Annotated in this window: 61 protein-coding genes and 2 pseudogenes (2 of these 63 only partly in view); 11 read left to right on the top strand and 52 right to left on the bottom strand. The window is 35.9% G+C overall.

The features are described 5' to 3' along the window. Positions 1–23 carry the beginning of an MFS transporter gene (locus G7Y65_RS01770; protein WP_042492060.1) on the bottom strand. Its footprint begins 1,204 nt before the window's first position, so only the first 23 of its 1,227 coding nucleotides appear in the window; its start codon is at positions 21–23; its stop codon lies off the left edge, out of view. Positions 24–170: 147 nt separating this feature from the next. Between G7Y65_RS01770 and G7Y65_RS01775 the strand changes: the two genes are divergently transcribed. Further along, complete coding sequence (locus G7Y65_RS01775) at positions 171–740, top strand: DUF1836 domain-containing protein (protein ID WP_081839273.1); 570 nt, start codon at positions 171–173, stop codon at positions 738–740. Between the two features lie 121 nt (positions 741–861). Here G7Y65_RS01775 and G7Y65_RS01780 read toward each other — a convergent pair whose 3' ends face one another. The 11 genes from G7Y65_RS01780 to mutY form a co-directional block, all read right to left on the bottom strand. Next, on the bottom strand, positions 862–1,557 hold the full coding sequence (locus G7Y65_RS01780; protein WP_042492063.1) for a phosphatase PAP2 family protein: 696 nt from the start codon (positions 1,555–1,557) through the stop codon (positions 862–864). A gap of 30 nt (positions 1,558–1,587) precedes the next feature. Then, on the bottom strand, positions 1,588–2,700 hold the full coding sequence (locus G7Y65_RS01785) for a sensor histidine kinase (protein ID WP_042492065.1): 1,113 nt from the start codon (positions 2,698–2,700) through the stop codon (positions 1,588–1,590). Positions 2,701–2,718: 18 nt separating this feature from the next. Continuing rightward, the gene (locus G7Y65_RS01790) at positions 2,719–3,408 is read right to left on the bottom strand and encodes a response regulator (RefSeq protein WP_042492066.1); all 690 of its coding nucleotides are present in this window, start codon (positions 3,406–3,408) and stop codon (positions 2,719–2,721) included. Positions 3,409–3,441: 33 nt separating this feature from the next. Further along, positions 3,442–4,182, bottom strand: a complete 741-nt coding sequence (locus tag G7Y65_RS01795; protein WP_042492067.1) for a DUF1129 domain-containing protein — start codon at positions 4,180–4,182, stop codon at positions 3,442–3,444. 11 nt (positions 4,183–4,193) lie between these two features. Continuing rightward, on the bottom strand, positions 4,194–5,297 hold the full coding sequence (gene ychF, locus G7Y65_RS01800; RefSeq protein WP_165314503.1) for a redox-regulated ATPase YchF: 1,104 nt from the start codon (positions 5,295–5,297) through the stop codon (positions 4,194–4,196). 24 nt (positions 5,298–5,321) lie between these two features. Then, complete coding sequence (locus tag G7Y65_RS01805) at positions 5,322–5,507, bottom strand: DUF951 domain-containing protein (RefSeq protein WP_042492070.1); 186 nt, start codon at positions 5,505–5,507, stop codon at positions 5,322–5,324. Between the two features lie 10 nt (positions 5,508–5,517). Further along, positions 5,518–6,423: a ParB/RepB/Spo0J family partition protein gene (locus tag G7Y65_RS01810; protein WP_042492072.1), complete on the bottom strand. Its 906-nt coding sequence runs from the start codon at positions 6,421–6,423 to the stop codon at positions 5,518–5,520. Continuing rightward, positions 6,410–7,180, bottom strand: a complete 771-nt coding sequence (locus G7Y65_RS01815) for a ParA family protein (protein WP_042492073.1) — start codon at positions 7,178–7,180, stop codon at positions 6,410–6,412. Before G7Y65_RS01815 ends, G7Y65_RS01810 begins: the two co-directional genes overlap by 14 nt. 13 nt (positions 7,181–7,193) lie before the next feature. Further along, on the bottom strand, positions 7,194–7,913 hold the full coding sequence (gene rsmG / locus G7Y65_RS01820; RefSeq protein ID WP_042492074.1) for a 16S rRNA (guanine(527)-N(7))-methyltransferase RsmG: 720 nt from the start codon (positions 7,911–7,913) through the stop codon (positions 7,194–7,196). 118 nt (positions 7,914–8,031) lie between these two features. Further along, on the bottom strand, positions 8,032–8,931 hold the full coding sequence (gene rihC / locus G7Y65_RS01825) for a ribonucleoside hydrolase RihC (protein WP_042492076.1): 900 nt from the start codon (positions 8,929–8,931) through the stop codon (positions 8,032–8,034). 66 nt (positions 8,932–8,997) lie between these two features. Next, complete coding sequence (gene mutY / locus G7Y65_RS01830; RefSeq protein WP_042492078.1) at positions 8,998–10,098, bottom strand: A/G-specific adenine glycosylase; 1,101 nt, start codon at positions 10,096–10,098, stop codon at positions 8,998–9,000. Between the two features lie 125 nt (positions 10,099–10,223). Here mutY and rpiA point away from each other — a divergent pair, with 125 nt between their 5' ends. Further along, positions 10,224–10,925 (top strand): ribose 5-phosphate isomerase A, encoded by a 702-nt coding sequence (gene rpiA / locus G7Y65_RS01835; protein ID WP_042492079.1) that lies wholly within the window; start codon positions 10,224–10,226, stop codon positions 10,923–10,925. Positions 10,926–10,998: 73 nt separating this feature from the next. On the opposite strand, the gene G7Y65_RS01840 is transcribed toward rpiA, so the two are convergent. The 6 genes from G7Y65_RS01840 to menB all read right to left on the bottom strand — a co-directional run bounded on the left by G7Y65_RS01840 (position 10,999) and on the right by menB (position 17,861). Next, entirely contained in the window at positions 10,999–12,222 is a 1,224-nt protein-coding gene (locus G7Y65_RS01840; RefSeq protein ID WP_042492081.1) for a sensor histidine kinase, read from the bottom strand. Further along, positions 12,222–12,917, bottom strand: coding sequence for a response regulator transcription factor (locus G7Y65_RS01845; RefSeq protein ID WP_042492082.1), 696 nt, complete (start codon positions 12,915–12,917; stop codon positions 12,222–12,224). The genes G7Y65_RS01840 and G7Y65_RS01845 overlap by 1 nt, the downstream gene beginning before the upstream one ends. 208 nt (positions 12,918–13,125) lie before the next feature. Then, positions 13,126–14,478: an APC family permease gene (locus G7Y65_RS01850; RefSeq protein WP_147161616.1), complete on the bottom strand. Its 1,353-nt coding sequence runs from the start codon at positions 14,476–14,478 to the stop codon at positions 13,126–13,128. 220 nt (positions 14,479–14,698) lie between these two features. Beyond that, the gene (locus G7Y65_RS01855) at positions 14,699–15,223 is read right to left on the bottom strand and encodes a GNAT family N-acetyltransferase (RefSeq protein WP_042492084.1); all 525 of its coding nucleotides are present in this window, start codon (positions 15,221–15,223) and stop codon (positions 14,699–14,701) included. Between the two features lie 278 nt (positions 15,224–15,501). Then, positions 15,502–16,953, bottom strand: a complete 1,452-nt coding sequence (locus tag G7Y65_RS01860) for an o-succinylbenzoate--CoA ligase (protein ID WP_165314504.1) — start codon at positions 16,951–16,953, stop codon at positions 15,502–15,504. 89 nt (positions 16,954–17,042) lie between these two features. After that, a complete protein-coding gene (gene menB, locus G7Y65_RS01865) occupies positions 17,043–17,861 on the bottom strand; it encodes a 1,4-dihydroxy-2-naphthoyl-CoA synthase (protein ID WP_042492088.1) in 819 nt (272 codons plus the stop codon). 132 nt (positions 17,862–17,993) lie between these two features. Between menB and G7Y65_RS01870 the strand changes: the two genes are divergently transcribed. Continuing rightward, positions 17,994–18,368, top strand: coding sequence for a PaaI family thioesterase (locus G7Y65_RS01870; protein WP_042492090.1), 375 nt, complete (start codon positions 17,994–17,996; stop codon positions 18,366–18,368). Here the strand turns inward: G7Y65_RS01870 and G7Y65_RS01875 are convergent. The 4 genes and pseudogenes from G7Y65_RS01875 to G7Y65_RS01890 form a co-directional block, all read right to left on the bottom strand. Continuing rightward, a complete protein-coding gene (locus tag G7Y65_RS01875; protein WP_042492092.1) occupies positions 18,365–18,934 on the bottom strand; it encodes a hypothetical protein in 570 nt (189 codons plus the stop codon). The genes G7Y65_RS01870 and G7Y65_RS01875 overlap by 4 nt on opposite strands. A 169-nt stretch (positions 18,935–19,103) precedes the next feature. Further along, a complete protein-coding gene (locus G7Y65_RS01880; RefSeq protein ID WP_042492094.1) occupies positions 19,104–19,418 on the bottom strand; it encodes a YdbC family protein in 315 nt (104 codons plus the stop codon). 23 nt (positions 19,419–19,441) lie between these two features. Then, a complete protein-coding gene (locus tag G7Y65_RS01885) occupies positions 19,442–20,431 on the bottom strand; it encodes an asparaginase (protein WP_042492095.1) in 990 nt (329 codons plus the stop codon). A gap of 139 nt (positions 20,432–20,570) precedes the next feature. Next, positions 20,571–21,979 (bottom strand): annotated as a pseudogene (locus tag G7Y65_RS01890) (APC family permease). 428 nt (positions 21,980–22,407) lie between these two features. Here G7Y65_RS01890 and G7Y65_RS01895 point away from each other — a divergent pair. Further along, the gene (locus tag G7Y65_RS01895; RefSeq protein WP_206222672.1) at positions 22,408–23,799 is read left to right on the top strand and encodes an amino acid permease; all 1,392 of its coding nucleotides are present in this window, start codon (positions 22,408–22,410) and stop codon (positions 23,797–23,799) included. A gap of 74 nt (positions 23,800–23,873) precedes the next feature. On the opposite strand, the gene G7Y65_RS01900 is transcribed toward G7Y65_RS01895, so the two are convergent. Together G7Y65_RS01900 and G7Y65_RS01905 are read right to left on the bottom strand one after the other, a co-directional pair. After that, positions 23,874–24,320 carry a transposase gene (locus G7Y65_RS01900; protein WP_042492098.1) on the bottom strand — a complete coding sequence of 149 codons (447 nt, stop codon included), beginning with the start codon at positions 24,318–24,320 and terminating at the stop codon, positions 23,874–23,876. A 106-nt stretch (positions 24,321–24,426) separates the two neighbouring features. After that, positions 24,427–25,755 carry an APC family permease gene (locus tag G7Y65_RS01905; protein ID WP_165314505.1) on the bottom strand — a complete coding sequence of 443 codons (1,329 nt, stop codon included), beginning with the start codon at positions 25,753–25,755 and terminating at the stop codon, positions 24,427–24,429. Positions 25,756–26,145: 390 nt separating this feature from the next. Between G7Y65_RS01905 and G7Y65_RS01910 the strand changes: the two genes are divergently transcribed. Together G7Y65_RS01910 and G7Y65_RS01915 are read left to right on the top strand one after the other, a co-directional pair. Continuing rightward, positions 26,146–27,063: an NADP-dependent oxidoreductase gene (locus G7Y65_RS01910; protein ID WP_137600366.1), complete on the top strand. Its 918-nt coding sequence runs from the start codon at positions 26,146–26,148 to the stop codon at positions 27,061–27,063. Positions 27,064–27,125: 62 nt separating this feature from the next. After that, positions 27,126–27,611: a phosphatidylglycerophosphatase A family protein gene (locus tag G7Y65_RS01915; RefSeq protein WP_165314506.1), complete on the top strand. Its 486-nt coding sequence runs from the start codon at positions 27,126–27,128 to the stop codon at positions 27,609–27,611. Positions 27,612–27,868: 257 nt separating this feature from the next. Here G7Y65_RS01915 and G7Y65_RS01920 read toward each other — a convergent pair whose 3' ends face one another. Together G7Y65_RS01920 and G7Y65_RS01925 are read right to left on the bottom strand one after the other, a co-directional pair. Then, positions 27,869–28,573: an MIP/aquaporin family protein gene (locus tag G7Y65_RS01920; RefSeq protein WP_170999638.1), complete on the bottom strand. Its 705-nt coding sequence runs from the start codon at positions 28,571–28,573 to the stop codon at positions 27,869–27,871. 116 nt (positions 28,574–28,689) lie between these two features. Next, a complete protein-coding gene (locus G7Y65_RS01925) occupies positions 28,690–29,028 on the bottom strand; it encodes a hypothetical protein (protein ID WP_042492105.1) in 339 nt (112 codons plus the stop codon). A gap of 138 nt (positions 29,029–29,166) precedes the next feature. Here G7Y65_RS01925 and G7Y65_RS01930 point away from each other — a divergent pair, with 138 nt between their 5' ends. Next, positions 29,167–29,829: an NAD(P)H-hydrate epimerase gene (locus G7Y65_RS01930; protein WP_170999644.1), complete on the top strand. Its 663-nt coding sequence runs from the start codon at positions 29,167–29,169 to the stop codon at positions 29,827–29,829. Further along, positions 29,826–31,673, top strand: a complete 1,848-nt coding sequence (locus G7Y65_RS01935) for an FAD/NAD(P)-binding protein (protein WP_137600365.1) — start codon at positions 29,826–29,828, stop codon at positions 31,671–31,673. Before G7Y65_RS01930 ends, G7Y65_RS01935 begins: the two co-directional genes overlap by 4 nt. A 165-nt stretch (positions 31,674–31,838) precedes the next feature. Here G7Y65_RS01935 and G7Y65_RS01940 read toward each other — a convergent pair whose 3' ends face one another. From G7Y65_RS01940 to G7Y65_RS02000, 13 genes are all read right to left on the bottom strand, one after another. Next, positions 31,839–33,311, bottom strand: a complete 1,473-nt coding sequence (locus tag G7Y65_RS01940) for an MDR family MFS transporter (RefSeq protein WP_042492111.1) — start codon at positions 33,309–33,311, stop codon at positions 31,839–31,841. A gap of 181 nt (positions 33,312–33,492) precedes the next feature. Next, a complete protein-coding gene (locus G7Y65_RS01945; protein ID WP_042492112.1) occupies positions 33,493–33,906 on the bottom strand; it encodes a PTS sugar transporter subunit IIA in 414 nt (137 codons plus the stop codon). Positions 33,907–33,920: 14 nt separating this feature from the next. Next, complete coding sequence (locus G7Y65_RS01950) at positions 33,921–34,916, bottom strand: SIS domain-containing protein (RefSeq protein ID WP_042492114.1); 996 nt, start codon at positions 34,914–34,916, stop codon at positions 33,921–33,923. A gap of 27 nt (positions 34,917–34,943) precedes the next feature. Continuing rightward, positions 34,944–36,014, bottom strand: coding sequence for an SIS domain-containing protein (locus G7Y65_RS01955; protein WP_042492116.1), 1,071 nt, complete (start codon positions 36,012–36,014; stop codon positions 34,944–34,946). Positions 36,015–36,028: 14 nt separating this feature from the next. Beyond that, entirely contained in the window at positions 36,029–36,844 is an 816-nt protein-coding gene (locus tag G7Y65_RS01960) for a PTS system mannose/fructose/sorbose family transporter subunit IID (protein WP_228179991.1), read from the bottom strand. Continuing rightward, complete coding sequence (locus G7Y65_RS01965) at positions 36,831–37,658, bottom strand: PTS mannose/fructose/sorbose/N-acetylgalactosamine transporter subunit IIC (protein WP_042492118.1); 828 nt, start codon at positions 37,656–37,658, stop codon at positions 36,831–36,833. The genes G7Y65_RS01960 and G7Y65_RS01965 overlap by 14 nt, the downstream gene beginning before the upstream one ends. 28 nt (positions 37,659–37,686) lie before the next feature. Beyond that, positions 37,687–38,157, bottom strand: a complete 471-nt coding sequence (locus tag G7Y65_RS01970) for a PTS sugar transporter subunit IIB (RefSeq protein ID WP_042492119.1) — start codon at positions 38,155–38,157, stop codon at positions 37,687–37,689. Between the two features lie 23 nt (positions 38,158–38,180). After that, positions 38,181–38,873: a GntR family transcriptional regulator gene (locus tag G7Y65_RS01975; RefSeq protein WP_042492121.1), complete on the bottom strand. Its 693-nt coding sequence runs from the start codon at positions 38,871–38,873 to the stop codon at positions 38,181–38,183. After that, entirely contained in the window at positions 38,860–39,570 is a 711-nt protein-coding gene (locus G7Y65_RS01980) for a GntR family transcriptional regulator (protein ID WP_052348371.1), read from the bottom strand. Before G7Y65_RS01980 ends, G7Y65_RS01975 begins: the two co-directional genes overlap by 14 nt. Positions 39,571–39,819: 249 nt before the next feature. Then, a complete protein-coding gene (locus G7Y65_RS01985; RefSeq protein WP_042492124.1) occupies positions 39,820–41,220 on the bottom strand; it encodes an APC family permease in 1,401 nt (466 codons plus the stop codon). 369 nt (positions 41,221–41,589) lie between these two features. Next, complete coding sequence (locus tag G7Y65_RS01990) at positions 41,590–42,102, bottom strand: GNAT family N-acetyltransferase (protein WP_052348372.1); 513 nt, start codon at positions 42,100–42,102, stop codon at positions 41,590–41,592. Between the two features lie 175 nt (positions 42,103–42,277). Continuing rightward, a complete protein-coding gene (locus G7Y65_RS01995; protein ID WP_042492125.1) occupies positions 42,278–42,829 on the bottom strand; it encodes a 3'-5' exonuclease in 552 nt (183 codons plus the stop codon). A 180-nt stretch (positions 42,830–43,009) separates the two neighbouring features. Beyond that, positions 43,010–44,020, bottom strand: a complete 1,011-nt coding sequence (locus G7Y65_RS02000; RefSeq protein WP_042492127.1) for a YeiH family protein — start codon at positions 44,018–44,020, stop codon at positions 43,010–43,012. 222 nt (positions 44,021–44,242) lie between these two features. Here G7Y65_RS02000 and G7Y65_RS02005 point away from each other — a divergent pair, with 222 nt between their 5' ends. The 3 genes from G7Y65_RS02005 (at position 44,243) to G7Y65_RS02015 (ending at position 46,066) form a co-directional block, all read left to right on the top strand. Continuing rightward, positions 44,243–45,304 carry a tRNA dihydrouridine synthase gene (locus tag G7Y65_RS02005; protein WP_042492129.1) on the top strand — a complete coding sequence of 354 codons (1,062 nt, stop codon included), beginning with the start codon at positions 44,243–44,245 and terminating at the stop codon, positions 45,302–45,304. Positions 45,305–45,557: 253 nt separating this feature from the next. Further along, complete coding sequence (locus G7Y65_RS02010; RefSeq protein WP_042492130.1) at positions 45,558–45,761, top strand: leucocin A/sakacin P family class II bacteriocin; 204 nt, start codon at positions 45,558–45,560, stop codon at positions 45,759–45,761. A gap of 8 nt (positions 45,762–45,769) precedes the next feature. Beyond that, positions 45,770–46,066 (top strand): hypothetical protein, encoded by a 297-nt coding sequence (locus G7Y65_RS02015; RefSeq protein WP_042492133.1) that lies wholly within the window; start codon positions 45,770–45,772, stop codon positions 46,064–46,066. A gap of 60 nt (positions 46,067–46,126) precedes the next feature. Here G7Y65_RS02015 and G7Y65_RS02020 read toward each other — a convergent pair whose 3' ends face one another. The 13 genes and pseudogenes from G7Y65_RS02020 to G7Y65_RS02080 form a co-directional block, all read right to left on the bottom strand. Further along, complete coding sequence (locus G7Y65_RS02020; protein WP_165314507.1) at positions 46,127–47,497, bottom strand: NAD-dependent succinate-semialdehyde dehydrogenase; 1,371 nt, start codon at positions 47,495–47,497, stop codon at positions 46,127–46,129. A 134-nt stretch (positions 47,498–47,631) separates the two neighbouring features. Beyond that, on the bottom strand, positions 47,632–48,567 hold the full coding sequence (locus G7Y65_RS02025) for a YihY/virulence factor BrkB family protein (protein WP_042492137.1): 936 nt from the start codon (positions 48,565–48,567) through the stop codon (positions 47,632–47,634). 203 nt (positions 48,568–48,770) lie between these two features. After that, on the bottom strand, positions 48,771–49,199 hold the full coding sequence (locus G7Y65_RS02030) for a hypothetical protein (protein ID WP_042492138.1): 429 nt from the start codon (positions 49,197–49,199) through the stop codon (positions 48,771–48,773). Positions 49,200–49,480: 281 nt separating this feature from the next. Further along, positions 49,481–50,866 carry a bacteriocin secretion accessory protein gene (locus G7Y65_RS02035; RefSeq protein WP_165314508.1) on the bottom strand — a complete coding sequence of 462 codons (1,386 nt, stop codon included), beginning with the start codon at positions 50,864–50,866 and terminating at the stop codon, positions 49,481–49,483. A gap of 9 nt (positions 50,867–50,875) precedes the next feature. Continuing rightward, positions 50,876–53,022 (bottom strand): annotated as a pseudogene (locus G7Y65_RS02040) (peptide cleavage/export ABC transporter). Positions 53,023–53,053: 31 nt separating this feature from the next. Next, complete coding sequence (locus tag G7Y65_RS02045; RefSeq protein ID WP_165314509.1) at positions 53,054–53,707, bottom strand: CPBP family glutamic-type intramembrane protease; 654 nt, start codon at positions 53,705–53,707, stop codon at positions 53,054–53,056. A 54-nt stretch (positions 53,708–53,761) separates the two neighbouring features. Beyond that, positions 53,762–53,920 carry a hypothetical protein gene (locus G7Y65_RS02050; RefSeq protein ID WP_155982496.1) on the bottom strand — a complete coding sequence of 53 codons (159 nt, stop codon included), beginning with the start codon at positions 53,918–53,920 and terminating at the stop codon, positions 53,762–53,764. A 17-nt stretch (positions 53,921–53,937) separates the two neighbouring features. Continuing rightward, positions 53,938–54,120 (bottom strand): hypothetical protein, encoded by a 183-nt coding sequence (locus G7Y65_RS02055; protein WP_137600360.1) that lies wholly within the window; start codon positions 54,118–54,120, stop codon positions 53,938–53,940. Positions 54,121–54,247: 127 nt separating this feature from the next. Continuing rightward, on the bottom strand, positions 54,248–54,433 hold the full coding sequence (locus G7Y65_RS02060; RefSeq protein WP_042492141.1) for a Blp family class II bacteriocin: 186 nt from the start codon (positions 54,431–54,433) through the stop codon (positions 54,248–54,250). Between the two features lie 441 nt (positions 54,434–54,874). Then, complete coding sequence (locus tag G7Y65_RS02065; protein WP_042492147.1) at positions 54,875–55,624, bottom strand: LytR/AlgR family response regulator transcription factor; 750 nt, start codon at positions 55,622–55,624, stop codon at positions 54,875–54,877. A gap of 280 nt (positions 55,625–55,904) precedes the next feature. Next, positions 55,905–56,120, bottom strand: coding sequence for a hypothetical protein (locus G7Y65_RS02070; RefSeq protein WP_042492148.1), 216 nt, complete (start codon positions 56,118–56,120; stop codon positions 55,905–55,907). Between the two features lie 14 nt (positions 56,121–56,134). Further along, the gene (locus G7Y65_RS02075; protein ID WP_042492150.1) at positions 56,135–57,028 is read right to left on the bottom strand and encodes an alpha/beta hydrolase; all 894 of its coding nucleotides are present in this window, start codon (positions 57,026–57,028) and stop codon (positions 56,135–56,137) included. A 68-nt stretch (positions 57,029–57,096) separates the two neighbouring features. After that, on the bottom strand, positions 57,097–57,671 hold the 3' portion of the coding sequence (locus G7Y65_RS02080) for an amino acid permease (protein WP_042492151.1). Its footprint extends 775 nt past the window's final position; only the last 575 of its 1,350 coding nucleotides appear in the window; its start codon lies off the right edge, out of view — the gene reads right to left on this strand; its stop codon occupies positions 57,097–57,099.

Consider the following 57,671-nt stretch of genomic DNA (forward strand, 5'->3'; position numbering starts at 1 on the left):
TTCAGCGCCATAAATTCTTGCATACTCATTTACCTCCTATACTCAAAAATCAAATTGTTTCCATACTACCACAAGGCCGTTCTTCTTGTCCTAATTAATGTCACCTATTATAGTGGTAAAAGAATTATATAATAGTTTATACAATCGTGTTATTTAGTTTTACAGTCTAGATGTGGTATAATATTGCTTACACAGCAAATAATGAATTGAAGGTGACTAAAGTGACTGAAAACAACCTACAAAAAAATAACTTTGAGGATATTCTATTTCCACATTGGGATGATTTACCTAATTTTGATCTTTATATGGATCAAGTCGTTGAGTATATCAATGCCGTTCTAACACCGTTAGAATTACCTACGGTTACTTCAACAATGATTAATAATTATGTTAAAAAGAAGATGATTATTGCACCTGTAAAGAAGCGTTATCAAACACTCCAAATTGCTGATATTTTAATTATTTCATTATTAAAGCCCATTTTTTCACTAGATCAAATCCGTGCTGCTATTGATCAAATAACAGCTAATGACTATCCTAAAAATGCTTTTAATTCCTTTGTCGACACACTATTGGGTTACTTCAAAAACCCTACCAATATTCCCAGTGAGGGGGCATCCGTAGAAGCACAATTAATGCAATCAGCTGCAAATGTTCTCTTCCACAAGCTTGAAGCTGAAAAATTACTTGCCACACTACAACAAGAGCACCCCATCAAAGAAGTGCCAACAACAAAATAAATTTTTAACGCTGCCTCGTCTTGGCAAGCGTTTTTTATTTTTCAAATTTTTTATTACAACATAAAAGCCTGTTGGTCTAACATCTTTGTGTGTTAGACTAACAGGCTTTCTTGTTTTTATATTATATTTTTGACTTTTTGAAGATAGCTGCTTTTAACCAACCACTAACCATGCCATAAATAGCCATGGCAATACAGATCCAAAAAATACCTAAAACGACACCACTCAATACATCTGTTAGATGATGTGCACTGAAGTATATTCTTGAAAACAAAACACTAAACCAAAATAGTAAAACAATTGTATATGTCGAGATTTTTACCCAGGATTTCTTTAACATTGGTATGAAAATTAATACTAATGCCAAGCATACCAATGTTACACTAACCGCATGCCCACTGGGGAATGAAAAGCCATCATCAATTGGCAAATGCCCCTGTGGTCGTGGTCGCTCAATCACATTTTTCATCATGATGCCTAATAAACCACCTGTACCAACAACTGCCAAATACCATAGCGATAAAATATGGTAGCGTCTTATAAACAATACAATCGCGACGATAAAGGTAATAATCACCATGGTTTTCGCATCACCATACGTAGCACTAAACGTCATCCAACTATTAAATAGCCCATGTGCGTAGTCCATCTTTGGCAACCCAAATGACGTCTGAATCCATTGCGTCACACTATCATCAAAATGATTAATTAACGCACTATTAGACATCACCATGCTACTCATCACTAAAAACAGGATCAAACTAATGGTTGCCCAAATTAATTGGGTACCCTTAAATGCTATTTTATTATTTGTCATTGTTAAAACCCTTCCAGTTTATAATAAGTTTTAATCTTCTGACATCAGCGGCAAGTTAATAATAAAGCTTGTCAGCTCATCATCCGATTCAACTCTGACACGGCCACCATGTGCTTCAACTACACCATCAACAATTGCTAACCCAAGTCCAGTACCACCTGTTTTAACATTACGTGAACTTTCAACTCGATAAAATCTATCAAATAATCGCTCTAGTGACTCGTTTGGAATTTTAGCACCATTATTTGTCACGCGTACTTCAACTTCATTATCTTTAGCCAAAATTTTAGCTGTTAATCGAATAAAGGTCGCACCTTCACCGTATTTTAGCGCATTATTAATTAAATTCATAAAAACACGAGCCAGGCGATCTGGGTCCCCCATCATTTCAATAACAGTTGGCTTGGATACGACTGATATCACAACATTTTTTTCTTTGGCTTCTAATTCATAATTAACAGCTAATTGTTGCAGCATGGCTGCCAAATCCAATGGTGCCCAATGAAGCTTAAAATCAACTTGACGCACTTGCGTATAATCAAATAAATCTTCTACCAACGACTTCATTTGACCAGACTTATCATATGCTGTCTTCGCATATTTCATAATATCTTCATGACTAAGTTTTTGTTGGTCCTTATCATTAATAATCAAACCAAGATAACCTAAAATTGATGTTAATGGTGTTCGCAGGTCATGGGACACATTTGTCACCATCTCATCTTTAGAGCGTTCGATTGCATGTTCTTCCATAATCGCTTGCTGTGCTGCTTCATAAACATTATTAATGTTATTCACTAGCGGTTGAAAACGATGGCCAAAACGTTTCGCGGCTAAACCCGGACTTTTTGTATCGCCAACTTGTGGCACTAAATTATGAACGGCGGCAGTTAAATCATTTAACTTTGTTTGTTGATAGAACCGTCGCACCAAAAATAGCCAAAGTATTAATAAAACAATACTAATAACACTGACGAGTATTGGTAATTCTCGTGCAATTATATTGACCTCTGCCCATAAATTATGACTTTGCCAATGTGGTTGTAACAGCAACACAATGCCTAGTCCTGTGCATACAAAAAGCAGGGCAGAAACCACTGTCTTGACCGTTAATTCAAGCCAACTCAGTATTCTTAGCTTCATCCCCACTGCCTTCCTTTATTAGAGTACTTCGATTTTATAACCGACGCCCCAAACCGTTTGAACAACCTGATTGCCACCAGTAGCAGCTTCAAGTTTATCACGCAGGTGTGACACGTGTACCATAACTGTTTTGGCTGATACAACTGATTCTTGCTGCCAAACACGCTCAAAAATATCATCTGCACTAAACACACGATTAGGATGGGATGCTAACAAATATAAAATACCAAACTCAAGAGCCGTTAGATTAATATCTACGCCATCTGCAGTTTTTACCTCATGACTATCTTTATTAATTGTCAACGGACCAACATCTAACACTTCAGGCGTTGCCTGTGACAAGCCATTTTGCGCACGGCGCAATAACGCTCGGACACGCGCCATAACTTCTAATGGGTTAAACGGCTTTGTAACATAATCATCAGCACCCGTAATTAATCCTTGAATTTTATCCATTGCCCCTGATTTAGCAGATAATAGCAAAATTGGTACTGGATTATCCTTACGAACTTCTTTTAAAACTTCGGTTCCACTCATTTCAGGCATCATAATGTCCAAAATAATCAAACCAATATCTGGATTTGTGCGAATTCTAGTCATTGCTTCCTTACCATCGCTAGCAATTACCGGCTCGTAGCCTTCATTTTTAACGTAAATTTCTAGTAGTTCAGCAATTTCATGATCATCATCAACAATCAAAATTTTCATTAATCTATCCCCACTGTCTCTTGTAACTAGCTTTTATTTAGAACGTGATTGCGTGTTGTTTGTTCCTAAGAACCCACCACGTATTCCCGTCTTTGAACGCCAGTAACGGAAACCAAGGAATGCCAATACGGCAAAGATAATATAAACCCAACCTGGTAATAATGGATTGATAATTGGTGGTAGGTAAGCAAATCCAAGATATGCTAAGAACCAAATTGCAAACGCACCAACTGTTACAGAAATTTTCTTCCACATTGATACACGCTTACCATCACGACGTGGCGTAATCATTAACGTTACAGCCGAGAAGAATACACCACCCAAAATTGACGTTAAGATTAATGATGTAATACCAGCAGCCCCGCCAGACCCTTGCATTGAAGCGGTATTGCGGCTAAATAGCAAAGTTAACCCGAACATAAAACTAAACATCATAAAGAATGCAATTGCATTATCAATTGCTAGTGGCCAAAAACCATAGCTAGCATAGCCGCGTGATTCTGCTTGTGTTTCTTCAACCGTTTTTAATCCCATTGCTTCGGCTGGTGAGTTATACAACTGACGTGCCGTTTGACCAGTCTTTTGTGCTGTTAATAACTTAGCCCCAACTTCAGTAATTAATTGTGCTTTGGTGTCATCACCATTAGCTAAAATAACCATTTGACGGATAAACTCTTGATTACGCTTCGTTAATCCAGATGTTGCCAGTTCTTGTACTGTTGGCAACGTCAGCTTTGTATCCTGTACTTGTGTTTGTTCCTTTGACTCTGTCATAGTTCCCCCAATTAAACATTGAACAAGAATTCGATGATATCACCGTCTTGTACAACATATTCTTTTCCTTCTGAACGACGGCGCCCCGCCTCTTTGATTGCCTTCAATGATGCGTACTTATCAAGGTCTTCAAATGAGAATGTTTCAGCACGAATAAATCCTCGTTCGAAGTCCGAATGAATAACACCAGCAACTTGTGGCGCCTTCATACCAGCACGGAATGTCCAAGCACGTGTTTCCTTACCACCAGCGGTAAAGAAAGTTCGCAAATCAAGCATGTGATAGGCTGCTCTAATCAAACGATTCAATCCAGGCTCGGTAATGCCTTGCAATTCCATGAACTCGGCTTTATCTTCATCATCCATTTCAGCAATTTCTTCTTCAGCACGTGCAGAAATACCAATGACATCAGCATTTTCCTCATCAGCATATTGCTTGATTTGTTGGAAGTACTCAGACGCTGTTGGATCCGCCATATCGTCTTCGGCAACATTGGCAACGTATAGTACCGGCTTTGATGTTAACAAGAACAAATTATGAATAATTTTTTGTTCATCATCATCCCATTCAATTGAGCGCGCTGGCTTACCAGCTTCTAAAGCTGGCTTCAATTGTTCCAAAACTGCTAGTTCTGCAATAGCCTCTTTATCCTTTGCAGACTTAGCAACCTTTTCAACACGGCTAAAACGCTTGTCAATTGATTCCAAGTCAGCTAACACAAGCTCTGTATTGATTGTCTCAATATCATCTAACGGATCAACTTTATCTGAAACATGGGTAATATCATCATCATCAAATGCACGCACGACATGCACAATGGCATTAACTTGACGAATGTTTTCCAAAAACTTATTACCAAGTCCTTCACCTTGTGAAGCCCCTTTTACAATACCGGCAATATCCGTAAATTCAAAAGTCGTTGGCACAACTTTATCAGCTGGGATCAATTCTTGAATACGATCTAGACGGTCATCTGGCACTTCAACCATGCCAACATTGGGTTCAATGGTAGCAAATGGGTAATTAGCCATTTCTGCCCCTGCTTTAGTAATTGCGTTAAATAACGTTGATTTGCCGACGTTTGGCAAGCCAACAATTCCTGCTGTAAGAGCCATTATATATTTACCTATCTCTCTTTTTTATTCTTGTGCACTTTTTAATACACGTTTAAATCTTTTATCAAATTCATGACGGGTCATAACAACTTGACGTTGACAACCTTGGCACACAATCTTCATATCCGCACCAACACGCATAATCTGCCACTCATTGACGCCACAAGCATGTGGCTTTTTCATTTCAACAACATCATATAAGTTATACATTGCTGCCTCCTTATTGCTCATCAAGGTCAATATTTAACATATCAAAAATCCGATTTAAATCTTCATCTGATAAATATGTAATTTCAATCTTACCAGCACCCTTACGATTGCGTGTCATATGTACTTTCGTACCGAATTTATCTTCTAGCGCTGTTGTTGATGCCTTAATATAAGGTGAAAGACTTGCTTGATTTTTCGTTGGAGTTGCTTGTTCGTTTAATTTATTTACCAATTGTTCTAATTGTCTAACCGTCATACCCTCAGCAATGGCACGCTTGGCAACTGGCGTAATACGCCGTTTATTATGTAGCCCTAGCAATGTTCGCGCTTGTCCCATTGATAACTGACCTGCATTTAATAAGTCTTTCACTTCGTCTGGTAGATTCAATAACCGCAAAAAATTGGCTACTGCTGAACGTGCTTTTCCTAGTCGTTTAGCAACTTGTGCTTGTGTCAGATTAAGGCCATCCATCATGTCACGATAAGCCTGTGCTTCTTCTAACGGCGTTAAATCTTCACGCTGCAAGTTTTCCAAAATAGCCGCTTGCAACATTTGATCATCATCTAGTTTGCGGACAATTGCTGGTATAGTCGTCATTTCAGCTAATTGTGATGCCCGCCAACGCCGTTCACCAGCTAGTAATTCGTATTGACTATTATTTTTAGGATTATGGCGAACAATAATTGGTTGTAGCACGCCATTTTGTTTAATTGAATCTGCTAGTTCTTGTAATTTGTTTTGATCAAAAACACGGCGTGGTTGGAAAGGATTTGCAACAATTTTATCAATTGCAATATCGCGAACTTCATCACTACCATTCACTGTATTATCTAACCCTTGGTCAGCAAACAATGCGCCTAAGCCGCCACCTTTTGCGCCAAGACCCCCTAAACCTGTTTTTTTAGATTTCACCATGAGATTTAAGGACCTCCTCTGCTAGATTTGTATAAACTTCAGCACCCTTTGATCTAGGATCATAATCAATAATGGCCAATCCACGTGAAGGTGCCTCTGACAGCCGTACATTACGTGGAATTACCGTATCATATACTTCACTATTAAAGTACTCGCGGACATTTTCTACAACATCAGCAGATAGATTCGTACGTGGATCAACCATTGTCATCAAAACGCCTTCAATTTCTAAATCAGGATTAAAGTGTCGCTTCACTAATTTCATATTATTCATCAATTGGCCAAGGCCTTCTAATGCGTAATATTCTGCCTGTACTGGAATTAAAATTGAATCTGCAGCTGAAAAAGTATTAATCGTAACAAGTCCCAATGAAGGGGGATTATCAATCAATACATAGTCATATTTTTCGCGAACATCACCAAGTGCATTTTTTAAACGTAATTCACGTGCCATAACTGGTGCTAATTCTAACTCAGCGCCTGCCAAACGAATTGTCGCTGGTACGATATCAACACCCTCATGTGATGTTGGTAGAACAACTTCCATCAAAGGTACGTCATTAATCAATACATCATAGATGTCTTGTTCAATATTAGATTTATGTACACCGGTTCCTGAAGTTGCATTTCCCTGGGCATCAGTATCAATAATTAATACTTTTTTACCAAAATTAGCCAATGCAGCAGCTAAATTAACCGTAGTCGTTGTTTTACCAACGCCACCTTTTTGGTTTGCTAATGCAATAATGTGTCCCATTATTTTCTCCTTTCTACAATGGTTTACGTGCTGGATCCCCTGGCTTTCGTGGATAACGGTTTGGTGTTGATCCAACTTTTTCAATTACGATAATTGTTCTTGGATCACCATTTGGTAAGTTAACTGGCATTGATTCGCCAATTTTACCACCTAGTTTTTTTATCGCACCTTGTGCTTCTTCAAGTTCTTCGTTGGCCGCACTACCTTTCATCGCTAACAGCACACCACCTACTTTAACCAATGGTAGCGTTAATTCACCTAATACATTCAAGCGTGCTAGTGCACGTGCAGTCGTTACATCATATTGTTCACGGTTAGGTGCTTTCTTTTGACCAAATTCTTCTGCCCGTGCGTGAATAACAGTTACATCTTCAAGACCTAATTCATCAACTAATTCTTGTAAAAATTTAATCCGCTTATTTAAAGCATCAATAATTGTAATTTTCAATTGTGGAAACGCGATTTTTAATGGTAGTGATGGAAAACCAGCACCAGCACCAACATCAATCATGCTAAGTTTTTCACTTTGTAATTTAGGATACGCCCATGCTAAAGTTAACGAATCGTAAAAGTGCTTTAAATACACTTCATCTCGATCCGTGATGGCTGTTAAATTCATATGTTCATTAACTGCTACCAATCGATCATAATACGTTTGGTATTGTGCTAGTTGTTTCTCATCTAAAATAATGTTTTTATCGCGTAATGCCGCCGCAAATTTTTCGGGATTCATTATCATTCTCCAAACTGATTCCAATACTAAAAGAATACCGCAAAATGCCTATCTATTCAATAGTATGACTGAGTTGAATCTGTCATGTGCCACATTAATGTTCCACGTGAAACACAAACTAAATTGCCGTAATTTTTGTCATAAACCACTTATTAAACGCTTCAACATTAACTGATGTGGCAACGCTAACATTTGTGTTATGATCTTTTGTTGCGACAGTTGCCCCATTAGCTGGTCCTTGTGTGATGACATCAATAGCGTAGTCCTCAAAAACAAAAGCTTCTGGTTGTGCCAGATAAAACAAAGTATTCACATCGTGCATTGGTTTTGCACCATCTTGGTCATCAGCATAGTGCATAAATAAAGCTTGCAACATCTTACCAGTTTGATTGATTCCACCCAACTTATTGATATTTTCTTTACTCAATAAAGCCTGCAACGTGACATTTAACCCAATCATCTTAATTGATAAGCCAGATGTCAATAAAATTTGAGCTGCGTGCGGATCTGTGTATACATTGAACTCTGCAACACTGGTGACATTTCCTACTCCTAAAGAACCACCCATTACAACAACTTGCGCAATTTTAGGTAATACCTCCGGATACATACGAATTAGCAACGCAATATTAGTAAATGCCCCAGTTGCAACCACTGTCATTTTTTCTTGACTATTCATCAAAACCTGACGCATTGCAACAACTGCATGTTCTGGTAGAACAGTCGTTTTAACTGTTGGAAATTCCCAACCAGCCATCCCCGATTCACCATGAATATCAGATGCGTCAACATATTTTTTAATTAGTGGTGCTGATGCCCCAGCTGCCACTGGCACCACATTTTCTTGATGAAAAAACTCAACCAAACGCAAAGCATTTTGGGTTGTTTTATCAACTGAGACATTACCCGCTACTGTCGTAAGTAACATCACTTGAAATGCATCATCTGTTAATGCAATTGATAATGCCGCTGCATCATCAATACCAGGATCCATATCCAACAATATTTTTTGCGCCATTTCTATACCTTATCCCCTCTTTAATACTTAGATAGTATCACATGCCCACTTGTAGTAGCCGCTATTTTATTTTAAACGTTGCCAAATTTTATCTTGTATTTTTGGCTGTGGATCATTTTGAATATCAGCCATCGTTTGCCATTGGCCACGTTGCAAATTTTGCTTTTTAACTGTAGCTGTTAAGATCGTGACCGTCCATTTTAAATGCGTATACACATGAGTTACTGGGCGACCAGGAACCCGTTTTAAATCAGCAACAACACCATAATCTGCTGCCAAACGTTTTTGGGTTGCCTGAATCATTTCTTCTTCAGTCCAATGCGCATCATTATCTAAAATAAAATCCGTCAGTGCATATAACGGCATCATCCAAAAATCACCTAACAGACCTTTTGTTGGTCGTTGTTCCCACAAATAACCCGCTGGAGATTTAACTGCGATTGCAAAATAGGTCACCGGCTTAGGTTTTGGTGCCTTAGACTTAACAGGATACAACGCTTCTGTACCATCTAAGTATGCAGCATTGTATGCTTTAACAGGTGAATGCTCACTATCATAGTTTTTAGCCGTCATATAAGATGACCCTAAATCCATAATAGCTTGATTGAAATCTCCCGGTCGTTTTTGATCAATAATTTGTTGTCCCAATTCAAAGAAAATTTTACGTGTTTTAGGTTGTGCAATATCAGCATCAATTTTAAATAAACGTGCAAAAACCCGAAAAGCGTTGCCATCAATCGCTGGTACTGGTTCATCAAATGCGATACTTGCAATTGCTGCAGCCGTATAAGGACCAATGCCAGCTAATTTTTGCAATTCTTGCATATTATCTGGCCAACTACCGGCATAATCATCAATAATTTGGCGCGCTGCTTTTTGCATATTACGCACTCTTGAATAATAGCCTAACCCTTCCCATGTTTTTAATAATAACTGCTCTGGCGCCATAGCCAAATCGTTAATCGTTGGGAAAGTTGCCATAAATCGTTCAAAGTAGGGTATCACTGTTTGAACCTGCGTTTGTTGTAGCATAATTTCAGATACCCAAATATGATACGGTTCTCTATCCTGACGCCATGGTAGTGTTGACCTACCTTCTTGATCATACCAAGTTAATAAAGTTGCTTGAAAAGCGTTTATTTTATCATCATCCCACATTTCAATCATGAAAATTTGCCACCTTTTTAAAAGTTATTTACTTAGTGTAACATTTTATAATTTTTGATTTGCCTAAATCTAACTTAATGCGCGATAATATAATTAATAATACACATAGAAAGAGGATTTTCCTTATGACAGATCAAACTTCACTGAAAAAATTAGCGGGGTATCGTGCGGCCGAACTGGTTGAAGATGGTATGGTAGTCGGTATCGGTTCTGGTTCAACGATCGCCTATGTTATCGAAGCACTTGGAAAGCGTGTTGCCGAAGATGGTCTTAAAATTAAGGGCGTCCCAACTTCTGATAAAACGCGACGTACAGCAGCCAAACTAGGTATTCCAATGCATAACGTTGACGATGTTGATCATATTGATATTACGATCGACGGTGCTGATCAAATTGACGAAAATTTTGCTGCTATCAAAGGTGGTGGTGCTGCACTACTTTGGGAAAAAATTGTTGCGGTTAATTCAAAACGTAATGTTTGGGTTGTTGATGGTTCTAAATTATCAGATCATCTAACCCACTATTTGCCCGTAGAAATTATTCCATACGGAGCCGATCAACTCTTTAAACGCCTTGAAGCAAAAGGTTACAAGCCCACTTGGCGTTTAGATCAAAATGGTAATCCTGTCCGTACCGACTCAGCCAATTACCTAATTGATTTACACTTTAATCAAATGCCTGCCCCATTTACCTTAGGTCGTGAACTAACCAGCATGGTCGGCGTTGTTGAACATGGTTTATTCTTAAACGTTGTCGATCAAGTGATTGTTGGTCGTGAAGATGAAACCATTGATATATTTGATGCTCATCCCTTACCATTAATTTAAATAAAAAAGCTTAACATTCCTTAGCTTTAGTATCGGCAATGCCGACTAATCCTCAGTTTGTTAAGCTTTTTTATTAAGTACTTTTTTGTCCTTTGGGAATTAAAATCTTAAAAATCGTTCCTTGCGGTTGATTATCAAGAATATCAATAGTCCCACGATGACCCTGTACGACCCACTTTGCAATAGATAGACCCAGACCATGTCCACCCGTCGAACGTGACCGTGCTTTATCGATTCGATAAAACCGGTCAAACAAATGTTTCTTATCTTCATCGGAAACACCCGGTCCCGTATCAGAAACCATAATTTTGACATTATTGCCAACTATCTTACCTTCAATTTTCACACTAGCACCCTCACCAGCATACTTTTGTGCATTATCCGTTAGAATAACGAGTAATTGACGTAAGCGTTGCGCATCTCCAACGATTGGCATAGTGTCTGGTACAGCCACTTCCAAAGTTTGCTGCTTTTCAGCCGCATTATACGCATAAATATCACCAACCTCACGAATCGTTGTTGTCAAATCCATCTCTTCAAACGCAAACAATGGAATATCAGCGTCAGCTTGCGACAAAGTTAATAAGTCACCCGTTAAATTATTTAAATGTCTCACTTCAGTTAGCGCATTAGCAACACTTTCAACTTGATCGATTACGGTGTCGTTTGGATGTTCAAGCATTCGTTCCAAGTTATTTTGAATAACCGTCATCGGTGTCTTAAATTCATGCGCCGCATCAGCAACAAATGTACGTTGTTGATTCCAAGACCGCATAATCGGCCGCATATTAGCACGTGTTAGTGCCATCCCCATTAACAATAGCGCAAGTTCAGACAATACATAAATCCAAAATAATCGTGTTTGATATGACTCAACTAATTCGTGTTCTGCCGTAACGTCCACATAAGCTAATTCGTCACCGCGCCGATTAAAAAAATACCAACTGCCACGATATTGTCGTAAATAAACTTTATTTTCTTTTGGTAAATTCAATACCTTAAAGGAATCAACAAAATCAGTGATCTGTGCCGTTTCAGTTTGAATAATAGGACGATCAAAACGATTGGTTTGCACATCAAAAACGCGACTAACGCGATGCTGCGCATTACCATACATAACCGTCCTAAACTGATTAACTGTAAACGTGCCAATTAATACGAACACAAACGTAAAACCCACTACCATTAAGATAGTCATTTTTACTTCTTGTGGAAGCGAAGCGCGGATTCTCTGCAACCACTTTTTAAATCTACGCCACTGATAATGTGGTTCTTTGACCACTTTGGTATCAGCCATTAATCCTCATTTGTTGCATTTAACGTATAACCTACATTACGCAACGTTTTGATATTAACTTGTGCCTCCGCTTGGCGTAAGTTCTTTCGTAGGTTAGACATATAAACTTCGACTACTGTCAAAGAAGTATCTGAATCAAAGCCCCATAGGCGATCAAAAATTTGGTCCTTAGTAACAATTTGGCCAACATGTTGTACCAGATAAACTAGCAGTCCAAATTCACGACCTTGCAAACTAATTTCTTCATTACCAACTAGAACTTTATGCTGTTCAACGTAAATTTGAATATTACCAACTTCCAAAGCACCGTCCTGTCCCAATACACCTGTATGACGCAGTAATGCCTTTAAACGTGCTAACAATTCTTCTTTATAAAACGGCTTTGTCACGTATTCATCAGCTCCTAGATCAAACCCCTGCATCTTATCAGTCAATTCACTTTTAGCCGTTAACATCAAGACTGGTAAATTTGGAAAGGCTTCTTTAGCCTTCTTTAAAATCGTAAAACCATCTTGTCCTGGTAACATCACGTCTAAAATCACGGCATCATATACGCCGGATTCAATTTCAAACCATCCCTCATCACCATCATGAACCTGAACAACTTCACCTAATTCTGAAATTGTTTCTTTCACTGTATCATTTAACGCGTAATCATCTTCAACTACTAATAATTTAATTGTATTTTCAACCATAACTTACCACCCTCGTATACTTGTTTCTCTCTTTGAATGTGACTATAAGCGTTGAACCTTAAAAAGTGCCTATTATCAGCTTACTAAAACCTTAAATATTTAAGGTTCCCTCGTCTCATTATAAAACCTATGCGCAATAATTGCTTAAATATACTTTATGCCATAAAAAAAGAACCGTGATTATGTCCACGGTTCTTTCAAACAACATTTATTTCTTACCTGTAAAGTAACTTACCAAACCAATCACAATCCAGATGCCCAAAATAACATATTCATATGGCCAGACCAATGAAACTGATGTTCCGGGAATGATTGTTGATAAAGCAATCAAAATAGCAATCACACCACCAATAACTGGTAATGATAGATGCTTATTACGGAAACCACCCTTTAACTCAGGATGCTTTTTACGAATAGCAATTAGGTTAAAGGCGTTAATTCCCCAAGCCAATGCTGTTAAGAAACCACCAATGTCCAAGAAGTATGTTAGGGCACCTTTTCCAAGCCAACCTAATGCTAATACTAAAATTAGGGTCATAACAATTGCACGACTTGGTGTCCCATACTTTGGGTGAACCTTAGCAAAATAACTTGGTAAAATCTTTTGTTCTGCTAATGAATAAATCAAACGTGGTGCCGCTGAGAACAATGCTAAGAAACTAGTTCCTAATCCTAAGAAAGCAATAATAAAAGCAGCTGTTCCAAGTATTGGGAAACCTTCAGCTTTAAACGCATCAACTGTTCCCATTTCCATCATTGCTGTACTTTGCCAAGGATGAACCCATGCTGATGCTAGCAATACCAACAAGTAATAGGCTGATGCAATCATGATTGCAATCACCACAATACGACCAATCTTACGAGCTGGTGTTTTAACTTCTTCAGCCATCACACCAATTGATTCCCAACCCGTTAGGAACGTCATTGCTGGTAAAATAAAGCGGAAAATTTCGGGTGTTTTAGTCTGATGATCATAAAAAGCTGGCCAGAAATTACTTGGTTTACCGTGACTAAAACCTACAACAATCAAGATAATACCAATTAAAATCAAGAGTACAAACAAAACAATTTGCACGTTACTAGTTAAATTAGCCCCGCGATAATTAATTGCAAAAATAAATAATGTAATTAATACGCCCAAAATCAGTTCCGTATAATGAACTTTAGCACCTGCAAATGAATATGCCGGTCCCGTCGCAATTTTGGGAATGATTTGTGATAACAACATACTTGATGCCGTCACATAAAATGCTAAAGCACTCAAATATGAGCCTAATAATGCCCAACCTGCAAACAAGCCACCTTTTTTACCAAATGCCTCATAACCATAGACAACTTCACCACCAGCTTTTGGATAAATAGTCGATAATTCAGCAAATGATAAAGATACTAAAATTGCTAGAATTGATGCGGCGAGAAGTCCAAAAATTTCACCACCAGCCCCATATTGATGAAAAAATTGACTATTTGTATAAATCCAACTACTTCCAATTACCCCACCAGCACCTAAAGAAATAATACCAAAGGTACTGATACTAGGTTTTAAACCTTGTTGTGCCATACCACACAAGCCTGCCTTTCTACGTCCTGTATTAACCCTGTATTGACTACGCTTACATACATGTCATATCTAAATTATAGATATTTATTAATCATAATTTTACCAAATAATTAGCCTTAAAAGGGAATATTTAATATTTAATAAATTTTCATCACAAATAAAAAGTAGTAAATCGTCAAAATGTCTGACAATTTACTACTTATTAAACTATTTTCTTAAACTAATCATCTCTGCGTACAATAGCTTCTATTGACATTGCATGCATCGCTTGTAAATATTCCGTAGCACTAATATCAGGTGTACTTGCTAACAAATGAAATACACCGCCGGAATTTTCAGATAACAATTGCTTATCTTCAAGTCCATTACGCATATAAAAGTCATAGCGTCGTGTCCGTTGTTCTTCATTTTCAGCTTGTGTTCCCACCTGTTCGGCCTCTAAAATAACACCATCTTTATAACGTTCTTTCAATGTCGCCAATGCACGACTGCCGTATCCCTTACTTTGAATTGTTGCATCAATAGCAAAATAGAGTAAGAATGCTTTTGATAGACCGATTTCACATAGATAAACAACACCAACAATGGTCTGATCATCTACAATAACCTGCATTTTTATAGCATCTTGTTGTTCAACTAACGTAACTAATTCTGCCATTGGTCGTTGTTCATATTCAGGAAACGCCTCAGTATAAATACGTTCCCAATCTTTTTGTGTATTTGGCGTAACGTCAATGATCTCCATTTCTAACACCTCATTTATCTTATTTTCTTGTTTCCCCACGATTATATCATGGTAATAAAAAAGCACCAAGCTCGTCACTTGATGCTCCTGATCATGCGCATTAATTACAATCTGCATAATCATGTTAGTCATTAACGACTAACTTACAGAACGTATCGCCCTTGTTTCCTTATGACAAGGGCGATACGTTTCGTTGATTGTTTAAATCTGCCAAAACGTATCACCCCCTTTCCTAGATTAAAAACTATTATAAACGTTCATTTAAAAAATTCAAATAGTTAGTTTATTAATGTTGCGTATGTCGTAGCATCAACTAATTTATGGCGCTGTACTTTACCACTAGCTGTTCTTGGAAACTCATCTAGTTGATAGAATTTAGCTGGCACTTTATAATGTGCTAACATTTCACGACCAAAATCACGCAAATCTTGTTGTGACAAATATTTATTATCTTTAAAAGTAATAAAAGCAATCGGTACGGCACCCCATTTTTCATCAGGCACACCCACGACGGCTATCTGGGCAATCTCAGTTAACGTTGCATACGTACTTTCAATTTCATCAGGAAAGACATTTTCACCACCTGATGAAATCATGTCACCTTCCCGGCCATCAATATACAAAAAGCCTTCATCATCTATCCAGCCCATATCACCAGTATCAAACCAGCCATCTTCAAAAGAATCAGCATATTTCTCTGGTTGATTCAAATAGCCCACAGCCAATGTTGGTGATTTAATTTGAATACGACCATGTTGCTTATCATCAGGATGGGCAATGCGCAAAGAAACTGACAACAACGGTTGACCAGCAGATCCAATCTTACGTTGCGCATTGGCTGCATCCAAGGCAATCACTTGTGAAGCTGTTTCCGTCATACCATATGATTGTACAACTTCAATACCCGAATGCGTTGCTTTTTGTAAGGTCATTAAATCAGTCGGCCCACCACCTAATAACATGGTACGAAAATTGGGGTGATATTGTGTATTTACTGGTAATGCTGCTAACAAACGCGTTAACATCATCGGTACCACTGAAATTGTTGTCACATCACCACTTAATAAAATATCATTAATTCGTTTAACATCAAATTTTTCAACTAACCGAACACCCATGCCATAAATTAATGAGCGCATCATAATTGATAAGCCACTAATATGAAAAATTGGCACCACTGCTAACCAAACATCATTTGGCATCAGTCCTAAATTTAATGCAGAACCAATAGCTGAATAAAAGTGATTACCAAATGTTTGCATCACACCTTTAGGATTCCCCGTCGTACCTGATGTGTACATAATCGACGTCACACCCGTTAAATTAAAATCAGTAACTGGTGTTATCGTATTTACAACAGACGTATCAACAATTTTTGCAAATGGCAACTGCTGCACTTTTTCTAACTCTAAATTAAAGTCATCATCCTGCACAACTAAATTAATCGCTGCATCTTGTAATTGAAAATTGATTTCACGAGCTGCTAAGCGTCGATTAATTAACACAACCGTCTTCCCTAATTGTTGAACAGCTAAAATCATCAAGTAACCTTGTAAATTATTTGATGTGATAACTGCTACTCGCTCTTCTGTTTTAGCATAATACGCTAATTGTGAAGCCAACTTTAATACGTTATTTTTCATTTGTAAAAAAGTTAGCTTTGTTTCTTGATATTGAACAGCTAAACGGTTTGGCGTTAACTGTGCTCTTTTTATAAGCCAATTATCCATATTCATTCCTTTTTACGTTTTATGACGATATGACAAAAAACTCAACAGCTGCCATGATTAATGGTCACCTATCGAGTCTCATCACTTATTTATGGGAATTTTGGATACTTTGAAAAATCAGGATCGCGCTTCTCTAGGAAGGCATTCTTTCCTTCTTTTCCTTCCTCAGTTGTATAATACAACATCGTTGCATCCCCAGCGAATTGTTGCAAACCAGCCAAACCGTCAGTATCTGCATTCATAGCGGCTTTAATAAAGCGTAGCGCAGTCGGCGACTTTTGTAGGATAATATTAGCCCATTCCATCGTTGCATCCTCAACTTCTGCCAATGGTACGACACGATTAATCCAGTTCATATCGTAAGCTTCTTTTGCTGTGTAAAACTTATTTAAGAACCAAACTTCTTTAGCACGCTTATGACCAATAACACGTGCTAAGTAACCTGAACCATAACCAGCATCAAATGAACCAACCTTAGGTCCTGTTTGTCCAAACATAGCGTTATCAGCAGCAATTGTTAAATCACAAACTAGTTGCAAAATGTTTCCACCACCAACTGACCAGCCTTTAACCATTGCAATAATTGGCTTAGGAATAATTCGCATTAAATGTTGTAGATCCAAAACGTTTAAACGGGCAATGTGATCGTGTCCAACATAACCACCATTACCACGAACAGATTGATCACCACCAGATGAGAAGGCTTTATCACCTTCACCGGTTAAAATAATCACACCAATTGAAGCATCATCACGGGCAATTGAAAAGGCATCAATCATTTCTTGCACCATATCTGGTGTAAATGCATTATGATGACGTGGATTATTCATCGTAATTTTTGCGATTGCGTCAGTACGCTCAAAGAAAATTTCTGAATATTCTTTAACTGTTGACCATTCTACTGTCATATTTATCTGCACTTCCTATTTTTGTCTTTTAATTCTGTAAACACTATTAGTAGTATAATCTTTTTCTATTATTTTTTCCAAATTAATATTAGAATGATGGTTAACAACAATCTATTTAAGTGAGGTTTTGCCATGAATGCTTTAGAATATTTAAACGTGCAATTTGATACAATATCAGCCACCAAAACGATTATTCGATTACCCATTTCAGATAATATTAAACAACCTTATGGCATTGTTCATGGTGGTATCAACGCTTTTCTAGCAGAAACTGCAGCTAGTTTAGGTGCACAAGCAACCATGATTGATGACACACACGTGCCTGTTGGTGTTGATATTCATACGCACCACTTATCACCAGCTGATAAAGGTACACTATTAGCCATTGCAATGCCAATTAAATTAGGTCACCGTATTCAAACTTGGCAAGTAAATATCTTTATAGAAGAGACCCAACAACAAACTGCCACATCAACCGTCACCATTATGGTTACTAGTAAACCTTAGGCCATCAAGGTCAGCAAAATACTATTGGATAGTCGCTGATTATGACATAAAATACTAGTTTTCTTACTAGTCGTTGTTGCATCGGTTAAAACAACCGGCCCAAAATTAGTCTGGGCGTTGGCATACCGCCAACCTTTAGTAATCAGATGATCAACAATATGTTGCGTCGGTAATAAACACATTGGTTTCATTTGCCCATATAAATAATCCGAGATTTGCTCTATTTGACTTGCCGAATATGACGACCTCTTCCTATCAATATTTGGAATAACAATTGTCATCTTATTAAAATCAAAAATATGCAATTTCCCATTGCCTATTAATTGACGTTCCAAATTACGGAACGTTTTTTCTTTATGCAGTAACATAATGCCTTCTTGTTGCACCAATTGCCAGGTATCATCATTTTCTTGCAAGGCTTGGCAGAGTTGATTCACATAGTCTGGTACCATAACGTCTGTTAATACAATAATCTTGTTAACCTGATTATTTAACCCCGCTGCTACGATAACCAAATCTAACCATTGTTCCTGCGCAAGCATGCCATCAATAATTGCAATTTTCATTGTCTTGTCCCCATTTCAAAATCACTGTTATTAGTGTAGACAACAAAACAACGTGCAACAATGACGTCATTAACTAATCTTTTTCGTCATAATAAAAAAGATATCAGTTTCACAATTAATAGTGAATTGATATCCTTAAGTTAAGGTAGCGGGCAACTTTGGTTCCCAATTACATATCATTCAAACGACCCCATTTAGGGTGTGGTTCCGTTTCTTCGGGTTCTTCAACAACTGTATTATTATCAATAATTGGCGTATGTTCAGCCGATAAGATATCCGTTAGCACCTTATTTAAGGCGACTATCTCCTCATGAGATAATGTTAAACCTTTACCCATTTTACTATTATCAGGTGACCATGATCGTAAATCGAACTTTGGTTGATTATCCCCCCATTGTACGAAATTTAGTTGCAGTTCCCAACCACTTTTACTGGTTGATAATGAACCAAATTTTTCTAAAATATCATATGATAATTTTGCCATTTGTCCCTCCTAAATCGTCTACGTTAAACAAACCCAATATCATGCGATGCTTGTGTTTGAATCATTTGTGTGATTATTTGTGGATCACGTGTTTGATCTAACACCCACATTAATTTAGCAACAACCGCTTCCGTATTCATATCGCCGACCGTTACGCCACCAGCATCAGCAACACGTTTACCAACTTCATACAAATTGATATCTTGCCCTTCTTCTAAAATCTGTGTCGTAATAATGACAGGGATATTCGCTGCAATCAATTTTTCAATTCCCGGAATTAAATTACGTCTTTGAAAGGGTAACCCACCGTTCCCAAAGCTTTCAATAATAACACCATGTGTATGGTCAACTAGATAGTCAAATATATCGACCGACAATCCCGGAAAAGCCTTTAACACAAAAATATTCGCATCGAGTGAAACGTGGGATTTTAATTGTTGTACCTCAGTCTCTGGTTCATATAATGAAACCATTTCCCCTGCATTAACACTAGCTAAATAAGGATAATTGATACTTTCAAAAGCATCGTAACTCTTTGTCTTTGTCTTAACAGCACGTGTTCCCATCATAACTAAACCATTGAACACTAAATAAACACCATTTAAGTGTGTTTGGCTTGCAAATGTAACCGCATCATCTAAATTTCGAATGGCATCTGTTTGTAATTCACCCAATGGGATTTGTGAACCAGTAAGCACCACTGGCTTTTTTATACCATACAATAAGTATGATAGTGCAGCAGCCGTATATCCCATGGTATCCGTCCCGTGCGTGACAATAAAGCCATCAAATTCATTTTGACGCTCTAAAATACGACCAGCAATAATTAACCAGTCTTCAGGTTGCATATTTGTCGAATCTTTTCCCATGATATTTTCAACTGACATCTGCACATTATCACGTGGGACAACAAAAGTCATTAATTCATTAGCCGTAATTCCTGGCGCTAATCCTTGCGCTGTTTTGGTAGATGCAATTGTACCACCTGTTGTTAAAACCAATAATTTTTTCATCGGCTTTCTCCCATTTATCTAAACATATCTTATTATTTATTATCGCACACTTATTTTTCTCAATACACCATTAAATAAAAATGAAGCCACAACCGGCAATTTACCGTTGAGCTTCAATAATGAAATGCTAATCATGGCATTAAGTGTGCCGACTACCATATAATAAATAAACGAGTGCCCCAATGATTAACCAACCAATCATTAAGTAAATGGCTACCATATTTAATGAACATAATAGCATTACGGATGTTAATACCGTCAAAATTGGCAAGAATGGGAACCATGGCATTTTAAACCTATGCTGTACAATATCAGGTCGTTTACGTAATCGTAAGACTGCCATACCTGCTATGATAAAGGCCAATAAGGTTCCCCCTGAAACAAGATTAGCTAACATACTGATTGGAAAAACAGCGCCTAAAATGATTGCAATAATAGTTATCACAATAATTGCCGTTTTAGGTAATCCTTTTTGATCTAATTGCGCCAATTTACGAGGCATCAACCCATCACGACCAAATGAATAAATAAGACGCGAACCCCCAATTAACAATGCAACTAATCCCGAAAACATCCCCACTAAGGCAACAACTGACAATAAATTAGCCGTAAATAAATGACCCGACTCTCGTAATGCCCAAGCTGCCGGCTCAGCATTATCTAAAAATCTGTCATAAGGAAACATGCCCGTTAAGACGGCTGCAACACCAACAAACAAAGCTGTCGCAATAATTAACGTTCCAATAATTGCTTGTGGCATTGTTTTTTGTGGATTCTTCACTTCGGCTGAATTAGCTGCGATTGTATCAAATCCAATATAGGCAAAAAATATTTGTGTCGCCCCGCTAAAATCCCTGACAAACCACCAAAATGTGTTCCTGGTTGATGTTGTGGTATAAATGGCACCCAATTATTCACTTGCACGGCTGTTAAGCCAACTAAAATGAACAAAATAATTACTAAAATCTTCCCGATTACCAACCAATTTTCAATCCGGGCAATATTCTTTAAACCGCAACACGCTAAATAACCAATCAATAAAATGGATAATGCACCAAACAAATCAAAACCAGTCCCCTGATTCAGGTTAACCGATGCTTGAAAAAATCTGGGTAATTCAAATCCAAAGCTCGATAAAAATCCTTGAAAATACGACGACCAAGCTGACGAAACCAAAGCTAATGCAATTAAATATTCCGCTAAAATCGCCCATCCTGCTAACCAACCAACAAATTCACCAAAAATAACATTAGCCCAAGAATAAACAGATCCTGCGAATGGCATTGCAGATGCTAATTCAGCATAAGCTAAAGCTGCTAAACCCGCAATTAAGGCTGCCAAAATGAATGAAATAACAACTGCCGGACCAGCATATTCAGCAGCCACAATTCCTGGCATAGTAAAGACACCTGCACCGATGACCGTTCCAATACCCATTGCCATCATTTCTCGTTTACCTAATACTGCTTTTAATTTACCATCTTTATCTGCATAATGTTGTGGACTTTCACGCCGACACATCTTTTGCCATAGTGTTAATTTACGCATTGTATTCCTCTTATAAAAATTTATTATTATCTACCTGCTGAGTTATTCATCAACGGCATATAACTGATAAAATTTTCTCACGTTATATTAAAAAACACTGACTTGATTATTATTATTTGATTAATAAACAAGTCAGTTATTTTAATTTTTTCAAAATAACACTTGTTTTTAATGAATAATAATGCTATCCTTCTAGGTATTAATTATCGTATGGAGGTCACTTATTATGTTTAAGTCTCAGATTAAAAACAACAATTTAATAACGACCACCACCTCAACCACCGTCTTGGCTGGTTGGGGAATTTAGCGTGCTATTAATAAACTATCGATTATTAGCAACCCATCCAATCAGCTCGACACCCTTTTTAGCGGTGCAGGTTAATTGGATGGGTTTTTTGTATACTTTTTAAACAAAAAGGAGAAGGTTTATGAAAGAGAAACAGGGCAAAGATGAATTAGAATTAAAACGTTCCTTAACGGGTGGCCAAATGCAAATGATTGCCTTGGGTGGTACCATTGGTGTCGGTCTATTTATGGGATCAACTTCAACCATCCAATGGACCGGCCCTTCAGTGCTACTAGCTTATGCCTTCGTGGGAATTTTGTTGTATCTAGTTATGCGTGCTTTGGGCGAAATGATTTTTATAAATCCCTCAACTGGCTCATTTGCTGACTACGCCTCAAATTACATTCATCCTTTAGCTGGTTATCTGACAAAATGGAGTAATGTTTTCCAATATATTGTCGTTGGTATTAGTGAAGTTGTTGCTGTTAGTACTTATCTTAATTATTGGTGGCCGCATTTGCCCGGCTGGATTTCTGGTATTATTGTGATTGCTACGTTAACATTAGCTAATCTTGCCTCTGCCAAAGCATATGGTACGATGGAATTTTATTTTGCAATGATCAAAGTTATCACCATTATTTTAATGATTGTTCTTGGCTTGATGGTCATTTTCTTGGGATTAGGTAATAATTGGCATGCCATTGGTCTATCTAATTTATGGGCACACGGTGGTTTCTTTACAGGTGGTGCTAAAGGATTCATCTTTGCATTATCAATTGTCGTTGGTTCATATCAAGGTATTGAAGTGCTTGGGATTACTGCTGGCGAGGCAGAACATCCTAAACATGCAATTATTTCATCGGTTCGTTCAATTGTTTGGCGTATTTTGATTTTCTATATTGGGGCTATTTTTGTTATCGTCACTATCTATCCCTGGAATCAACTAGACGCTGTTGGTTCACCATTCGTTGAAACTTTTGCTAAGGTTGGTATTTCTGGTGCTGCTGGTATTATTAATTTCGTAGTCTTAACGGCTGCTATGTCAGGTGCTAATTCAGGTATTTACAGCTCAAGTCGTATGTTATTTAAATTATCAAGGGATGGTCAAACAGCCAAAGCCTTATCTAAAATTTCATCACATCAAGTGCCTTACATTTCAATTTTTGCGATTTCTGGGGGTATTTTACTTGGTCTTATTCTAAATACGGTTTTTTCAGCTTATAGCAAATCTACTGCTAACTTATTTGTCTTAGTTTATAGTTCTAGTGTGCTACCAGGTATGGTTCCTTGGTTCGTTATTTTAGTTTCTGAATTACGTTTTAGAGCTGCTAATAAGGATTTGATGGCAACGCATCCATTTAAAATGCCACTTTATCCAATAACAAATTACATTGCTTTATTATCATTGATTATTATTGTTATCTTTATGTTTATTAATCCCGATACTCGTATTTCTGTAAGTATTGGTGCTGGTTTTTTGATTTTACTTTCAATTATTTACTTTATTCAAGCACGTAAGTCGCACAATGATTAAAAATAATCTATTAACTAAAAGCTCTGTACTTGTCACATTGGTAAGTACAGAGCTTTTAATTTTATCTATTATGACTAATGTTGTCGACCAATTTTAGAATTAATACCTTTTTGCGCCATTAACGCTTCCATATCATTTACCATTGCCAAAACTTCTGCATCACCAATTCGTTGCCGTGCACGACTTAATGTTGATGAACTAAATGGCCGTTCATACACATAACCCGGTTGACCAACAAAATATTGTAAGTACGGATTTTCTTTGATTTGCTCTAATGTCTCCTCATCCGTTAATTCTAACAGTTGCTGAATCATTAATGCGCCAAATACTAAACGAAATGGTAACGGTTTAGGACCACGTTTACTCTTAAAAACCATGGCATATTGCTTTTCCAAATCATGCCATGGCATATTGTCAGCACGCACAACCCATCGATTATTTTGATTAATTGGTAAACCAGTTGGTTGATTAAAATCATCAAACGACAGTTGTTCATAATTTGTCACATGATATTTTCCCATCCTGATATACTCCCTGTTCATTTATATTTGTATATTTATTATCGCATACTTTTACAATAAACAGGCAAATTTACATATTCCGTTTGCACAGAAAGACAAACAATTATCATTTATTATTAAATTGATAATAATAATAAACTGGTATGCCTAATGCAACAAACACAAAAGAAATTAATACCATTGAGAAGCTAGCGATTAAAGTATTAATCAAGACAAATAGTGCGCCACCAATTGCAACTAAAGGTACTATGGGATACAAAGGGACTTTAAAGGTATTTGCATCTAATGTAATTCCTTGTTTACGATCCTTTGCCCTTAAAATAAATATGCCGCAAAATGTTGCTGCATAAAATAGCCAAATAACAAACACAGCCATATCTGATAACCAATCAGCACCTGACAAAATAATCAGCACCATTGCCAAACCAGCTGTCGTCCATAGAGCTGCTATTGGTTCTTTTGCCTGATTAATTCGCTTTAAATAACGTGGCAAAACGCCTTCTTCAGCCATTGCATAAACCATTCGTGGGAAAGCTAACATTTTACCATTTAACGTACCAATCATTGAGACTAAAATACCAATTGCGATTAGTTTACCGCCTACCTGTCCAAACGCTTGTTTCGCAACCGTGTATGGTACTTCACTGCCTAATGCAACAATTTGATTTGCTGGTAACGCTTGGTAAATACCGTATGTTACACCAACATAAGCTAAAATGACAATTAGCAAACCAAAAATAATCGCTCTTGGTAAATTCTTACTAGGATTTTTTATTTCACCACCTAAATTAGCTAGTGTTGCCCAGCCATCATAAGCAAACAGTGTTGCTAAGATTGCTAACCCAAAATTACCTGATGCCGTTGATGTGACATGCGCTACCGTTTGACCCAAAGCATCAGCTTTACCAAAAAAGATACCAAAAATAACGAGGGCAACAATTGGTATTAATTTGATACTTGTTGTTGCAACTTGGAAGGCTCCTGCAATCCGGTTATCCAATGAATTCATTGCCGTAATTAAAATAACCGTTATAATCCCAATTAATGGTACCCACTCCATGGGTATACCAAAAAAATTTGCGAATAACTGTGAAAAATAAGCAGCTACTGAAGCAATAATTGCTGGTGCATAAATTGCAACTTGGGTCCACCCTGTCAAAAATCCTACAAATTCCCCATATAATTTCTTCATATAAATGTAAATGCCACCCGTTTCAGGAATTCTTGAACCAACTTCTGACACAGTCAAACCACCTGCTAAAGTTATAACACCACCAACAAACCAGGCTGTTAAACCAGCAGTAGTACTACCTGCTGTCTCTAAAACTTGCCCTTGCTTAAAGAAAATACCAGAACCAATTACAGTTCCAATCACCACTGAAATTCCCGTCCACACACCCATCGAACGCCTTAACTCATTTTTTCCTGCTTCCATACACCTTCTCCTTAATGTAAAATAAAAACGCCATTCAACTTGGATAAGTACAGTAAATCTGTATTACCAAGTTGAATGGCGTTCGTCAGCGATAATTAACCACTTCAAAATACCCAACTGTTTGGTAATACAGTCAGGTTAGAGGACGTCATCATATTAAATTTTAAACTACGTTCATTCATATAATATGTCCTCATTTCGTTCGTGATTTAGTATATACATAAGTTATCACAGCCCATATTGTTTGGCAACTGTTTTTTTATTGCTTTTTATTTTTATCAAAAAAATAGCTATCAATAATTTATCATACAGATTTTATTCTTTATTATGCCACTAAAAAGGAATTTAAGTTAAACTATTGTTGTATATAAATATCAGGAGGTATTCATCATGAAAGCTATTCAACTTAATCAATATGGTCCAGTCACTGGACTGACGACCATTACAACAGAAATACCTAAATTATTAAAAAAGCAATTACTAGTTAAAAATCATGCCGTTGCAATTGATCCATATGATGTAAAATTCATCGCTGGCAACATGGGAACTTCTGAGTCCTTGCCACTAATTCCCGGGTCTAGTGTGATTGGTGAAGTCGTTGCAGTTGGTGAAGACGTCACTGATTTTAAAGTTGGCGATCGGGTTGCTGCAACGCGCCATCAAAAAACATACGCACAATTCGTACCTGTCGGGCAATCAGCAGCTACTAAAGTTCCTGATAACATTGATGACGCGCATGCTGTTGCAGCCGTTATCGGTGCTGCAACTGGTTATCAAATGATTCATCGCGACTTAAATGTTAAATCAGATCAAAAAGTTTTAATTCAGGGTGGTGCAGGTGCTGTCGGTTCAGTCGCAATTCAGGCTGCACTAAATATTGGCGCGCAAGTTTTTGCAACTGCCAAACCGGCTGATTTTGACTACTTAAAGTCATTAGGTAATGTGGTGCCAATTGATTATCACACTGATTATGAAAATGAACTATCTGATTTTGATGCGGTATTAGATACCATCGGTGGGCGAGTCTCAATACAATCAGCTAAAATTTTGAAGAAAGGTGGCCTATTACGTAGCTTAGCCGGTTTAGATGATGCTGCCATTGCAGAATTTGACATAGATGCTGCCAGCACCTATTCTGATGGTAAACGTCCTAATCTACAGGCTTTATTTAATGACATGGCTGCTGGTAAAATTTCAATTCGGATTGGTCAAATCTTACCATTTACGTTAGCAAATCTACGTGATGTGCATGAGCAGGCTCGCCAGCATTCCTTACAAGGTAAAACAATTTTAACAATGACTGAATGATAACTTTCTTTGTTATATTTGATACAATAAGGACATCATTAAACAAGGAGTTTACCAAAAAAATGTTATTTACTGAACGCGATTATTACGAAGATGTTGTCAAAATGCTAGCCGACCGTGGTGTGACATTAGATGCCATTGCTGATCTGACCGTTGCTGGTCAAAAGGACCATATCCCAGATATGACGCATGAAGATGCGCTTGATTCTATCAAACATGTCCTACACAAAACTGAAGTCCAAGATGCCATTATGACCGGCTTGGCAATTGATGATCTTGCTCAAGCAAATCAGTTACCTGAGCCATTGCAAAACCGTATTAGTCAAGACCATTCAACCTATGGTATTGATGAACAATTAGTCATGTCTATCCTTGGCGTATACGGTACGATTTCATGGACCAACTTTGGTTACCTAGATCGCACCAAACCAGGCATCATTGGTCAACTAAATGCTGAACAACACAATGGTGGCCGTGTAAATACTTTCATCGACGACATCGTGGCGGCAATAGTAGCAGCATCGGAAGCAAGAATTGCACATGATTAAAAAAGAGCGGATATAACTACCGTTTTGGAGTCTAAAATAAGTGATAAATGTGGCACTTCGCCGTAGCGACGCGAAGGTGTGTGACATATTTGTCATTTATTTTTGACGGACTGGTAGTTTATCGCGTTTAAAAAAGAACGGATATAATTTTCGCTTTGACGGACAATATAAGCAACAAGTATACAAAAAAAGCCATGGCAAACATTTTGCGGTACACCGCATTTCTGTTCGCCATGGCTTTATTTTATAAATATTTTTTATTCTTCTGATCCAAGACCATACTTAGCAACTAGTGCAGCTAGTGCGCCACCAACCAAAGGTCCGATGAAGTATGCAGCAATGTGTGTCAAAGCTGTAGCTGATCCAAACATTGCAAAGAAGATTGCTGGTCCAAATGAACGTGCAGGGTTCAATGAAGCACCAGTAACTGAAACACCTACTGTAATCAATGCAGCCAATGTCAAACCAATAATCATTGGTGCAGCAACTGAAGATGCTGAAGCCTTCTTTGAAGTTACCATCAAAATAACTAGAACAAACAAGAATGTCAAAATCATTTCAATAACAGATGCACCAATAAATGATACAGGTGCTGTATAATCAGTTTGACCAAAACCAACTTGCTTGATCATTGTGGCGTTGGCACCAACGCTTTGCATAATTGCCCAAACAAGAGCTGATCCTGCAAGACTACCGATTAGTTGTGAAATCACATAACCAACAAATTCGCCCCAAGTGATACGACCATTAATGGCAGCACCCAAAGAAACAGCTGGGTTAAAGTGACCACCTGAAATTGGTCCAAAGGCATAAGCACCGGCTGCTAAAGCGATACCGAATGCCAATGCAACTGGAAGTGGACCTGTTTGTAGGCCAACCAATACAACAGTACCAGTACCTACAGCGACCAACATCAAAGTTCCAAAGAACTCCGCTAGGTATTTACGCATATTACTTTCCATAATTAATAATTGCTCCTTAAATGAGATTCCTTCGTTTTATAACGAAATAAATAAACTAACACTAACTATATAACATTATTGCACTTAAAATCAGCTTTATTAACTAATTTTTAAATTTAACGGCCAATAATTTTTAAAGCATCCTTATCTAAGGCATACCAAGTATTAGTTGCATTTGCTTCAAATTGTTCAATAAAGCTAGCACTACCTTCTTTTGGCACAGCTGATCCAATTAATTCATTATCCATACCAAACACTTGTAACGCATTAAAACTTTCATCCCAACGCACAGTATAATAGTTCCCATCCATTTTTTCATCAACAATGGATTGGAACCCGGCTTTTAATGCTTCTTTAATGACATCTTCTTCAGATACGGGAAATCCACGACCTGCCATTAACGCAACTCGGTCGCGAACATCTTGCATGTCTTCTGGAATTTTTTGCATATCCATAATCTCTCCTCTCTTTTTCTTACTTTATGTTAAAAAATATTGTACTAGAAACATTTTAACAGTCAGTTGCGATATAATAAACACTGAACGTTATAATTGATTATTAATATAAAATTTACAAGGAGGTTGCTTTTCATGATTGAGTCAGTCACTGCCCAAGAAATGCAACGGTTTAGCCACTACACCATTGATGAAATCGGTGTCCATCCACTAGTTTTGATGGAACGAGCAGCTATGTCTGTTATTGATGTGCTAGGTGCTGGTGCTTTTGATTTATCTAATGTACTCATCATTGCTGGTTTAGGAAACAACGGTGGCGACGGTATTGCGGTCGCTCGCATGTTATCCCAAAAAGGCGTTAATGTTGACCTACTATTATTAGGGGATGAGCATCGTGCTGCACCTAATACTGCCAAACAATTAGACATTGCTCGTAACTATGGTATCACACCACATAATCGCGTGCGTGATTTCCGTCATTACACCGTTATTGTTGACGCCTTATTTGGTGCCGGCTTATCAAAACATGTACCAGTTAAGCTTGGCGATATGATTAAGCGTGTTAATTCAGCCAACATCCCCGTTGTCTCCATTGATATTCCTTCAGGTTTACATGCAACAACTGGTAGTATTTTAGGTTCAGCTATTCGTGCCACTGCAACAGTCACTTTTGCCTATCCTAAAAAAGGCCTCTTGCAAAACGAAGGCCTTAAAAGATCTGGTAATATCTACGTCAAAGATATTGGTATTTATTCACCAGATGAACTATCAAATTTTAAGAAAGAGAGCAGCACCCAATGAAAATAGTTTTAGTCGGTGCCGGACCACGTAATTTAACATTATTGGAACGCCTTATGTCTTATGCCAAAGGCATTACAGAACCCGTTGACATTACCTTGTATGATAATTTCCCAATTGGTGGACGTGTTTGGAATCCGGACCAAGATCCTACTTTTTTGATGAATACAGTTACGCGCCAGTTAACATTATTCCCAGATCCTTCAGTTCCAAATCATGCTGCCACAGCCACTTACGGTCCTAACTTTTATGAGTGGGCCATTACATATGGTAAGGAATACGTCCAGCGCCGCCAATTCATTAATAAAGAGCATTTTCTGGATGAAATTGCCCGTATTAACCCTAACCGTTTTACATCCCGTGCCCTTTTTGGTGCTTACGGACAATGGTTTTATGAGCGTTTAGGCACACAAGTACCCGGTAATGTTATTTTGTCTTATGAGCGTAAACAAGTTGTTGATGTTAAACAAACAGAAACACAATATACTGTTGTACTCGATGATGACACATCTTTTATTGCTGATAAGGTTATTTTGGCAACTGGTATGACCGATAGCGTTCTATCGCCAGAACAACAAACATTTGCTGATGCTGCCACTGCTAATAAAAATATGCTTTATATCCAGCCAACTCATCCAGCTGAAGCTAATTTAGATGACATTCCAGCTCGTCAAAAAGTTGTGCTTCGTGGATTAGGGTTAAGTTTTTTTGACTATCTAGCCAAACTAACCATTGGTCGTGGTGGTCGTTTCGCTCGTGATAACAATAGCGTTTTATATTATCTACCTTCTGGTAATGAGCCTCATATTATTGCAGGTTCACGCCGTGGTCTACCATTGCATGCACGTGGTATCAATCAAAAAGTTAAAGCTGGCTATAAACCTACATTCTTTACAAATAAAAATTTGGATAAATTAGCTGCGGAAAATAATGGTCAATTATCTTACGATGCTTTCTTCAAATTATTACAAAAAGAATTAGAGTATAAGCATTATCGTAATACCATTAATGATTTTGGTATCACTTGGCCATTTAATGCTGATCACTTCATGGATGCTTTGGCTGAAAGTGATGATTTAAATACAACTGCTCGCCAATTTGGGGTTGCAGAAGAATATATTATGGATTGGCAACGTATTCTTAATCCTGTCGCTGATGTACCTGATGAAGTTGAATACAGTGATTTCATGATGAATTACTTAACATGGGATATCAATGATGCTTACAAAGGAAACAATGATGCACCTTACGCTGGTTCATTTGATATGTTGCGTGATATTCGTTCAGTTATTCGTCACTATTTGGATGCTGGTTATCTGAATGCTGATGAATACGAGAAGTTCTTGCAACACTTCAATCCATTCAATTCATTAATTTCGGTTGGTCCACCAATTTTGCGTATTGAACAAATGCGTGCCTTAATCGAGGCCGGTTTATTAACCGTTGCTGGACCAGATTTGAAAGTTAACGTCCAAGATACACACTATATCGTCACAGATAGTCGTCATAATCGTTGGACTGTTGATAACTTGGTTGAAGCACATTTGTCAGCACTCTCATTGACGAACACAGACAATCCTTTGTTAGCTAATTTACGTGATCATGGTTTATTAAGTGAGGCGACATACACGCGCTCAGATGGCACAACTTATTCAGTGGGTGGTACTCGCATGAATAAAGACACATTAACTGCCATTAATGTTGATGATCAAGAAGTTTCCGGATTATTTATTTGGGGCGTTCCAACAGAGGGATGGTCATGGTTTACGACTTTCTCACCTCGTCCTGATATTTCAGATAAAAACTTAATTGATGCCGAAAATATTGCGCATACTATTTTTGATTAAGCAAAGCGAACAAAAAAATAATTTTTAGTACACATTTAAAGAATCATCACGCCAATCGTTAACACGGTGGCGTGATGATTCTTTTATGTAAATCAAAAAAGCCGAAGATAACTGGTATAAAAAGTTATCTTCGGCTTTAATTGTACGAACTATTAAATTATATTATTATTGCACAATGCCTTGATCTTGATGCTTCAAGTTATAGATGAACGCTAATGCCATACATACAACTGCAATGATAAAGATATTTTGCAATCCAGAATGATAAATATTATGCATCACTGGTACCAACTTATTAGGTAATTCATCAACTGTATGTGGATTAATCATTTTATTAAACATTTCCACATTCAAGTGTGCCTTGGGGTGTTGTGAGATACCATGTAGCAATGATTGATTCATAACAATACCAAAAATTGAAATAAAGATACTCTGTGACAAACTACGGATTAATGTGTTAAATGATGTTGCCATTCCAATATGTTCTGGTGCAACAACACTTTGTGAAATAATTGTTGACCCTGTAACCGTAATACCAAAGCCCAATCCTAAGAAAATTCCCATGAATAAGAATACATAAAATGAGACGTTTGCTGGCAATAATGTCATAACTGTCCCACCAACAACCAATAGCCCCATACTAATCATCAAAATCTGTTGTGGTCTTATCCTTGATAGCATTTTACCAGCAAAGAATGATCCAACAATCCAAAATAGTGAACTAGGCGTTGTGGCAAATCCTGCTAATGTAGCTGGTAAGCCCAATATTCCTTGCGTCCATGACGGAATATAAACATCAAACGCAATTAAGAAGACTGACATCATTCCCACTGCAAAATTTTGAATGGCAAATGTCGGATTTTTAAATAAATCAAGCAAAATAATTGGGTCAGCTGCTCGTTTTTCTTGTCTAATAAATAAAATCAACCCAATAATAGCTACCGCAAAAACAACTACGACAGCAATCCAATTTATGGTTGTCTTGTTAATCAATTCAACACCGTATAATAAGCCTGATATTGAGACTGATAACCACACAATCCCCCAAATATCTAAACGACTGTGACCAACACGTGCACTTTCTTTTAAGAACACCACAATTAATATCATCGACAACACACCAAAAGGCAAATTAATGAAGAATACCCATCGCCAGCTAAAGTTATCAACAATTAAACCACCTAACAAAGGTGCTGCGACTGACGCAATACCCCAAGCAGAATTATTAATCCCCATTATTTGGGCACGCTTCTCTGGTGGATAAATATCTGCAATAATTGTATTCGAGATTGGCAACACTGCTCCAGCCCCAATTCCTTGGATTGCACGCCAAAAAATCAACTGTGGCATACTTGCTGATAATCCGCTTAATACTGATCCAGCCAAAAATATGATTAATCCACTAATAAAAACAGGTTTACGCCCAATATTATCAGCTAATTTACCATAAATGGGCGTTGTCAAAGTACTCATCATTAAGAAAATTGAGAATACCCAGTTCATAATTGAAATTCCTTGCAACTCACCAACAATTGTTGGCATTGCTGTTGAAACGATGGTTCCTTCTATCGCACTTAAAAAAGTAGCAATAAATAACGCAAACGTTACCATTCCTTTATTCGTTTTTTCTTTTTCCAAAACACTTGCTCCTATTTTATAAATCCCATTAACAATCAATAGTAGCACAAGGACAACATTATCGACAAGGTTACTTATCACAAATACAATATAAAAAACCTTAGGGGCTTTATAGAAGAATTTGCAGCATTCCTTCCAATTAGCCCCTAAGATAATTTAATAATCAACGATATTTTAAATTTTAAAAATCATCATCCTCAACATCGGTTACTTCAAATTTAAATATGCCTTCCTTACCAGTTGTTATAATATCATCAATTAACTCATCTTCTGATAACTGATTACGATATACCAACAACTGTAATAGCATTGGGATGTTAACACCAGTAATAACTGTCATATTTGCGTGGCTCTCACTTAATGCGACTAAGGTATTAAATGGCGTTCCACCTTTTAAATCAGTTAAGCAAATAACAGCTTCGTCAGTTTTATATTGTTCTACCGTGTTCTTTAAAGTTGTTCTTAGTTCATCTAATGACTGTCCCATTAAAAATGGAACGGCATCACAATTATCTTGTTCACCACAAATCATTTCAGCAGATTTTATCATTTCTGCCCCTGTATTACCATGCGTACAAATTAATACTGCTGTCATACGACACTCCTTTATTAGTATTTTAGTGCACGATAGTAACGACGAATATCCATTGGATGACGATTAATATGTTCAATGTTAGCATCAATACGATTATTAATTGCATGGAATACAAACGGTGACAACGTACCACGGTACTTTTCTGAAATGCCAGGTAATTCATAATCCTTAGTATCAATAATTGTATAGTTACCACAGATTTCTGGTAAGAATTTTGCCACACGCTCACTCAATGGACGTTGTGAATCTTCACCAACGTACACCGTAACGGGTGTATCACGGTCAATAATTTCAAACATTCCATGGAAAAATTCTGCCGCCTCAATAGCACGAGTCTTAATCCAATGTTGTTCTTCCCAATAACACATAGCATAAGAATATGTTGCCCCCCATTGATTACCTGCACCAACAAAGTAATGAATGTCATCATCATGATGCTGTTGTGCAAATGGTTCTGCCAATTTATCAGCATTTACCTCAATATTTGCAATATCTTCTGCAAAATGATCGTCTAATTCTTGATAAAATTCTTCATAATCAGGAAATTCTCCTGTTAAATACATGAATCGATCTGCTACCATAAAAAACTTCAATTGTTCATTTTCGGGATATGAGATACTCTTTGAAACCATACTTGCCAAAGCTGCATTTTCATCATCAATAAACCCTAAAATTGTTGCCCCAATTTTAGAAATTTCTTTGACCGCATCAACAACCTCAACAGTATTACCCGTTACTGATGACGTAATAACTAATGTCTTATCTGTAATGCGCTTATTTCCTGTTACTAAATATTCTGCTGCATTTTGATAAAATGTCTCTAAGGCTGTTTTCTCCTTCATGTGAATAACAGCTTGCATTGATGATGCGTATGTGCCTCCAATTCCCAACCAGCATATATTAGTAAACCCTTGCTTATAAAAATTATCCACAAAATCATTAATTTCTGATCGTAATGCTAATGCGCCGTTCATTTTATTTACTAATGTTGCCTTTTCTACAGTTCTCATAGTTTTAATCTCCCCTTTTATATCTATTTAAATTTTAGATGACGTAATTTTATCAAAATCTGGATATGCTGAATGCTGTAAATCTATCCCTTTTTCTTGAGATAAACGATAAGCAAGTAAATGAACTGGTATTGTCATAAATAATGATGCTAATAATTCATCAATCTCTAAATCTAATTCCAAGTCATGTTCTAACAATGATTGATTATGATTTGCATAAATAGTGTATACATGCTGAATATGTTGATTCAAAAACTTCTTTAACAAGCCACTCCTTTCAGCCAGTTTTCCATTAGGTTCAATAAAAATAACGATATCCTCATTATTAAGTCCTAAATAAGGTCCATGCATATATTCCTCAAGTTCCTTACCCCATGCGCTAATCCTTACTGCCTCTGTTATCTTGGTTTCACCTTCACGTGCAACACCGTACGTAGCACCATAACCTACAAATGATAATCGTTTTGCATTTGAAAAAATTGATAATTGTTTTGTTACCCATTCTGTAGACTTTGAAATAATACTAGGCAAAGCCTCTACAATTTGATCGATTTGTTGTAAATAATCTTTTATTTCCTTTTCCGATAACTGCCCCTTTTGTCGTGCAATAGTTAGCGAGATTAATATTAAATCTAAAATGACAACGCTATACCCCGCACTCACATAAGGCATTTCTTCTACTGGCATCCCCATAGATAGCACATGATCACTGATCTCTGCTAACGGGCTATCTAATTCACTAGTTAGTGAAAACACGACATGTCCTGCCTGTTGCAAACGCTGAACCAATTCCACAACAGAATAGCTATGTCCCCCTTGAGAAATTGCAATACTCAAAGAATTTTCACTGACATTCATCAAGTAATTCTCCGAAATCGAAGGCTCTTGAATCTGTACTGGCAACCCTAACACTTTACTCATAAATGGTAATGCACCATAAGCTGCATTAGAACTCGATCCAGTTGCATATATAACAATATTATCTATCTTAGTAACCTCAACATCTTTTACTGTACTAACAAATAAATCATCATAATGATCAAGAACACCTTGGTAGAATGAAGGCTCTAAATTAACATAATCTTCAATTGATTTCATAAAATCCCCCCTTATTATCCTAGTAATCCTGACCAAGCGCCCAAAATACCAATTGCTGCAATTAGCAACAAAATATATTGTGACTTCCATCCGCGCTTATCAAGCCAGAAAATAAATAACGTAAATAGCAATGGCAAAATACCGGGTACGATACCATCAAATATCTTTTGAACTGTTTGTGCATCATCACCTGAACCAATTTTCATAGGCATATTAATCGTAACCAAAGTGGCCACCATTGCCCCAACAACACCCAATCCTAGTACTGAGGCCCCATAGGTTAATTTGTCCATCAAACCTGTTTTTTGGACTTTTTCAATAAATGATGCACCAATATTATAACCAATATACATACCATAGTAGCGTGCTAATATAGCAGGAACGTTAAATGTAATTAGAAATAAAATTGGTCCTAAAATGTTCCCTTGCATCGCAAGAGATGTTCCAATACCCGTCGCAATAACTCGGAGTGTACCCCAAAAAAATGAATCACCAATCCCACTTAAGGGACCCATCAAGGCAATCTTAATATTGTTAATAGACTCTTCATCAAAATCATCTTTCAACGCATTTTGTTCTTCCATTGCAATTGATATACCCAATGGAAAAGTACTTAACCATGGCGTGATATTAAAAAATTCTAAATGTCGTTTTAAAGCTTTTTTGAATTTTACATCATCATCTTTATATATCTTACGCAGTGCTGGCATAATGGCATACATATATCCTAGATTAGACTGTCGTTCATAGTTCCAAGCCCATTCCATTGTGTATGAACGCCAATAAGTCTTCATCAAATCCTTTTTAGTTAATAACTCAGAACTCTTCATCTTCATAATCAATTCCCCCGTCATCTTGATTATTATTCGCATCATCGGTCACAGTAGCTGTGCTAGGATGTAACTTATCTTTGAATGATGAATAACCTGTTAGAATCAATGCCAAACATGCGCCAAATATCGCAACACCTGTTACTGGTACCTTGGCATAAACTGCCAATGCAAATCCTAAAATAAAGAAAGTAACATTATTCTTGTTAACCATCATCTTCAATAGCAAGGCAAATCCATATGCTGGTAATAATCCTGTTGCGATGCCTAGTCCATTGATAATAAATTCTGGAATTGCATCTAATATTGTTTTAATCATCGGACTTCCGAGAATATAAGAAATTCCAACAACTAATCCAATTGGCAAATTAATTGAGAAGAATCCACCCCAAATATTCATTCGATCAACACCCTTAGCATTTCCAGCTGCAGCATGTTTATCAGCCCTATGTACAAAGTATGGCAAAATAAAAATAAAGCAAAGATTCTTAATTACCAATACAAGTGATGCAATTGGAATACCTAATGTCAAAGCAACTGCAGTACTCTTACCTGCACCTATCGCAAATGCCGTTCCTAACACACTACCAGAAATAATTTCTGGTGGAATTGATGCACCAATTGAAAAAGATCCTATAAATGCCAACTCTAAGGTGGCTCCCATTATAATGCCTTCTTTTAAATGACCTAATGCCAATCCCGTTAAAGTACACATTACTAACGGCCGTGATAGCATAGATGATCCCAAGAAATACTCACCATTTCCCAGCATGGCTATCAGGGCTAACACAACTGCCATAAAAATTGCTCCCATAATACACTCCCCCTAAAAATTTTTATGATTATTTTTTAACAAATTCTTGTCGATCTTCATTTGGAACCTGTTGTATATAAATATCAACATCTGATTGTTGAAGTTGCACAAGTATTTCTTCATCTTCATGTGTTAAATTAATTGTTTTAGAATAATTAACCGTATTCTCCCCCGCTTTAGTTCCCCCTAAATTCAATGTTTTAATACTATCCTGTGTACCTTTAATTAATTTTTCTGCGTCAGCAACAGATTCAACGACAATTAACATTTTATATTTATCCGTTGCACCTGATTTAATTGCTTTAATGCTATCATCGATGGACTTCATCACTAATTTTGCTTTATCTGGCTTAGCCAAACGAATAGCTGACTTTCTAAAATCATCATTTGCTACTGCATCATTTGCTACTAAAATCGTATTTGCTCCCAAACTGTTAAACCACGAAACTGCAACTTGTCCATGTAATAGTCGATGGTCCACGCGCACTAATTTAATCATTACAACCCCCCACTGATTTAAAATCAGTTAAAATCTATTGTATATTTTACTTTTAAAGCATCTTGTATTTTTACTTCAATCGCAATAATTTGTTTATCACTATCAGAAAACATATTTGTAATCTTAAATAACGGACTACCTATTGCAATATCTAATAATTTTGCTTCTTCTTCTGATGCTTCAATTAATTGAAAATCTTGATATAAATCCTGAACATCTAATTTGCCTGAATTAACTACTTCTAAAATAGGTGTGACTTTTAACGTATTAATATCAAAATCCGGAAAATAATCTAATGGTAACCATAATTTTTCTAACAAAGTACTTGTTTTAGATTGATTCATGAAAGATACTGCATAGAGTAATTCATCATCATTAATATCAAATACATCTGCAAAAAATGGGTTTGCTTTTCTTAAAAAAATATCTCGAATAAAAATTTTATATTCTTTATTGATATCTGTTTGCTTAATAATGCCTGCCATATCAAAAATTGTTTGATTTGACATACTTGGAGCAACAAACAAGCCAATCCCCTTTCGCCGAATTATCTTTTTATCCGCTACCAATAAATCAACTGCTTTTCTAACAGTTGTCCGGCTCACCTGATATATTTTTTGTAACTCCCCTTCGCTCGGTAAAACACCCCCCTTTTGATATTCACCATTATCAATCTTACTGGCTAAATCTAAATACAGCGTTTTAAACAATGTCATCGTTTGCTTCTTTCTGATAACCCAAAATATCCTTTGCCATAAAATGATACTTAAAATTTTCACCAGATAAATATTGAACCGTATGTTCAACAGGTTGATCTGATTTTGCAAAATTGAAACTTTCTACAATATACAATGGTGTCTTTTCAGCAACATCTAAATGCATTCTTATTTCATCAGTTGCCAAAGTTGCTGAGATATTCTCAAACCCATAAACAGGTACCGTATTATAGCTTTCTTTTAACACACGGTATAACGACTTATTTGTTAAATTTACTTGCGTAATATCCGAAAATTTATTTTCATCTATGTTCGTGATTTCATAAGAAAAAGGTACACCATTGCGGTATCGAATTCTTTTAATTTCTGCAATATTTTTTAAAGAATCACCAAAAAAATCTCGTAAATTTTTTGGCACAGATACTAGCCGACTATCCATATGTTCAATAGTTATATTTTCACCTGCTAATTCATCACTTAACGAAGACATACTAAGTAAATTAACATCCTTCTTTTTATTAATTTGTATACCACGCCTACTTTGAGAAGTGATTTGTCCTTCATTTTGTAAATGTAACAGTGCTGACTTGACTGTAGTTCTACTAACTTCTAACTTTTCTGCAATATCTCTTTGGGATGGTAACCCTTGTCCATCCTCACCATTCTTAATAAGTAATCTAATATACTCTTCAACCAAATTAACTGGTGTAATGTCTTTATATTTCGTCAGAGGCCTCCTGGGTTTTTATTAATCGATTATGTTCTTTAAAACTTCACCTTATTTCTATTTACACTCAAAATTAGATACATGTATTAGTTATTAACAACCCAATAATATTGTAAGCGCTTACAGTTAAATAGTCAAATAAAAAGACCTAATAGATACAAACCAAAGTCAATACCTATTAGGCCCTTTAAATTTTAAAAATTCACGCTATCTGTTTATCTATTTGTTCATTCGTGAATGACGAATACCGTATGTCATATACAAAACAAGACCAATAATAAACCAAATACCTGCAGCAATTAACGTTTCAACATGTAACTGTGTAATCAAAAATCCTGATAATAAAGCAGAAACAATTGGCATAACCGGGTATCCAGGCATTTTGTATCCGTCATGGTTAACATCTTGTCGATGGCGTAGTGGCAAAATACCAATAGATACAACAACGAATGCCAACAATGTCCCAACATTAACCAAATCAACTAACTTGTCCAATGGTACTAAACCACTAAAGATTGCAATCACAACGGTTGCAACAGTTAACGCACGATTAGGATTACCTTGCTTATTCACTTTACCAACGCCACCAGGCAAAAGCCCATCACGACCAACAGCATAAATCAAACGTGATGCTGCGTAAGTCATCGTGTACATCATCGTTGCCATTCCAATTAATGCACCAATTGTGATAATTAATGATGCCCAATTTTGACCAACCTGTTGTAGGGCAAAAGCTGCTGGATCAGCAACATTTAACTTTGAGTAATGCACCATACCAGTTAAGACTAATCCCATAACACCATATAATACAGCTGCAACAATCAAAGTACCGATAATACCGATTGGCATATTACGCTTAGGATTTTTTACTTCAGCTGCTGATGCTGATAATGCATCAAAACCTAAGAAAGCAAAGAACACCATTGAAGTACCCGTAATAATTCCCTGCCAACCAAACGCACCATTAATACGTTCTGGGATAAGGGGATGATAATTACTACTTTTAATAAAGAAGATACCAATAATGATAAATGCTAAGATGATGACCAATTTTAATACAACCAATGCATTTTCAACGCGTTTTGATTGTCGTAAACCACCACGTAGTAACAACCCAATTAATAATACAATGACAACAGCAACGATATTAACATACGTACCATTAGCTGGATCATAGGCTCCTGATAACGCCGTTGGAATTTTAACTAACGGTGATATTAAGTTTGCAAAATATGCTGACCAACCCGTGGAAACGGCTGACACACTTAGCATGTATTCCAAAATTAAGGCCCAACCTAAAACCCAGCCAATAACTTCACCAAAAATCACATTGCCATACGAATATGCTGACCCAGCAACAGGCATTGCCGTAGACATTTCAGAATATGCCATGGCAACTAAACTAGATACCAACGCTGCTAAAATAAAACTAAAAATAATTGCTGGCCCAGTTGTTGTTGCCGCAACAGTTCCAGGCAAAACGAAAATTCCTGATCCGATAACTGCACCAATTCCTAATGCCATTAAATCTTTTGCATTTAATGTCTTTTCAAAATTACCATCGCTACTCATATAAGTATTTAACGATTCTTTTTGAAACATTCTTTGCCACATTCCCATACGCACACTCCTTTTGTGTCAATCACATTAATGTCAATTTGCCCTTAATACTAAATAATAGCTGAAAATAATAAAAAACACGTATCGGATAACAAAATTGTATCCAATACGTGTACATGCAGATAATGCATATCAGGTTAACCCTTGATTTCACACACATTTGGATACTTTACCGTCATCCAAATGTTCAACGTAAATAACTTTACGCATAATTCGGATGACTAACCGAAATACGTAAAGTGACTAAACGCTTGTGTTACTGACAAATGATTTTGCATAATCTACACTTCCTTTTTTAGTTTACCTTGTAGATATTAAGCCCATTTTGTGACATTGTCAATCACTTTATGAAAAAAGTCTCATAAAAAACTAATCTACTAATAATTGATAACCTAATCGGTCGCCATATTCAAATGGCACCATTCCTCTATATGTAAATGCTGTTTTTTTAATGACATTTTGCATGATGACATTTTCTGGAAATGTATCAATCCGGATATCTCGATAACCCCGTGCACGTGCTAAATTAACTAAATCACGTGTCAAAGTTTTACCTACGCCTTTGCCACGAATGTTTGAATTAATTGTAACACGGTGAATGGCCACATACTCAGGCTCTTCGCCAACCCATTCACCTTGTAAAATTTCATATTCATCTTCTGGGCCTGGAACAAGTGATCCATAACCTGCAACTTGACCATCATAAATTAAAACAATGCCCCAGCCATTTTCAATATCACTTTTAAATAAAGCTTCGTTTGGTGCACCTTCACCTTGCCATTGTGATGCGCCTTGCTCTCCCAAGTATGCAACGCCATCTTGGAATGCAGCCCAGATTTCTGGAAAATCCTTCATTTGAGCTGGTCTAGTGTACATTAACATAATCGTATCCTCCGCGTTGTCATTATTATTGAATAATAATGGTACGTTTCTTATTTAATACCTACTAATTTATTAAATAGCAGAACATTATATTAACAAATCTAGACGAAAAACCCAATAGTTTTTAAATAAGAATTCCCCTCATTTTTTATGAGTGACTAATTAATTTAAACGATTAACGCCACGCTTTTTTCATGGCTAAAAAAATAGCCAACGTCTCTTTAGAATCTGGCAATGCGCGATGTTTTTGTTCACCTACATCAACTTGATATAACTCTGCCAAATCCTTTAATGAAATATCTTGTGGATTACCTGTAATAGCACCATGAATTTGCTGCGTATCATATAACTTACCACGGGTATCCCACTTGCCTAAATTATTATGTTGCAATCCTTCTTTAATCAATTGCACATCACCATCAACAATTGCATGGCCGACAACAGCATAATCACCCACAAATCGCATAAACCGGTTCAATGCCCGTTCCTCTGAGATACCATGATGAATCATGTCTAACGTAATCCAGCCACCCTTACTTCCCATGGCTTTAGTAATATACTTAAATGATTTCATCGCACTACCAATAGGTGGATTATTGACAATTACGGAGAACTTCTCAATGTTTTTAGTCCCCGTAATTTTAAGTGCACCAATTTCAATAATTTGATTACTACCATTCATTTCCAAGTCAAACACAACGTAATTTTCTAAATCTGTAAATAGCATGCTTTGACTCCTTCCCCAATCATAATCAATATGTCATTCTCGTTCCCTATTCCCGCTATATGAATACCTACTATTTTCTTATTGTAACAATAAATTAATCAATGCGATAACCTATTCCTGATTTTCAACATAAAAAAAGATTACCAAAGATAATCTCTGGTAATCTATTAGTTTAATGATTTAGCCCATTAAAACGTAAATTAATGCAATCGCAATTGCAACTTGGAAAATAATTGTTACCAACCCGTAACCCAAGAACTTAGCTCCTGATGACTTGATAGTTGACCACTTTAGGTTTAATCCAATTCCAGCTAAGTTAACAACGCCAAAGAAACTCGTTACTTGCTCTGCTGAATTAGTTAAAACATGTGGTAATGTTACAAACGAATTGATTAACATAAAAATAATAAACACCGTTACAAACCAGGGAATACTAATTTTAGCTTTCTTTGATGCTTTTGCTGAAGTTGTCGCTGCTGCTTGAGTTGAAAGCTTTGATGCATGATTTGCCATAAAAATAACAACAACTGATAACATAATCACACGTAGCATTTTAAAGATTGGGGCGTAAGTAACAACACTACCCCCAACCAAAGATGCAGTTCCAGCAACTTGACCAACAGATTGTACTGTTCCACCAATTAAAGCACTAACCATCATATTATTTGGTAAGATGGCTGGCCCAATTACTGGCAAAACAAACAACAAAACAACCCCTGCTAGCGAAACCGTTGCTACTGATGTACGTCGTTGATCATCAGTAGCGCCCACAGCTGGTGCGACTGACGCGATTGCACTAGAGCCACACACTGCATTTCCAGCACCCATCATCATTGCTGATTGTGGTGATACTTTAAAAACACGCCCACCAATCCACATAACAAATAGAATCGTCAAAAACATTTGTAACAAAATAAAAATAACACCGCTCCATCCAAGTGATTCCATATTTTGCAACGTGACATTCAATCCTAATAACGCAATCCCAATTTCAATTGGATATTTTTCAGCCCATGTAACACCAGCACCCCAACGTTGATTAGCAAATACAGTATTTCCTAAAACAATTCCTGCTAGCATCGCCAACGCTTCTGCACCCAACGTTGGTAAAAATGGTGATAGGAGTTTTGCAACTAAAGCGAGTACTAAAGTTAACACAATTCCTGCTACCATATTTCTCTTGATTTTCATACAAACTCCTTCAAATATGTATCGACAAAACAGTCTTATTATACACCTTATGTTTTTGATTTACAGTTTAACAGCTTAGCAACACATTAAATTTTATTGCTTATGTACTTTTTACAAGTTAATATCTTGAAAATTTTGTGAAATATCGCTAATATGGATAAGGTTTTAAAAAATAATCTTGTACATGAAAAAATACATATTTAACGATGAAAGGAACTTAAAATGGTCCAAACAAAATCGCCTTATTGGCAAAAAGTGGTAGATGATGCCCAGAAGCATCCGGCTGTTCCAGGACTAGAAAAAATACCATTCTTTACGATGGCACCAATGGAAGCTGTTACAGACTCAGTTTTCCGTCGCGTTGTTGCCAAAGCTGGTGGCCCCGATGTTTACTTTACTGAATTTACAAATGCTCGTAGTATCACCCATCCAAAGGCCAAGTTCACAGTTCAAGGACGACTATCTGTCGCAGAATCAGAAAAAATGCCTGTTGCACAGTTATGGGGTAATCGTCCCGAAGATTTTGAAGCAGCTGGTTACGATTTAAAAGAACGTGGTTATGAAGCTTTTGATTTAAACATGGGTTGCCCTGCTGCAACTGTTGTTAAAAATGGTGGCGGTTCTGATTTAATTCGCCATTTTGAGGATGCCAAAAACATCATTGCAGCATCTAAAGCGGCTGGATTAACTGTCTCGGTTAAAACACGTCTCGGATTTAACCAAATTGATACTTTTGATGAATGGATTCCATTCCTTCTAAAACAAGATATTCCATTACTAACTGTCCACATGCGCACGCGTAAAGAAATGTCAAAAGTACCTGCGCACTATGAATATATTGATCGTCTACTTCAACTACGTGATGAAATTGCACCTCATACATTAATTCAAATTAATGGGGACATTAAAGATCGTGAAGCCGGCCTTGAATTAGTACGCCAACATCCTGGTATTGATGGGATTATGATTGGTCGTGGTATCTTTGAAAATCCATTTGCCTTTGAAATTACACCTCGAGAGCATACATTGGATGAAACACTTGCCTTGTTGCGTATGCAATTGGATCTATATGATCAATTTACATCTGAATTTGGACCAATGCACTTCCAAAAGCTAAAGCGTTTCTTCAAAATTTATGTACGTCATTTTTCATACGCATCAGATTTACGTGTGGCATTAATGGACACAACTAATACAACCCAAGTTCGTGAATTACTTGATCAATTTGATGAACAATGGGCTGCTCAAAAAGCTGCTGATACGATTGCGATTACAACGAAATAGTTAAACATATTTAAGGTCCGTTAATCTGCCATTCAACATGGTGAGATTGATGGACCTTTTTAACGTTCAAAATATTTATGCTTAGCAAAAATTAAATTAGTAAAAGTAGATTTTCATTAGTCTTATTATTGGTGTCTATTAACGATAATATCCATTTATACGACGTTTAATCGTAATTAATTACTATCTGACAGGCAATGATATAATCTATATCGTATTAAATTTCAATCATACGAAGGAGGGACTTTTATTTATGAACCATAAATTATATTCATTCGCCATCATCGATGATGATGAATTAATTAATATTATTGGCGGGAAAAACTCTTGGCATTACTGGGGTAATGGTGTTTATACTAACGGAAACAAAGTTCGAACTGATTGGCATCAAGCATGGCGTTCTGTTGGTCGTATTTCATATAAGTCATGGGCAAATGGATTGGCCCATATCCGTTAAATAGCAATATGAAAAAACATATCACTGAATTACTCACTTTAATTGAGCAAAATGCTAATTCTTCAGAAACAAAAGCCGATCCAGAATTAGATGCACTCTTCAAAAAATTTAATAGCCAAAAAAATCATAATCTCAATAAAGCCTTAATTGACTTAAAAACAAATATCAATTTATATCAATTAGAACATAACTATCAAACACCTAAATTTCTTACTAGAATTATTTTGACCATTTCTGAAGTTAACAACGTTAATGACGGTGTTGGTATCGGTGCTTTCTTTTCTAATTTATGGTTTGGTCACTAACTAGTTAAAACAAAAAAGAACATGTTCTGAAAATTATCGGAGCATGTTCTTTCGTATATTTTACTTAGTTGGTTCAAAAATTAAATGCTCATTGACAAAGGCATTCAATCCTAATTCACTCAACTCGCGACCATAACCAGAGTTCTTGACACCACCAAATGGTAATTCAGGCAATGATGCCCAACCTGAATTAATAAATGACATTCCAGTCTCAATTTGAGCTGCTACGCGTTGTGCATGCTCAATATCACTTGAGAAGATCGTGTCACCAAGACCATAACTTGAATCATTAGCCAAGGCAATTGCTTCCTCTTCCGAGTTTACCTTGTATACTGAAGCAACAGGCCCAAACATCTCTTGGTTATAAATTGGATTATCCTTGGTAATATCTGTCAAAATTGTTGGTTCAAAGAAGAAACCATCCCCACCAACAGGATCTTGACGATAAACCAAGGTTGCACCACCATCAATCGCCGTTTGCACTTGCTTTTGCAACTTTTCTTGAGCACTCTTTGATGATAAAGGTGCCACATCAGTAGCCGGATCCATTGGATCACCTACTTTAGCCTTTGAAAAACTATCCTTTAACACATCAACAAACTCATCATACTTATCAGCCATCACAATAAATCGCTTTGACGATGTGCAGACTTGACCAGCATTATATAGACGCGCTCCTGGTGCGACTGCTTTAACTTCATCCCAATCAGCATCATCCAAAATGATAAAGGCATCGTTACCGCCAAGTTCCAAAGTTGACTTCTTTAATGCTTCACCGGCCTCCTTGGCAACGGCTGCTCCACCACGTTCTGAACCAGTCAAACAAACACCAGCTACACGTGGATCATGAATGGCCTTCGAAACCAAGTCATAATCAATAAACAAGTTATTGAGTGCTCCCTCAGGTGCACCAGCCTCTAAAACGATATCTGCAAATAATTGTGCAGACTTTGGACAAATTGAAGCATGCTTTAAAATAATAGGATTTCCAACAATAAAGTTCGGTGCAAATACACGAACAACTTGATATAGCGGGAAATTCCATGGTTCTACGGCAACAATAATACCCGTTGATTGCTTAATATAATGTGCATTACCCGCGGGTGTTTCCAATGGCGTATCAGCCATGAATTCTTCACCTTTTTCTGCGTAATACGAAACAATACTAGCGCATAGGTCAACTTCACCTTCTGCCTCAGTCAATAACTTTCCCATATCGTAAGTCATTGCTTGCGCTAATTCTTGCTTATGCGCAATAATAGCATCCGCAATTTTGGCTAATATATCAGCACGTTCCTTTACAGATGTATGACGCCATGATTTATATAAATCATGACCTACTGTTAATGCTTTTTCTAAATCTGCTGCAGTTGCATCATCATACGTTTGCAAAACTTCCCCAGTATATGGATATGTGGTTTTGTATGTCATAATATCCCCCTTAATAAAGACAACAACATCTTATACGCCATCATTATAACGCCAGCGTTTAGAAAATGCTTAGATAAGACTTATAAAAAAATTCCCAAGAAGTTCAAACTTCACTGGGAACATTATGAATAATATTAGCGTCGTCTTTGATGCCGATGCATTATTTTTTTACCAGGGTTAACTGATGATTGCTTAGCTGATATTCGTTTTGCATCCTTAGGAACTTCATCAACTGGATTTAAAGTTGTTAAAAATAATCCGTCTAACCAAGCAATAACAATTTGACCAACGACTAACATTGTACCAATTAAATTAAGATAAACAATTAATACCAATAACGACCCTAAAGATTGATAAAATCCGGCATTTTTCACCGTAAACTGTGCATACCAACCGAAAAAATAGTTAACAAAAATAATTAATACAACCTCAATTCCTGAACCAATAATTAATGGTTTAAACGGGACTCTTTTAGCAGGCATTGTTTCATTTAGTGCACAAATGATTAACCAAAGACCAATTAAAGTGATTAACCAACGTTGTTGTGTAATTATTTCAAGCCACTGAATACCTGGTATGGCTGCAATAATTGCTGGTAATACGGCACTAACAATCATTATTAATCCAGCTGATACTAGAATAACCAATAACCATAAAAAACTAAATACTCGCGTAAATAAACCACTTACTCGTTCCGGAACATCATATATTGTATTAAAAGATTTACGAATAATTGCAAGGACCGAACTAGCTGCCCACAGTGTTGTTAAAATTGAAAACGATAGAATTCCTATACCACCTTTTAACACTGATTCAATAATTGGTTCTAAAATCGTCATGATGTTACTAGGCAGATGTTGTGATAATAGTGTAACTAATTCATTCGCATCTATACCTACTAAACTAGCCACAGCACCAACACTCATCAAAATTGGCACCAATGATAACAACGTATAGTAAGTTATGGTAGGACCAATCATTTTAAGATTTCCACGTTGAAAATATGTTTTTAATTGTTCAAGCTGAAATTTTTTTGTCAGAAGGTGTACATCAACAAGTATTTGTCGCATACTTACTCATCTCCTTTATTAAATATATATTTCAGTATCGCAATGTTTGCTAGAGATAGCAAATATTAGAAGACGTTAATAACCCATTATTATCATTATTTTAGTATTAATTATTAATTTTAAGTATGTGAAAAGACAAAATAAAAGCGTGAAATTTTTACTTTCACGCTAAAAGGATAGAGACATACAACATAGCAGACCATTTAATTTCCTACCACTTTATTTTTGAATCCAAAAAAATTATTAGCAACAAATACAAATGAAACACCATAAGTTACAAAAAAATCAAATATAAGGATCATAATAATACCTGATAGTGTCGGCTCACTAACACTTACGATCAAATTTTGTGTACTACTATAGTGTGCCAATGCATTTATTTGTGGTTGTAGATAAATAGATAATAAATCAGCAAATAAAGAAAATAGTAGACTGATAGAACCAACAGGTACTACATTATTAGGCCAATCCTGGTTTCCAAAAACAAATGCTAATCCTAATCCTAACAAAAGTATTGGTCCATAACTTTGAACAATTAAGAATGTAAAAATATTATCTAACATATAGAGTAACGGTGACAATGTTATTAAACACGCAATTACTACTAGTACATATCCACTATTTTTAATCATTAATTTTTCCTTAAATTAAAATATTTATGCATAAATACAAAATACATGCAGACTATGTAAACCAAACCCATGCCATATTTTTGGAGTACAACTATAAATAACTCCTAAAATCATACCCAATAATAGATGGATAAATAAATTTGTACGAGAGTCATTAAATATGTCATTTCCAACCAATAACAAAATGGTCTTGTTATTCGACTATTTTGTATTAACTTTTAGCATGTATTAAAATCAACACTAAATCTTATTTCAGATAAATAATTAAGAATACACATGAATTATTTATCTGAGAAATCTCTACCTAAAAGAATGTCTTTGTAATAATTAAACCATGTTTTAGTTCCTTTAATAATTATTACTTCACCATTTAGGCCGTATTTAATTTGTTTCCTTTCATTTCCATCAACAAAGATATTAGCTACACATTTATAAAACGAACCCTCTTTAACATCTGTAGGTACGTCACTAATTGTTTTAACCGTTCCCTTTAATTTCAATATTTTAGAACCATTTTGCTTAACTATAAATTTTATTTTCTGTCCTTTTTTTAAACCTGTAATATCCTTTTCAGCAATATAAGACTCAATATTCAACTTTGTTTTCCTAGTGAGTAGAGGATAAATTTGAGCAATCGTTGTTCCTTTAGGTAGATACGTCATTCTACTTTTATTGTTAATTAAGTGTAGTATACCTTTCTTTGGTGACTTCAAGACTGTATCTTGATAATGCTGATTTGCCATTGACTGTTTAACTTCCAATTCATCTAATATTTGCTGTTGCTTATTAATTTCTTTTTGAATTGTAGCTAATTGTTGCTGTTGAAGATTAGTAATTTTATCTAATGTACTATTTTTTGACAAAAAATTATTTTTCAAAATACCTGCAATTTGAATATCGTATGAATCATTAGTTGCCTGGAGTTGTTCTATTTTTTGCAAGATACTGCTAATCATGTTCTCTTTAATCTGTACTTTTTCACTCATTATTTGAGTGCTTTTGAATTGCGCATAATAATCATCATAAATAAATTTATATTGATTGTCAGCATCCATTTTTGTGCTTTTTGTAACAGCATCCATTATAGATTTGAAATCTGATATTTTGTTTTGATTGTTACGTTGTATTTTTCTTAAAACATCTATTTGCTCATTAAGTTGCTGATTAGCTATTTTTTTATCAATTTGTTGTTGTTCAAACTCATTATTTAAATTATTAATTTGAGAAATATAACCATGAAACAAACGATCATATCCAAATTTATCGACACCATTAAATTGATTACGACCGTCAATAATACTTCGCTTATATACATTAAGACTCCGTAGATGCTCTTTATGACTGATTATTTTTTTATGACCGTTTTGGATTTCACTCTTTTCATTCTCATTTTTAAAAGTAACTAAAATATCCCCTTTATTTACTACTTTATTTTCTTCTAATTGATTAGTATATATCATATTATCGCTGGTCGATTGGACATCCGTTATGATTTTTTCTGGAATAATCGCACCACTAAATTTAGCAATAATTTCTCGTTTCAGAAAAAAACTAAATAGTACAATGAAAACAATTAACAATAGAGTAGGAAAAATAATTAAAGTTGGAAAATTCCGATACCGTCGTTGATAAAATTCACCACTTTCCAAATCTTGATATTCAACCATGCAAACTCCTTAATCATTAAATAATGATGCATAATAGCCATCTGATTGTAGTAATGTATTGTGTGAACCGTCTTCAACAATCTTTCCATTTTGCATGGTCAAAATACGATTAACACGTTGTGATATTGTTAAACGATGGGCAACAAAAATTATTGTCTTTTCTTTTAATATCAATAGATTATCAATAATTTTTTTCTCCATTAGGACATCCAAATTACTCGTTGATTCATCTAAAACAAGAATAGGTGAATCAACTAATATAGCTCTAGCCAAAGCAATGCGTTGTTTTTGTCCACCTGAAATGTTTCCACTTTCTGAAATCTCAGTCCAAAATCCTTGTGGCATTTTTTCAATATCATCTTTAATTTGCGCAATTTCAACCGCATTAATGATGTCTTCTTGCGTTGTACCAGGCTTAGCACCCAACAAAAGATTATCCATTATTGATCCTGAAAAAATAAACGGTTCGTGAGGTAGATAATTAATATACGCTCTTAAATCATGTTTATTAATGTCATTTAATTTCGTTTTATCTAGTAATATTAGACCACTATCAGGCTCAAAAAAATTAACTAACAGTTTAGCGAAAGTTGACTTACCAGAGCCACTAGTCCCAACTAAAGCTATTTTTTCCCCAGGCTTAATAAGCAACGAAATATCATCAATAACAGGCAACCCAAACCCATACTTATAACTAACATTTTCAACAATTAAAGAACTATTTTGATGAATTCTGTGTATTCCTTGTTTGCTATCTTTAAATTCAGAATTTACCAAATAAATTTCATTTAACCGGTTATTAGCAACCGATGCTTGCTGAAGTTTTGTTTGTAAATTAATGATATTTTGTAATGGGTCAGTAAAAAATCCTAATAGTGCATTATACGTAAAAAGCTGACCGACACTAATTTTATCAATCATCACAAGTTGAGCACCGACCCACAAAATCAACACATTTAAAGCAAGGTGCAATAATCCTTTTATAGCATTTTGAATGGCTTCTGTTTTAGAATACAAAAATGCTTTTTCTAAATATGCAATAAATTCATGATCAATCTTACGATAAGCTACTGCCTCACTGTTTAGAGCCTTAATCGTCTCAATCCCATTAACATCCTCAATAATTGAAGAACTTAACATTGAACCAGCTTCCATTTGATTATTATTTAACTTTGAAAAAGGGCGCATAAATAACCAAATAACTAAAAAATACGCCGGAATAGCAAGTAAAGAAATTAAAAATAAAGTTGTATTTTGAATAGCCAGAACTGTTCCAATGATCACTAGAATTCCTAAATCTAAAAAAATTGATATCATAGTACTAGCTAATGCTTCAATAATCGTATTGGCGTCAGTAAAACGACTAACAATTTCACCCGTACGGCGCGTTGAAAAGAATGACATTGGTAATTCAAAAATATGTTTTATATACGATAAAATAATATCAATTGAAAGGCGCTGCCCTAATACAATTAACAGGTAATCCCTCGCATAGGACAATAATTGCTGAATAACATATGCAAAAATCAATCCTAACGATACAACACCTAAAGTGTTCTTCATATTATTTGGAATGTATACGTCAATAATTGTTTGTAAATAATATGTTCCAAAAACACTGACTAAAGTAACTAATAAAGCAGCAACAATTATATTAATCATTAACAGTTTTTGACGAAAAATTATGAATGCTAATGAACCTAAAGACTGCTTTTTTTCTTTGACAGGTTTGTAACTTACATTAGGCGCAATAAAAATGGACACACCGGTCCATTCCTTGTTAAAATGCGCTTTAGTCATTTTTATTTTACCCACGGTGCTATCTGGATCTGCAATTAATAACTTATCACCTTTGGCACCATAAACAACATAGTAATGTGGATATTTTCTTTCTTAATTACATGCGCTATAAAAGGATAAGGGATATCTTTTTTATTAAATAAATTTAAATCGGCACGTATAGAAACTGCTGTAAAGTTTAAATTTTGAGCTGTATAAACAATTCCTAAAGCGGTTGTCCCTTCAGTATTTGTTTTTGCCATATTACGTAATTTAGCTAATGATAGTTTCGTGCCATAATTTGATAAAATCATAGCTAATGCAGCAACACCACAATCGGACTCATCAACTTGTGGTATGTAATTTATTTTTTTCATAATCACACAAAATTCTCCAACCATTAAAAAACTAAAGTAGTAAAGCTGGAAATATCGAAATCATATTATAAAAAATATGTATATATATACCACCACGTAAAGAATTCGTAACTTTCCATGCTTGAATCATTGGTATATGCGATAGTCCTGCAATAACACAAAAACAAATATTAAAATCATAGGCGTATAAATGCATTAAAGAAAATAACAAACTCCCAATAAAAACACTAAATATCCATGAGTAATTCCATTTTTTTAAATAAGAAAGCATTGGTAATATGACGCTAGCTAATAACAATTCTTCCCCCGTCATCTCTATTAGTAACAAAACTAATAAAATTAATTTTGTTACTATATCCGCATGAACTAACTGAGTGATATATCCATTACCAATTACATTGTCTGTATTTTGAAAATCAAACATCACCATTATCCACACTAATACTAATCGTATTAAAAAAGCTAAAACTAATAACCGAACCATTTGCCATAAAAAAGGTTTATTCATTGGTTTCAATAATAAAAATACCTGTTGACTACCAAACATCAATAGTAACGAAATTATACCTCCTAAAAAAGATGTCAGTAATCCAACGTACGGTACAGTAACTGCACAATAAAAGCTAAACGGAATGATGAAAAAATATGAAAGTACTACTTTAGAAGTAATTTTAACTAAATTCATTTTTTATTTTATAAAAGTCAACATTTTAAATGTTCATAACATATCTGAGTTGGATTACCCAAATGCTTTTAAAAACCCTTTTCCAAAACTAACAACTGGATCCCCAGCTTTATGCCATAACCACTGCCTAACAGGATGTTTTGCTCCTCCAGAAATATTAACTAACTCGGCTTCACTCACTGCTTTATAATTCTCATATACAAATTTATCCATAACACATCTCCTGTTTACTAATGACGTCGTTTAAAATTTCCGCCTCGTCGAATACCTGACACCGTCGAATACACATTAACTACGATTCCCAACTTATGACCAATATCATATGCAACCTTATTTAAACCACCACTAATTACCATCAATTCTTGCGAATTCATTGTTTCATAAGAATCCAACATTTTAATTGCTTCATGCATATCTAATCCTCCTTAAATAAATTGGAAATTAACTAACAGCAAATACCATCGTTAAACTTTTTGCTAAAAATCTAACGATGGTATTTAACGCTAGTTCTAATTAATCTTTGTATAAACTACTATCATTTTATTGACAAAATGTTGCATAACCAACAAGTGCCCCACCAATATATGTCACTGGACCTCCAGTAGCACCGAGCATTGCACTTCCTATAGTTCCTGCATAGCACTTACTCCAATTTTTCTTCTTACCTTTACCACCAACGATTGTTGCCATTTCATCAATTGTTAATACTTGATATTGATTTTCCATTTTTATCTCCTAATTCTCTACCACTATTTAATACTTCAATTACAATTTCTAACAATACATAGTCATAAAAACAAATGTTAACTGCCCAATTTTAAAATGTTTCAATCACTATCTACCCAAGACTATTATTTATTTTCCGGTACGTCCTAACTTCCATATAAATAACAATAGCCAAAGCCCCGTAAGTACGAAAACTTTCTTCCAACAAAAATTGATCTGTTTTAATTAAATCAGGAACACGACAACTAACGATAAAGAGCAACAAATGCAATGGTATTAATCGACTATATTTATTTGAAAATATCATTTTACTTTTTCATATACCATGACTGTACCGATATACTACATTTCCTCCTTCCACACTCCTAATAATAAATTTAATTTACAAATTCAGATAAAAAAGAATTTAACGTTAATTTCTCACTAGTATTCGTTGCTAATTTATAATTTCTCTTGTCGCCAAATTTCTTTAAAGCGTTGCTTCTTTCGCACCGATATTGGGCAAAATAAGTCTTCATGACTACGAAAGTAAATTCGATTAGCTTGGACATCAACATAATTAACAGCTGATAAATTAACAATAAACCCTTTATGAGAGCGAAATAACGTTGGATGTCTTTTTTCAATATTGGATAAGGAATCATTTAATTCAATCGCTGCGTTTTTTGTATATAAAATAACGCGATTAACATAATTTGGTTTAGAGGCGATATACAGTATTTCAGACATCGGCACATCATAATAACAATTCTGTAATTTATACACGAATTTCTCTGGATTATTGTACATATGATCAACGGTTCGTTTTAAAGCGATATTAATATCTTTACGGATTGCTTCTTCAACCAAATCATCGTTTGTTAAATCAAAAATATAATCTAACGGTGCTAGCCGATGTTTCAATATTGATGATAACGGTTCTTCACATGCAGCAATAAATACTAGATTAGCCGCTGGTAATTTTTTCCTGATATATTTTCCTAATCTAATTCCTTCGTCATTCGTAACATATAAAAAAAACAAAAAATTTTGATGTGAGCTTGTTTGAATGACATTCTTTATTCGTTCAATGTCAGGTGTAGCAGTTTTAATAGTCACCGCTAATTCCTCAAATTTGGTATATCGTTTAATAAAATTAGATATCCAAGTTAGTTGTTGCTGCCCATCTTCTAATATTATTATCTCTAACACAAATTTTCCTCCATCATTGACATTGCCTATTACATTAATTATTGATATTCAATAACTGGTTATATAAAAAGACAAATCTCAGATTAAAAAGTCCACTAAAAATTGTCTTAATATTTAAATTTAGTCAAAACTCTAACCCTTCTTACATACATCAATTAATCTTAAATTGATTTATTCACTTACAACCAAAAAATATTAAACGTTACGTTTTTATTATTGAACGCAAAAAAGACTACTTTCTGTATAAGTAGTCTTTTAATTAAATGTTTCACGTGAAACATTATTTATTTGATTTTTGCTTATTATCCTTCACATAATTCCAAAAACTACCAATGGCTGATACTAAATCAAAGCCTGGCAAAATGATAATGTACACCCACAACGAAAATGAATCACTTGGTTTAAAAATCAAGTACCATATCACGTCAATCATTAATTGCATAAATAACTGTTGCGGTGTTGCGCGAAAAAATGTTTTTCCAAAAGCACCTAGCATTCTTTAACCTCAATTTATAACCATTTTTTTAGAAAAGCAGCTTTAATTGCTGTGTTTTCTGGTGTCATATAAGCACCCGGTCCATGACCTTTACCGTCAATAACATGAATTTCAGCACGATCATCACTCACAAAATTACGTGCTGCTGCTATCATATTCACTGTTTGTTGGTATGGCACAATCACATCAGCAGTACCAACAAATGCTAATATTGGTGGCATTGTTGCGCTGAAATATGTTGCTGGGTTGTATTCCTTAACCTTATCTGGTACATCTTTTGGTGCTTGTTTATTAAACATCTGCCCTTCAAATGACTCTGCTGTTCCAGTTTCAGAATAATTTGGTACAACGCCACTTTCTTTAAACTGTGGCACAAACTTGTCAAATTCATACGGTCCGTAAAGCGCAATAATTGCATTTACTTGTTCAGATTCATCCGCATTTTCACCAAACTCACGATTAGACATTTCATCTGCCGTTGCCGTTACCCCTGCTAATAAAGCTAAATGTGCACCTGATGATTCACCCATTAATGCGACATGATCCATATCAAGTTGATACTCTGTTGCGTGTGCCCGTAAGAAACGAATTGCTGCTTTAACTTCATAAATTTGTGTTGGAAATGCTGCATCTTGAATCCACGTGTATGAGATACTTACAACTGCATATCCTTGATCTAATAACTTTAATGCTGGATCAAGCTTGTGCGAACTTTTGTCACCAAATACTAATCCACCACCAAATACATCCACAATAACAGGGAATGGTCCTTGGCCTTCATTTGGTAAATAAATATCTAAATCATGACGATCACCAGCCATATAAGCGACATCTTGCCATTGTTGTTTAATATAATCTGTTTGTGCAAACGTCCGTGTATAAGGCCGTTCAATAAATTTTTCTGCCATTTTAGTAAGCCTCCTATTAGAAATAATAAAAAAGGATAGTTGCCTATCTAACTATCCTTCATAATACACTATTTTTTAGTTTTTATTCGTAAACTTATTACAATCATAATGACAAACCACACAATTGCTAATACCGTTGTTGGCATTGTATCCTTCGTAAAGAGTAAAATCAAAAAAATACCAATCAAGAATGCAATTGTTAGATAATCCGTAACCGGTGCCCCAGGCATCTTAAACAATTGCTTTCCTTTTTTGAAATCATCCGTTTTACGGTACTTAACGTGTGCGTAAACCAAGACTGCATACATCACAACAAACGCAGCTGATGCAATTGACGTCACCAAATCGAACGCATTGGCTGGGAAGAAGAAATTCAACACAACAGCTAATGCAACCAGTAATACTGAAATATTAATCGCATTATTTGGAATATACCGCTTATTTATTTTACCAGCATATCCCTTACCTTTTGATAACGAGAATAACATACGACCTGTTGTGAAAATAGCACTATTTAATGATGATGCTGCTGCTGTTAAAACAACAAAGTTAATAATACCGGCAGCTCCTGTAATACCAATTCCTGCGAACACTTGAACAAAGGGTGATTCACCAGCATGATAATTTGTCCATGGTTGAATAC

Origin of the sequence: Weissella sagaensis, assembly GCF_010306265.1 — a bacterium.
Classification (GTDB): Bacteria; Bacillota; Bacilli; order Lactobacillales; family Lactobacillaceae; genus Weissella; species Weissella sagaensis.

Coding starts and splice junctions, on each gene's coding strand:
- G7Y65_RS01855 (WP_042492084.1), bottom strand. CDS start 15,223: ATGGAGATCATTGACGTTACGCCAAATACACAAAAAGATTGGGAACGT.
- G7Y65_RS01790 (WP_042492066.1), bottom strand. CDS start 3,408: ATGAAAATTTTGATTGTTGATGATGATCATGAAATTGCTGAACTACTA.
- ychF (WP_165314503.1), bottom strand. CDS start 5,297: ATGGCTCTTACAGCAGGAATTGTTGGCTTGCCAAACGTCGGCAAATCA.
- G7Y65_RS02070 (WP_042492148.1), bottom strand. CDS start 56,120: ATGCTAGGTGCTTTTGGAAAAACATTTTTTCGCGCAACACCGCAACAG.
- G7Y65_RS01815 (WP_042492073.1), bottom strand. CDS start 7,180: ATGGGACACATTATTGCATTAGCAAACCAAAAAGGTGGCGTTGGTAAA.
- G7Y65_RS02025 (WP_042492137.1), bottom strand. CDS start 48,567: ATGCGACAAATACTTGTTGATGTACACCTTCTGACAAAAAAATTTCAG.
- rsmG (WP_042492074.1), bottom strand. CDS start 7,913: ATGAATCCCGAAAAATTTGCGGCGGCATTACGCGATAAAAACATTATT.
- G7Y65_RS01925 (WP_042492105.1), bottom strand. CDS start 29,028: ATGGATATGCAAAAAATTCCAGAAGACATGCAAGATGTTCGCGACCGA.
- G7Y65_RS01785 (WP_042492065.1), bottom strand. CDS start 2,700: ATGAAGCTAAGAATACTGAGTTGGCTTGAATTAACGGTCAAGACAGTG.
- mutY (WP_042492078.1), bottom strand. CDS start 10,098: ATGATTGAAATGTGGGATGATGATAAAATAAACGCTTTTCAAGCAACT.
- G7Y65_RS01955 (WP_042492116.1), bottom strand. CDS start 36,014: ATGAAATCAATTGAAGATTATGTTAATTTAGAGCCTTCATTCTACCAA.
- G7Y65_RS02035 (WP_165314508.1), bottom strand. CDS start 50,866: ATGGTTGAATATCAAGATTTGGAAAGTGGTGAATTTTATCAACGACGG.
- G7Y65_RS02020 (WP_165314507.1), bottom strand. CDS start 47,497: ATGACATACAAAACCACATATCCATATACTGGGGAAGTTTTGCAAACG.
- G7Y65_RS01985 (WP_042492124.1), bottom strand. CDS start 41,220: ATGGGAATGTGGCAAAGAATGTTTCAAAAAGAATCGTTAAATACTTAT.
- G7Y65_RS02000 (WP_042492127.1), bottom strand. CDS start 44,020: ATGAAAATCAAGAGAAATATGGTAGCAGGAATTGTGTTAACTTTAGTA.
- G7Y65_RS01885 (WP_042492095.1), bottom strand. CDS start 20,431: ATGAAAAAATTATTGGTTTTAACAACAGGTGGTACAATTGCATCTACC.
- G7Y65_RS01950 (WP_042492114.1), bottom strand. CDS start 34,916: ATGAGAACTGTAGAAAAGGCAACATTAGTAAATAAAATGAACGGCGCA.
- G7Y65_RS01840 (WP_042492081.1), bottom strand. CDS start 12,222: ATGGCTGATACCAAAGTGGTCAAAGAACCACATTATCAGTGGCGTAGA.
- G7Y65_RS01920 (WP_170999638.1), bottom strand. CDS start 28,573: ATGGAAAGTAATATGCGTAAATACCTAGCGGAGTTCTTTGGAACTTTG.
- G7Y65_RS01960 (WP_228179991.1), bottom strand. CDS start 36,844: ATGAAGAGTTCTGAGTTATTAACTAAAAAGGATTTGATGAAGACTTAT.
- G7Y65_RS01970 (WP_042492119.1), bottom strand. CDS start 38,157: ATGATTAAATTAGTGCGCGTGGACCATCGACTATTACATGGACAAGTT.
- rihC (WP_042492076.1), bottom strand. CDS start 8,931: ATGGCGCAAAAAATATTGTTGGATATGGATCCTGGTATTGATGATGCA.
- G7Y65_RS01965 (WP_042492118.1), bottom strand. CDS start 37,658: ATGGGAGCAATTTTTATGGCAGTTGTGTTAGCCCTGATAGCCATGCTG.
- G7Y65_RS01810 (WP_042492072.1), bottom strand. CDS start 6,423: ATGGTGAAATCTAAAAAAACAGGTTTAGGGGGTCTTGGCGCAAAAGGT.
- G7Y65_RS01860 (WP_165314504.1), bottom strand. CDS start 16,953: ATGGATAATTGGCTTATAAAAAGAGCACAGTTAACGCCAAACCGTTTA.
- G7Y65_RS02030 (WP_042492138.1), bottom strand. CDS start 49,199: ATGATTAAAAATAGTGGATATGTACTAGTAGTAATTGCGTGTTTAATA.
- menB (WP_042492088.1), bottom strand. CDS start 17,861: ATGACAGTAGAATGGTCAACAGTTAAAGAATATTCAGAAATTTTCTTT.
- G7Y65_RS01945 (WP_042492112.1), bottom strand. CDS start 33,906: ATGACAGCAGTATTAATTTGTACGCATGGTAATACAGGGGCAGAAATG.
- G7Y65_RS01795 (WP_042492067.1), bottom strand. CDS start 4,182: ATGACAGAGTCAAAGGAACAAACACAAGTACAGGATACAAAGCTGACG.
- G7Y65_RS01870 (WP_042492090.1), top strand. CDS start 17,994: ATGAATGCTTTAGAATATTTAAACGTGCAATTTGATACAATATCAGCC.
- G7Y65_RS01995 (WP_042492125.1), bottom strand. CDS start 42,829: ATGCTATTTACAGATTTAGAAAATTACGTTGTGTTTGACTTGGAAATG.
- G7Y65_RS01780 (WP_042492063.1), bottom strand. CDS start 1,557: ATGACAAATAATAAAATAGCATTTAAGGGTACCCAATTAATTTGGGCA.
- G7Y65_RS01895 (WP_206222672.1), top strand. CDS start 22,408: ATGAAAGAGAAACAGGGCAAAGATGAATTAGAATTAAAACGTTCCTTA.
- G7Y65_RS01975 (WP_042492121.1), bottom strand. CDS start 38,873: ATGACATTGTTTAAAACGCTGTATTTAGATTTAGCCAGTAAGATTGAT.
- G7Y65_RS01900 (WP_042492098.1), bottom strand. CDS start 24,320: ATGGGAAAATATCATGTGACAAATTATGAACAACTGTCGTTTGATGAT.
- G7Y65_RS01990 (WP_052348372.1), bottom strand. CDS start 42,102: ATGTTAATGTACACTAGACCAGCTCAAATGAAGGATTTTCCAGAAATC.
- G7Y65_RS02010 (WP_042492130.1), top strand. CDS start 45,558: ATGAACCATAAATTATATTCATTCGCCATCATCGATGATGATGAATTA.
- G7Y65_RS01875 (WP_042492092.1), bottom strand. CDS start 18,934: ATGAAAATTGCAATTATTGATGGCATGCTTGCGCAGGAACAATGGTTA.
- G7Y65_RS01775 (WP_081839273.1), top strand. CDS start 171: ATGTGGTATAATATTGCTTACACAGCAAATAATGAATTGAAGGTGACT.
- G7Y65_RS02055 (WP_137600360.1), bottom strand. CDS start 54,120: ATGCATGAAGCAATTAAAATGTTGGATTCTTATGAAACAATGAATTCG.
- G7Y65_RS01905 (WP_165314505.1), bottom strand. CDS start 25,755: ATGGAAGCAGGAAAAAATGAGTTAAGGCGTTCGATGGGTGTGTGGACG.
- rpiA (WP_042492079.1), top strand. CDS start 10,224: ATGACAGATCAAACTTCACTGAAAAAATTAGCGGGGTATCGTGCGGCC.
- G7Y65_RS01935 (WP_137600365.1), top strand. CDS start 29,826: ATGAAAATAGTTTTAGTCGGTGCCGGACCACGTAATTTAACATTATTG.
- G7Y65_RS02005 (WP_042492129.1), top strand. CDS start 44,243: ATGGTCCAAACAAAATCGCCTTATTGGCAAAAAGTGGTAGATGATGCC.
- G7Y65_RS01845 (WP_042492082.1), bottom strand. CDS start 12,917: ATGGTTGAAAATACAATTAAATTATTAGTAGTTGAAGATGATTACGCG.
- G7Y65_RS02060 (WP_042492141.1), bottom strand. CDS start 54,433: ATGGAAAATCAATATCAAGTATTAACAATTGATGAAATGGCAACAATC.
- G7Y65_RS01805 (WP_042492070.1), bottom strand. CDS start 5,507: ATGTATAACTTATATGATGTTGTTGAAATGAAAAAGCCACATGCTTGT.
- G7Y65_RS02015 (WP_042492133.1), top strand. CDS start 45,770: ATGAAAAAACATATCACTGAATTACTCACTTTAATTGAGCAAAATGCT.
- G7Y65_RS01915 (WP_165314506.1), top strand. CDS start 27,126: ATGTTATTTACTGAACGCGATTATTACGAAGATGTTGTCAAAATGCTA.
- G7Y65_RS02045 (WP_165314509.1), bottom strand. CDS start 53,707: ATGAATTTAGTTAAAATTACTTCTAAAGTAGTACTTTCATATTTTTTC.
- G7Y65_RS01910 (WP_137600366.1), top strand. CDS start 26,146: ATGAAAGCTATTCAACTTAATCAATATGGTCCAGTCACTGGACTGACG.
- G7Y65_RS01850 (WP_147161616.1), bottom strand. CDS start 14,478: ATGGCACAACAAGGTTTAAAACCTAGTATCAGTACCTTTGGTATTATT.
- G7Y65_RS01880 (WP_042492094.1), bottom strand. CDS start 19,418: ATGGCAAAATTATCATATGATATTTTAGAAAAATTTGGTTCATTATCA.
- G7Y65_RS02075 (WP_042492150.1), bottom strand. CDS start 57,028: ATGGCAGAAAAATTTATTGAACGGCCTTATACACGGACGTTTGCACAA.
- G7Y65_RS02050 (WP_155982496.1), bottom strand. CDS start 53,920: ATGGATAAATTTGTATATGAGAATTATAAAGCAGTGAGTGAAGCCGAG.